Source organism: Pseudokineococcus lusitanus (assembly GCF_003751265.1).
Classification (GTDB): domain Bacteria; phylum Actinomycetota; class Actinomycetes; order Actinomycetales; family Quadrisphaeraceae; genus Pseudokineococcus; species Pseudokineococcus lusitanus.
Genome location: NZ_RJKN01000004.1, coordinates 342,255 through 398,951, shown reverse-complemented (window position 1 = coordinate 398,951; position 56,697 = coordinate 342,255). Strand labels below are relative to the sequence as shown.

At 77.4% G+C, this 56,697-nt stretch carries 51 protein-coding genes, 2 tRNA genes and 1 pseudogene (2 of these 54 running past the window's edge); 32 read left to right on the top strand and 22 right to left on the bottom strand.

What is annotated here, in order from left to right:
* Positions 1-52, top strand: partial view of a 2-amino-4-hydroxy-6-hydroxymethyldihydropteridine diphosphokinase gene (gene folK / locus EDC03_RS10020; protein ID WP_123380131.1) — the final stretch only. Its footprint begins 896 nt before the window's first position; the window shows 52 of its 948 coding nt (coding positions 897-948); its start codon lies off the left edge, out of view; its stop codon occupies positions 50-52.
* Complete coding sequence (locus tag EDC03_RS10015) at positions 49-540, top strand: DUF3180 domain-containing protein (protein WP_158674261.1); 492 nt, start codon at positions 49-51, stop codon at positions 538-540. Before folK ends, EDC03_RS10015 begins: the two co-directional genes overlap by 4 nt.
* Before the next feature lie 6 nt (positions 541-546).
* On the opposite strand, the gene EDC03_RS10010 is transcribed toward EDC03_RS10015, so the two are convergent.
* The gene (locus tag EDC03_RS10010) at positions 547-978 is read right to left on the bottom strand and encodes a DUF1232 domain-containing protein (protein WP_199720112.1); all 432 of its coding nucleotides are present in this window, start codon (positions 976-978) and stop codon (positions 547-549) included.
* A 274-nt stretch (positions 979-1,252) separates the two neighbouring features.
* On the opposite strand from EDC03_RS10010, the gene hrpA reads away from it, so the two are divergent.
* Complete coding sequence (gene hrpA / locus EDC03_RS10005; RefSeq protein WP_123380044.1) at positions 1,253-5,536, top strand: ATP-dependent RNA helicase HrpA; 4,284 nt, start codon at positions 1,253-1,255, stop codon at positions 5,534-5,536.
* Between the two features lie 5 nt (positions 5,537-5,541).
* Here hrpA and EDC03_RS10000 read toward each other — a convergent pair whose 3' ends face one another.
* The gene (locus tag EDC03_RS10000; RefSeq protein WP_123380043.1) at positions 5,542-6,348 is read right to left on the bottom strand and encodes an MOSC domain-containing protein; all 807 of its coding nucleotides are present in this window, start codon (positions 6,346-6,348) and stop codon (positions 5,542-5,544) included.
* Between the two features lie 109 nt (positions 6,349-6,457).
* Complete coding sequence (locus EDC03_RS09995; RefSeq protein ID WP_158674260.1) at positions 6,458-8,449, bottom strand: CocE/NonD family hydrolase; 1,992 nt, start codon at positions 8,447-8,449, stop codon at positions 6,458-6,460.
* Between the two features lie 165 nt (positions 8,450-8,614).
* Between EDC03_RS09995 and EDC03_RS09990 the strand changes: the two genes are divergently transcribed.
* The 3 genes from EDC03_RS09990 to EDC03_RS09980 all read left to right on the top strand — a co-directional run bounded on the left by EDC03_RS09990 (position 8,615) and on the right by EDC03_RS09980 (position 10,469).
* Positions 8,615-9,610: an asparaginase gene (locus EDC03_RS09990; RefSeq protein ID WP_123380041.1), complete on the top strand. Its 996-nt coding sequence runs from the start codon at positions 8,615-8,617 to the stop codon at positions 9,608-9,610.
* Positions 9,607-10,053 carry a D-aminoacyl-tRNA deacylase gene (gene dtd, locus EDC03_RS09985; protein WP_123380040.1) on the top strand — a complete coding sequence of 149 codons (447 nt, stop codon included), beginning with the start codon at positions 9,607-9,609 and terminating at the stop codon, positions 10,051-10,053. The genes EDC03_RS09990 and dtd overlap by 4 nt, the downstream gene beginning before the upstream one ends.
* Before the next feature lie 98 nt (positions 10,054-10,151).
* On the top strand, positions 10,152-10,469 hold the full coding sequence (locus EDC03_RS09980) for a DUF2516 family protein (RefSeq protein WP_123380129.1): 318 nt from the start codon (positions 10,152-10,154) through the stop codon (positions 10,467-10,469).
* A 19-nt stretch (positions 10,470-10,488) separates the two neighbouring features.
* Here EDC03_RS09980 and EDC03_RS09975 read toward each other — a convergent pair whose 3' ends face one another.
* Positions 10,489-11,379 (bottom strand): class I SAM-dependent methyltransferase, encoded by an 891-nt coding sequence (locus tag EDC03_RS09975; protein ID WP_241967130.1) that lies wholly within the window; start codon positions 11,377-11,379, stop codon positions 10,489-10,491.
* A gap of 79 nt (positions 11,380-11,458) precedes the next feature.
* Between EDC03_RS09975 and mshA the strand changes: the two genes are divergently transcribed.
* Both mshA and EDC03_RS09965 read left to right on the top strand, forming a co-directional pair.
* Positions 11,459-12,856: a D-inositol-3-phosphate glycosyltransferase gene (mshA, locus tag EDC03_RS09970; protein WP_241967129.1), complete on the top strand. Its 1,398-nt coding sequence runs from the start codon at positions 11,459-11,461 to the stop codon at positions 12,854-12,856.
* Positions 12,857-12,923: 67 nt separating this feature from the next.
* Positions 12,924-13,676 (top strand): phosphoglyceromutase, encoded by a 753-nt coding sequence (locus tag EDC03_RS09965; protein ID WP_123380039.1) that lies wholly within the window; start codon positions 12,924-12,926, stop codon positions 13,674-13,676.
* Positions 13,677-13,746: 70 nt separating this feature from the next.
* Here EDC03_RS09965 and phoU read toward each other — a convergent pair whose 3' ends face one another.
* Positions 13,747-14,409, bottom strand: coding sequence for a phosphate signaling complex protein PhoU (phoU, locus tag EDC03_RS09960; RefSeq protein WP_123380038.1), 663 nt, complete (start codon positions 14,407-14,409; stop codon positions 13,747-13,749).
* Between the two features lie 133 nt (positions 14,410-14,542).
* On the opposite strand from phoU, the gene EDC03_RS09955 reads away from it, so the two are divergent.
* From EDC03_RS09955 to EDC03_RS09945, 3 genes are all read left to right on the top strand, one after another.
* Complete coding sequence (locus tag EDC03_RS09955; RefSeq protein ID WP_199720111.1) at positions 14,543-15,760, top strand: sensor histidine kinase; 1,218 nt, start codon at positions 14,543-14,545, stop codon at positions 15,758-15,760.
* A 115-nt stretch (positions 15,761-15,875) separates the two neighbouring features.
* The gene (locus tag EDC03_RS09950) at positions 15,876-16,559 is read left to right on the top strand and encodes a response regulator transcription factor (RefSeq protein ID WP_123380036.1); all 684 of its coding nucleotides are present in this window, start codon (positions 15,876-15,878) and stop codon (positions 16,557-16,559) included.
* A gap of 157 nt (positions 16,560-16,716) precedes the next feature.
* Positions 16,717-17,139, top strand: a complete 423-nt coding sequence (locus EDC03_RS09945) for a VOC family protein (RefSeq protein WP_123380035.1) — start codon at positions 16,717-16,719, stop codon at positions 17,137-17,139.
* 101 nt (positions 17,140-17,240) lie between these two features.
* Here the strand turns inward: EDC03_RS09945 and EDC03_RS09940 are convergent, their stop codons facing one another.
* Positions 17,241-17,831 carry a hypothetical protein gene (locus EDC03_RS09940; protein ID WP_123380034.1) on the bottom strand — a complete coding sequence of 197 codons (591 nt, stop codon included), beginning with the start codon at positions 17,829-17,831 and terminating at the stop codon, positions 17,241-17,243.
* 415 nt (positions 17,832-18,246) lie between these two features.
* Between EDC03_RS09940 and EDC03_RS09935 the strand changes: the two genes are divergently transcribed.
* Genes EDC03_RS09935 through ispF form a run of 3 tightly spaced genes read left to right on the top strand, consistent with a single transcriptional unit; the run spans position 18,247 to position 20,041 of the window.
* Positions 18,247-18,729: a CarD family transcriptional regulator gene (locus EDC03_RS09935; RefSeq protein WP_123380033.1), complete on the top strand. Its 483-nt coding sequence runs from the start codon at positions 18,247-18,249 to the stop codon at positions 18,727-18,729.
* Between the two features lie 17 nt (positions 18,730-18,746).
* Positions 18,747-19,547 (top strand): 2-C-methyl-D-erythritol 4-phosphate cytidylyltransferase, encoded by an 801-nt coding sequence (gene ispD, locus EDC03_RS09930; protein ID WP_123380032.1) that lies wholly within the window; start codon positions 18,747-18,749, stop codon positions 19,545-19,547.
* Positions 19,544-20,041 carry a 2-C-methyl-D-erythritol 2,4-cyclodiphosphate synthase gene (ispF, locus tag EDC03_RS09925; RefSeq protein WP_123380031.1) on the top strand — a complete coding sequence of 166 codons (498 nt, stop codon included), beginning with the start codon at positions 19,544-19,546 and terminating at the stop codon, positions 20,039-20,041. Before ispD ends, ispF begins: the two co-directional genes overlap by 4 nt.
* Before the next feature lie 183 nt (positions 20,042-20,224).
* Here ispF and EDC03_RS09920 read toward each other — a convergent pair whose 3' ends face one another.
* The 5 genes from EDC03_RS09920 to EDC03_RS09900 form a co-directional block, all read right to left on the bottom strand.
* Complete coding sequence (locus EDC03_RS09920) at positions 20,225-21,256, bottom strand: sucrase ferredoxin (protein WP_199720110.1); 1,032 nt, start codon at positions 21,254-21,256, stop codon at positions 20,225-20,227.
* A gap of 7 nt (positions 21,257-21,263) precedes the next feature.
* Positions 21,264-22,538 carry a cupin domain-containing protein gene (locus EDC03_RS09915; protein ID WP_422393812.1) on the bottom strand — a complete coding sequence of 425 codons (1,275 nt, stop codon included), beginning with the start codon at positions 22,536-22,538 and terminating at the stop codon, positions 21,264-21,266.
* Position 22,539: 1 nt separating this feature from the next.
* Positions 22,540-22,797, bottom strand: coding sequence for a BatC protein (locus tag EDC03_RS09910; RefSeq protein WP_123380029.1), 258 nt, complete (start codon positions 22,795-22,797; stop codon positions 22,540-22,542).
* Between the two features lie 154 nt (positions 22,798-22,951).
* Entirely contained in the window at positions 22,952-23,581 is a 630-nt protein-coding gene (locus EDC03_RS09905; RefSeq protein ID WP_123380028.1) for an MBL fold metallo-hydrolase, read from the bottom strand.
* Complete coding sequence (locus tag EDC03_RS09900; protein WP_123380027.1) at positions 23,581-24,666, bottom strand: S-(hydroxymethyl)mycothiol dehydrogenase; 1,086 nt, start codon at positions 24,664-24,666, stop codon at positions 23,581-23,583. Before EDC03_RS09900 ends, EDC03_RS09905 begins: the two co-directional genes overlap by 1 nt.
* A 128-nt stretch (positions 24,667-24,794) precedes the next feature.
* Between EDC03_RS09900 and cysS the strand changes: the two genes are divergently transcribed.
* Positions 24,795-26,240: a cysteine--tRNA ligase gene (gene cysS, locus EDC03_RS09895; RefSeq protein ID WP_123380026.1), complete on the top strand. Its 1,446-nt coding sequence runs from the start codon at positions 24,795-24,797 to the stop codon at positions 26,238-26,240.
* Between the two features lie 67 nt (positions 26,241-26,307).
* Positions 26,308-27,276 carry a 23S rRNA (guanosine(2251)-2'-O)-methyltransferase RlmB gene (gene rlmB, locus EDC03_RS09890; RefSeq protein WP_123380025.1) on the top strand — a complete coding sequence of 323 codons (969 nt, stop codon included), beginning with the start codon at positions 26,308-26,310 and terminating at the stop codon, positions 27,274-27,276.
* A gap of 25 nt (positions 27,277-27,301) precedes the next feature.
* On the opposite strand, the gene EDC03_RS09885 is transcribed toward rlmB, so the two are convergent.
* Together EDC03_RS09885 and EDC03_RS09880 are read right to left on the bottom strand one after the other, a co-directional pair.
* Positions 27,302-28,549 carry a DUF4032 domain-containing protein gene (locus tag EDC03_RS09885; protein ID WP_123380024.1) on the bottom strand — a complete coding sequence of 416 codons (1,248 nt, stop codon included), beginning with the start codon at positions 28,547-28,549 and terminating at the stop codon, positions 27,302-27,304.
* Between the two features lie 150 nt (positions 28,550-28,699).
* The gene (locus EDC03_RS09880; RefSeq protein WP_123380023.1) at positions 28,700-29,770 is read right to left on the bottom strand and encodes an ABC transporter ATP-binding protein; all 1,071 of its coding nucleotides are present in this window, start codon (positions 29,768-29,770) and stop codon (positions 28,700-28,702) included.
* Positions 29,771-30,101: 331 nt separating this feature from the next.
* Here EDC03_RS09880 and EDC03_RS09875 point away from each other — a divergent pair, with 331 nt between their 5' ends.
* Entirely contained in the window at positions 30,102-31,133 is a 1,032-nt protein-coding gene (locus EDC03_RS09875) for a LacI family DNA-binding transcriptional regulator (RefSeq protein ID WP_123380022.1), read from the top strand.
* Between the two features lie 19 nt (positions 31,134-31,152).
* Here EDC03_RS09875 and EDC03_RS09870 read toward each other — a convergent pair whose 3' ends face one another.
* Positions 31,153-31,680 carry a helix-turn-helix domain-containing protein gene (locus EDC03_RS09870; protein WP_199720109.1) on the bottom strand — a complete coding sequence of 176 codons (528 nt, stop codon included), beginning with the start codon at positions 31,678-31,680 and terminating at the stop codon, positions 31,153-31,155.
* Positions 31,681-31,859: 179 nt separating this feature from the next.
* Here EDC03_RS09870 and EDC03_RS09865 point away from each other — a divergent pair, with 179 nt between their 5' ends.
* Entirely contained in the window at positions 31,860-33,071 is a 1,212-nt protein-coding gene (locus EDC03_RS09865; RefSeq protein WP_158674259.1) for a benzoate/H(+) symporter BenE family transporter, read from the top strand.
* 78 nt (positions 33,072-33,149) lie between these two features.
* Here EDC03_RS09865 and otsB read toward each other — a convergent pair whose 3' ends face one another.
* A complete protein-coding gene (otsB, locus tag EDC03_RS09860) occupies positions 33,150-33,959 on the bottom strand; it encodes a trehalose-phosphatase (protein WP_123380020.1) in 810 nt (269 codons plus the stop codon).
* Complete coding sequence (locus tag EDC03_RS09855; protein ID WP_123380125.1) at positions 33,956-35,446, bottom strand: alpha,alpha-trehalose-phosphate synthase (UDP-forming); 1,491 nt, start codon at positions 35,444-35,446, stop codon at positions 33,956-33,958. Before EDC03_RS09855 ends, otsB begins: the two co-directional genes overlap by 4 nt.
* A 405-nt stretch (positions 35,447-35,851) precedes the next feature.
* Between EDC03_RS09855 and EDC03_RS17870 the strand changes: the two genes are divergently transcribed.
* The 3 genes from EDC03_RS17870 to EDC03_RS09840 all read left to right on the top strand — a co-directional run bounded on the left by EDC03_RS17870 (position 35,852) and on the right by EDC03_RS09840 (position 39,507).
* Entirely contained in the window at positions 35,852-38,179 is a 2,328-nt protein-coding gene (locus EDC03_RS17870) for a serine/threonine-protein kinase (protein ID WP_199720108.1), read from the top strand.
* Between the two features lie 96 nt (positions 38,180-38,275).
* A complete protein-coding gene (locus tag EDC03_RS09845; RefSeq protein WP_123380019.1) occupies positions 38,276-38,605 on the top strand; it encodes a hypothetical protein in 330 nt (109 codons plus the stop codon).
* A gap of 134 nt (positions 38,606-38,739) precedes the next feature.
* Positions 38,740-39,507 (top strand): DsbA family protein, encoded by a 768-nt coding sequence (locus EDC03_RS09840; RefSeq protein WP_123380018.1) that lies wholly within the window; start codon positions 38,740-38,742, stop codon positions 39,505-39,507.
* A gap of 141 nt (positions 39,508-39,648) precedes the next feature.
* On the opposite strand, the pseudogene EDC03_RS18570 reads toward EDC03_RS09840, so the two are convergent.
* Positions 39,649-39,831 (bottom strand): annotated as a pseudogene (locus EDC03_RS18570) (PIG-L deacetylase family protein); the annotation flags it as partial.
* Positions 39,832-40,025: 194 nt separating this feature from the next.
* On the opposite strand from EDC03_RS18570, the gene EDC03_RS09830 reads away from it, so the two are divergent.
* Positions 40,026-40,098 (top strand) — tRNA-Thr (locus EDC03_RS09830).
* A 40-nt stretch (positions 40,099-40,138) separates the two neighbouring features.
* Positions 40,139-40,214: transfer RNA gene (locus EDC03_RS17615), tRNA-Thr, on the top strand.
* A gap of 78 nt (positions 40,215-40,292) precedes the next feature.
* Here EDC03_RS17615 and EDC03_RS09825 read toward each other — a convergent pair.
* Entirely contained in the window at positions 40,293-41,237 is a 945-nt protein-coding gene (locus EDC03_RS09825) for an NADP-dependent oxidoreductase (protein ID WP_123380017.1), read from the bottom strand.
* 165 nt (positions 41,238-41,402) lie between these two features.
* On the opposite strand from EDC03_RS09825, the gene EDC03_RS09820 reads away from it, so the two are divergent.
* Positions 41,403-43,025, top strand: coding sequence for a xylulokinase (locus tag EDC03_RS09820; RefSeq protein ID WP_123380016.1), 1,623 nt, complete (start codon positions 41,403-41,405; stop codon positions 43,023-43,025).
* A gap of 79 nt (positions 43,026-43,104) precedes the next feature.
* Here EDC03_RS09820 and EDC03_RS09815 read toward each other — a convergent pair whose 3' ends face one another.
* Positions 43,105-43,557 (bottom strand): YdeI/OmpD-associated family protein, encoded by a 453-nt coding sequence (locus EDC03_RS09815; protein WP_123380015.1) that lies wholly within the window; start codon positions 43,555-43,557, stop codon positions 43,105-43,107.
* 42 nt (positions 43,558-43,599) lie between these two features.
* On the bottom strand, positions 43,600-44,523 hold the full coding sequence (locus EDC03_RS09810; protein WP_123380014.1) for a LysR family transcriptional regulator: 924 nt from the start codon (positions 44,521-44,523) through the stop codon (positions 43,600-43,602).
* Positions 44,524-44,597: 74 nt separating this feature from the next.
* Between EDC03_RS09810 and EDC03_RS09805 the strand changes: the two genes are divergently transcribed.
* The 5 genes from EDC03_RS09805 to EDC03_RS09785 all read left to right on the top strand — a co-directional run bounded on the left by EDC03_RS09805 (position 44,598) and on the right by EDC03_RS09785 (position 49,763).
* Positions 44,598-45,470, top strand: coding sequence for an aldo/keto reductase (locus EDC03_RS09805; protein ID WP_123380013.1), 873 nt, complete (start codon positions 44,598-44,600; stop codon positions 45,468-45,470).
* A gap of 2 nt (positions 45,471-45,472) precedes the next feature.
* Positions 45,473-46,405, top strand: coding sequence for an aldo/keto reductase (locus EDC03_RS09800; RefSeq protein WP_123380012.1), 933 nt, complete (start codon positions 45,473-45,475; stop codon positions 46,403-46,405).
* Positions 46,406-46,586: 181 nt separating this feature from the next.
* On the top strand, positions 46,587-47,891 hold the full coding sequence (locus EDC03_RS09795; protein WP_199720107.1) for an ABC transporter substrate-binding protein: 1,305 nt from the start codon (positions 46,587-46,589) through the stop codon (positions 47,889-47,891).
* A gap of 34 nt (positions 47,892-47,925) precedes the next feature.
* Positions 47,926-48,888: a carbohydrate ABC transporter permease gene (locus tag EDC03_RS09790; RefSeq protein ID WP_199720106.1), complete on the top strand. Its 963-nt coding sequence runs from the start codon at positions 47,926-47,928 to the stop codon at positions 48,886-48,888.
* Complete coding sequence (locus EDC03_RS09785; protein WP_199720105.1) at positions 48,885-49,763, top strand: carbohydrate ABC transporter permease; 879 nt, start codon at positions 48,885-48,887, stop codon at positions 49,761-49,763. The genes EDC03_RS09790 and EDC03_RS09785 overlap by 4 nt, the downstream gene beginning before the upstream one ends.
* 26 nt (positions 49,764-49,789) lie before the next feature.
* Here the strand turns inward: EDC03_RS09785 and EDC03_RS09780 are convergent, their stop codons facing one another.
* A complete protein-coding gene (locus EDC03_RS09780) occupies positions 49,790-50,491 on the bottom strand; it encodes a hypothetical protein (RefSeq protein WP_123380011.1) in 702 nt (233 codons plus the stop codon).
* A 19-nt stretch (positions 50,492-50,510) separates the two neighbouring features.
* The gene (locus EDC03_RS09775) at positions 50,511-51,977 is read right to left on the bottom strand and encodes a glyceraldehyde-3-phosphate dehydrogenase (RefSeq protein ID WP_422393817.1); all 1,467 of its coding nucleotides are present in this window, start codon (positions 51,975-51,977) and stop codon (positions 50,511-50,513) included.
* Positions 51,978-52,489: 512 nt separating this feature from the next.
* Between EDC03_RS09775 and nirB the strand changes: the two genes are divergently transcribed.
* The 3 genes from nirB to EDC03_RS09760 all read left to right on the top strand — a co-directional run.
* A complete protein-coding gene (nirB, locus tag EDC03_RS09770; protein WP_123380010.1) occupies positions 52,490-55,123 on the top strand; it encodes a nitrite reductase large subunit NirB in 2,634 nt (877 codons plus the stop codon).
* Positions 55,120-55,464, top strand: coding sequence for a Rieske (2Fe-2S) protein (locus tag EDC03_RS09765; RefSeq protein WP_123380009.1), 345 nt, complete (start codon positions 55,120-55,122; stop codon positions 55,462-55,464). The genes nirB and EDC03_RS09765 overlap by 4 nt, the downstream gene beginning before the upstream one ends.
* Before the next feature lie 129 nt (positions 55,465-55,593).
* A protein-coding gene (locus tag EDC03_RS09760; RefSeq protein WP_123380008.1) for a uroporphyrinogen-III synthase crosses the window boundary here: on the top strand, positions 55,594-56,697 show its 5' portion. The gene runs 90 nt beyond the window's last position; the window shows 1,104 of its 1,194 coding nt (coding positions 1-1,104); its start codon is at positions 55,594-55,596; its stop codon lies beyond the right edge, outside the window.

Here is a 56,697-nt window from a genome sequence, read left to right as displayed (position 1 = left end):
CGCGGACGTCGACCTGCCGCTGCCCGACGTCGCGGCCGGGGGAGCGGCGTGACGCCGACCCGCTGGACGACGCCCGTCGGCGTCGCCGTCGTCACCGCCGTGCTGGGGTTCGCCCTCGTCGGGCCGCTCGAGATGATGGGGCTGCGGCTCACGCAGCTGCCGTGGACCGCCGTCGCGGCCGTCCTCCTGCTCGCCGTCGTCGTCCTCGTGCTCGGCTGGCCCGTGCGGCGCTGGACCCGCGGCCACCGCGACCGTCCGCTCGACCCCCTGCGCGCCGCGCGGACGGCGGCCCTCGGCCAGGCGTCGGCGCTCGCCGGGGCGGCGCTCGTCGGCTGGTACGTCGGGCAGGTCCTCCACCTGCTGCCCGACGTGGCCTTCCCGCTGCCGCGCGCCTCCGTCGTCAACCTCGGCGTCGCGGCAGGCGCCTCCGCGCTGCTCCTCGTCGCGGGCCTCGTCGTCGAGCGGTGGTGCCGCCTGCCCCCGGAGGACGACGACGAGCCCGGCCCCGGCGGCGGTCGCGCGGCGCGTCCGACCGCCTGAGGGCCGTCAGACCCGCGCGAGCCGTCGGACGGCCGCCAGCCCCTCCGGCGTCCCCGGCCAGTGCCGCGCCAGGGCGTCCGGCCCGGCAGCCCGGACGACGGAGCGCAGGACGAGGGCGACGACGACGGCGTCGTCGGCCCAGCCCAGCACCGGGACGACGTCGGGCACGAGGTCGACCGGCAGGGCCAGGTAGCCGACCGCGAGCCACAGCCGCACGCGCACCCCGCGCGGCAGGGTGCCGTCCGCGGCGAGCCGGCGCAGCATCCGCAGCAGGTCGGGCAGCAGCCGCAGCGCCTCGCGCAGGCTCGTCGCCTCCGGCCTGCCCCTCCAGAGGGCGGCGAGGAGGAGCAGCCACAGCACGACCGCGGCGACGACGGCGCCCAGCAGCACCGACCACAGCAGGTCCCACGACGCCCACGAGGTCCACGACGACGGCACGCCGCCACCCTGGCACCCCGCCTGACCGGCCGACGCGGCCGGCACATCGGTGCCCTCCTGCCGCCCGGGGGCCCGGATGTCGGCACATCGGCGCTCTCTTGCCTGCCGGATGTCCGGATGTCGCCACATCGGCGCCCTCTTGCCGTCTGGGGGTTCGGATGTCGGCACATCGGCGCCCTTCCGCCGCCCGAGGGCGGGCCCGTCGTGGTCCGCGGCGGCACGGGGCGGGCGCGCGGAGCGGGGGAGGCCGCGGCGCGCCTACCCTGGGACCGACATGGCCGAGCAGCGCACCCCCTCCCGTCGCGGGTCCCGCCGAGGGGGGCGTCCCCCCGGCGCCGGCCGCGCGCCGGCCCCCGTCGCCGACACCCCGCAGACCGCGGCCCTCCGCGCCGCGCTGGCGGAGGTCGGCGTCGCCGACGGGCAGCGGCTGGAGCGGCGGCTCGACGGCGCGCTGCGACGTCCAGGGCCGGAGCGAGGCGCGGCCCTCGAGCGGGTGGCGGCCGACGTCGAGACGGCGCGGGAACGGCTCGCCGTCCGCCGCACCACCGTCCCCGCGATCTCCTACCCGCCCGAGCTGCCGGTCTCGGGGGCCCGCGACGAGATCGCCGCCGCCATCCGCGACCACCAGGTCGTCGTCGTCGCCGGCGAGACGGGCTCCGGCAAGACGACGCAGCTGCCCAAGATCTGCCTCGAGCTCGGCCGCGGCGCCCGCGGGATGATCGGGCACACGCAGCCCCGGCGGATCGCCGCCCGCGCCGTCGCCGAGCGCGTCGCGGAGGAGCTGGCCGTCCCCCTCGGCGAGCAGGTGGGCTACGCCGTCCGCTTCACCGACCGCGTCAGCGACCGGACGCTCGTGTCCGTCGTGACCGACGGCATCCTCCTCGCCGAGGTGCAGCGCGACCCGATGCTGTCGCGCTACGACACCGTCATCATCGACGAGGCGCACGAGCGGTCGCTCAACATCGACTTCCTCCTCGGGATCCTCCACCGGCTCCTGCCGCGCCGGCCCGACCTCAAGCTCGTCATCACCTCGGCGACCATCGACCCGCGCCGCTTCGCCGACCACTTCGCCGACGTCGCGGGCGAGGTCCCCGTCATCGAGGTGTCGGGCCGCACCTTCCCCGTCGAGGTCCGCTACCGCCCGCTCGTCGACGACACGGCGGACGCCGACGCCGAGGAGGACGACGACGAGGACGACGACCGTCCCGCCCGCGCGGCGAAGGAGCCCGTGCAGGCGGTGTGCGACGCCGTCCGCGAGCTCGCCGCGACAGGCCCAGGCGATGTCCTCGTCTTCCTCCCCGGCGAGCGCGAGATCCGCGAGACCGCGGACGCCGTCGCCCGGATGCAGATGCGGGGCACCGAGGTCCTGCCGCTGTACGCCCGGCTGACCGGCGCCGAGCAGCACCGCGTGTTCTCCGCGCACGGCCCGGGCGTCCAGCGGCGGGTCGTCCTGTCCACCAACGTCGCCGAGACGTCGCTGACGGTGCCCGGCATCCGCTACGTCGTCGACGCCGGCCTGGCGCGCGTCTCGCGCTACAGCGCCCGTCTCAAGGTGCAGCGGCTGCCCGTCGAGGCGGTCAGCCAGGCGAGCGCGAACCAGCGGTCGGGGCGCTGCGGCCGCGTCGCCGAGGGCGTCGCGATCCGTCTCTACAGCGAGGCCGACTACGAGGGCCGCCCGCGCTTCACCGACCCCGAGGTGCTCCGGACGTCGCTCGCCTCGGTCATCCTCCAGATGGCCGCGCTCGGCCTCGGCCGGGTCGAGGACTTCCCCTTCGTCGACCCGCCCGACCGCCGCCAGGTCGCGGACGGGCTCGCGCTCCTCACCGAGCTCGGGGCCATCGAGACGACGGAGGGGGACGCGGCGGCGGAGCGGGGCCCCGCCGAGCAGCGGCAGCTCCGGCTCACCCCGGTCGGCCGGCGGCTGGCCCGGCTCCCGCTCGACCCGCGCCTGGCCCGGATGGTCGTCGAGGCCGACCGGAACAGCTGCGTGGCGGAGGTGCTCGTGCTCGCCGCGGCGCTGTCGGTGCAGGACCCGCGCGAGCGCCCCGCCGAGCACCAGCAGGCCGCCGACGCCGCGCACGCCCGCTTCCGCGACGAGCGCTCGGACCTGCTCACCCTCCTCGCCCTGTGGCGGTACCTCCACGCCCAGCAGGAGACGCTGTCCAGCAGTGCCTTCCGCCGGATGTGCAAGCGCGAGTTCCTCTCGTGGCTGCGCGTGCGCGAGTGGCAGGACGTGCACCGCCAGCTCCGGCAGCTGACCCGCTCCCTCGGCGTCGACGCGTCGAGCAGCGCGGTCCTGCCCGACGAGGACGCCGACGTCGTCGGCGAGGCGGACGACGGCGACGCGCCGGAGGAGGACGTGCTCCCGGGCAGCGAGCAGCAGGTCGACGCCGACCGCGTCCACGCGAGCGTCCTCGCCGGCTTCCTCTCGAGCATCGGGATGCGCGAGGAGCGCACGAAGGACCCGCGGGCGAAGGTCCAGGCGGGCCGCGACGCCGCGCGGCCCGATCGCCGGGAGCGTCGCAACGTCGAGTACCTCGGCGCCCGGGGCGCGCGCTTCGCCCTGTGGCCCGGCTCGGTGCTCGCCCGCAAGCCGCCGGCGTGGGTCATGGCCGCCGAGCTCGTCGAGACCTCGCGGCTGTGGGCGCGCGGCGTCGCCGCCATCCAGCCCGAGTGGGTGGAGGCGCTCGCCGGCCACCTCGTCCGGCGCACGTACTCCGAGCCGCACTGGAGCAAGAAGCGGGCGTCCGTCGTCGCCTCCGAGCGGGTGCTCCTCCACGGGCTGCCGCTCGTCGCCGCCCGGACCATCGCCTACGGCCGGGTCGACCCGGTGACGAGCCGCGACCTCTTCATCCGCCACGCGCTCGTCGAGGGCGACTGGGTGAGCACCCACCGCTTCCTCGACGACAACCGCGCCCTGCTCGACGAGGCGGAGGACCTCGAGCACCGCACCCGCACCCGTGGCCTCGTCGTCGACGAGGAGGCGCTCGTCGCCTTCTACGACGCGCGGGTGCCCGCCGACGTCGTCTCCGGGGCGCACTTCGACCGCTGGTGGAAGGGCGAGCGCCGCCGCCGCCCGGACCTCCTCACCTTCGACCCGTCGGCGCTGCTGGCCGACGCCGCGGCCGGCGTGCAGGTCGACGACTTCCCCCTCCTCTGGCGCGCGGGCGAGCTCGACCTGCGGGTCTCGTACCGCTTCGCGCCCGGCGAGGAGGACGACGGGGCGACCGTCCACGTGCCGCTGCGGGCCCTGGCCCAGCTCGACCCCGAGCCCTTCGCCTGGCAGGTGCCCGGCCTGCGCCACGAGCTCGTCACCGCCCTCGTGCGCGGGCTGCCCAAGGCCGTCCGGCGCCACCTCGCCCCGGCGCCCGACCGGGCCGAGGCGGTGCTGGCCGTCGCCGGCCCCGCGGACGGCCCCGTCCTCGAGGTGCTGTCGCGCGAGCTCGAGCGGCTCACGGGGACGCCGGTCCCGCTCGCCGACTGGGATCCCGCGGCGCTGCCGGACCACCTGCGGGTGCGCTTCACGGTCGAGGACGACGACGACCGGGCGGCCGACGGCAGCCCACGGGTCCTCGGCACGAGCCGCGACCTCCTCGCCCTGCGGCGCTCCCTCACGGCCGACGTCCGCCGCGCCGTCTCCGCGGCCGCCTCCGACCTCGAGCGCGGCGGGGCCCGGGACGCGGACGCGGCCTTCGCGACGGGCGCGCTGCCGGAGGAGGTCTCGACGGCCGGCGTCGCCGGCTACCCGGCGCTGACGGACGAGGGCGACGCGGTGGCCGTCCGGGTCTACCCCACGGCGGGGGAGGCGCGGGCCGCCCAGCGGGCCGGCACCCTCCGCCTGCTGCGGCTCGAGCTGCCGACGCCCGGCAAGGACGTCGTCCGCCGGCTGTCGAACACCGACCTGCTGACGCTGGCGCGCAGCCCGCACGGCAGCACGGCCGCGCTGCTCGACGACGTCTGGGACGCGGTCCTCGCCGACCTCGTCCGCCGGGCCGGCGGCCCGCCCACCGACCCGGAGGGCCACGCAGCCCTGCGCGAGCAGGCCCGCACCGCGGGTCCCGGGGCGGTGGCCGCGGCGGTCGGCGTCGTGGTCCGCGTGCTGCGCAGCGCCGCCGAGGTGGAGGAGCGTCTCGGCTCGCTCGCCGACGGCGCCGGCGCGGGCCTCCGGGCGCTCGCGGTCCGCCCGGCGCTGGAGGACCTGCGCGCCCAGCTCGCGGGGCTCGTGCACCCGCGGATGGTCACGGCGGCCGGGCTCGACCGGCTCCCGGACCTCCAGCGCTACCTCCAGGGGATGCTGCGCCGGGTCGCCTCGCTGCCGGGCGACGCCGCGCGCGACCGCGACCGCACCGGCGTCGTCCAGCGCTCCGCCGCCGAGGTGGAGGCCGCCGTCGCGGCCCTGCCGGCGTCCCGGCGGGGCGACGACGACGTCCGCGAGGTGCGCTGGACGCTCGAGGAGCTGCGGGTCAGCCTCTTCGCGCAGGGCCTGCCGACCCGCGGGTCGGTCTCGCCGCAGCGGGTCACCCGGGCGCTCGCCGCGCTCCCGCGCGACGACGGCTGACGTCCTCAGCCCTCGAGCGCGACCTCGTCGCCCAGCGCCACCGGCCCGGGGTCGAGCACGCGGGCGCCGACGCCCAGCAGCAGCGAGGTCCCGCCCGGGCCGTCGACCGCCCGGTCGGCGGCCAGCGCGCCGAGGAGGTCGTCCGTCGCCCGCGCGCCCGTGCCCGGCACCCGCTGGACGACGGCGCACCGGGCCACCCCGTCGCCGACGAGGACGCGGGCGCCGCCGAGCCGCAGCACCCGGCCCGACCAGGTGTCCTCGACGAAGGGGGCGGCGTCGTCTGTGCCCACGAGGACGAGGGAGCGGAACCGCTCGTCGTCGAGCGGGGCGCCGGTCCGGCGGGACAGCTCGCGCAGCGACGACGTCGTGACGAGCACGAGCGGGTCGGCGTAGACGACGGCGCCGGGGCGCAGGACGCGGGCGAGCGCGACCGGCCGGCCCACGAGGTCGCCCAGGGCCGCGTCCCACGGGCCCGGGACGGGCGTCACGGGCGCCGGCCGCCCCCAGTAGTCGGCGAGGGACGGCGTGGCCGGGACGGACGGCTCGGGCACGTGGTGGTGGCCGCCGGGGAGGTCGAGGGCGAGCCCGCCGCCGGGCGGGACGTGGGCGCGCACCCGCAGGACACCGGGGGTGCGGACGGTGCGGGCCACGGCGAGGGCGCCGGCGGCGTCGTGCTCGACGAGGCACCACCCGCGGTCGCCGACCGGCCCGTGGGCGGCGAGGTCGACCCGGGCGGGGTGGAGGTGCGCGGCGCCCTTGAGCGGCGTGAGGCCGAGCCGCCGCACGCGTCCGACGACCTGCGGCGCCCCCACGCGGGCGACGCTACGCCGGGGTCCCCGGGGGCCCCGGGGTGGCGGGCCCGCGGAGCCCGTCGGGCCCCCGCCGGCCGGGTCGCGCGACCCGGCCGGCGGGGGCGAGGGGTCACCGCGGGACGACGCGCTCGCCGAGGCGGGGGAGCGTCCCGGCGACGAGGTCCTCGGCCGCCGGCACCGGGCGGGCGGCCCCGCCGAGGAAGGCCGCGCGGCCCTGGACGGGCAGGTGGAGCGCGGTGCGGGCCAGGTCGACGGTGTACGCGGCGGAGCCGCCGTCGACCGTCGTCACCCAGCCCGGGTACGCGCCGACGACGACGAGGCCGACGCGGTGGCCGGCGGGCACGACGACGTCCTGCGCCTGCAGCTCGACGGACACCCGGTGCGTGCCCGCGCCGGGCAGGCGCAGGGCCCCCCGGGCGAGGACCTGCAGCGGCGTCTCGCCGCGCACGACCTCGGCGTCGAGGAAGCAGCCGGTGTCGGCCTCGACGCCCTCGCCCCAGCAGGACCGGGTCTCCAGCGCCCGGACGCCGCCCCCGGTCGTGAGGACGCGGTCGGCCGTGCCGTAGTCGACGAGCATGACGCCGACCTGGCCCTGGCCCGTCGCCGCGGCGTGCGTGACCTCCAGGTCGACGCGCGGCGAGCCCGACAGCCGGACGTCCTCGCGGAGCTCGCCGCTCGTCCACAGGAGGCGGTTCGGGTTGTCGCCCTCGGCCACGGCGGCCGCCTCGCGCTGGCGGGCGTTGCTCGTGACGACGACGTCGCCCTGCGTCCGGCGCGCCGGGGCGAGGGTCCCGTCGGCCTGCGGCTGCAGGCGGACGGTGCGCGTGGGCACCGGCCAGGCGTCGCTCGTGCGGATCTCGCCCGGGCGCGTCTCGACGCGGACCGACGGCTCGTCGTGGATGCCGTTGTCGACGTCCATCAGCTCGGCGTCGAACCAGCGGTGCAGCTCGCGGACCCACTCCTCGCGGTCGGAGTCGAAGGGGTCGGTGTGGCCGGAGCGGATGAGCCAGAGCTTGCGCTCGACGTCGTGCTCGCCCAGCTCGTCCCACAGCTCGGAGAAGTGCCGCATCTTGACGTTGTCGTCCTGGAGGCCGTGGACGACGAAGACGCTCGCGGTCATCTGCGAGGCGTCGTAGGGGCCGCCCGCGCGCTCGCCGCCCTCGCGGTAGTCGCGCTCGGCCCAGACGTCGTTGTAGGTGCCGCTCGCGTCGTCGGCGTCCACGCCGAGCTGCGTCAGCGCCGCGGCGCAGTCGACCGCCTCGGTGCGGTTCTGCGACACGTAGTTGCCGAGGTACGGCAGGTAGCCGGTGGAGAAGGGCAGGTCGCCCGCGCGCGTGTAGTCGTACCAGGAGCTGATGGCCTCGATCGGGACGATGGTCTCGAGCCCGGTCGTCCCGGCCGCGGCGACGCCGTTGGCCAGGGTGCCGTCGTAGGACTTGCCGATCATGCCCGTGCGCCCGGCGCTCCAGGTCGCCTCGACGACCTCCCCGTCCAGGTCGTAGGCGGTGCCCTCCCCGGCCAGCCACTCGACGACGGCGGCGACGGAGTCGACGTCCGAGGGGCCGCCGACGTCGGTGCAGCCCGTGGAGCGGCCCGTGCCGGCCATGTCGACGGCGACGAAGGCGTAGCCGCGCGGCACGAAGTAGTTGTCGTAGAAGAGGGGGAAGTTGAGCGGCCGGCCCTCGGCGTCGTACTGCTTGCGCTGGGACTCGAGGCCGCGGCCGCAGCAGAGGTAGTACGGGCTCGCGTCCATGATCACCGGCACGTCGGCGTCGAGCCCCGCCGGCCGGATGATGTCGGCGACGACGAGGTCCGGCTCGCCGTCGCCGTCGGCGTCGGGCGCCTCGACGCGGACGGTCTCGCGCACCGCGTCGGCGTAGTCGAAGACGGGCTGCGTCAGGCCGTCGGCGACGACGGGACCCGTGGGCGCCACGGTCGCCGGTGCCGCGGGCGCCGGCGCGGCGGTCGCGGGCACCGCCAGCAGCGGGACGAGCAGCGCGGCGCCGGTGACGGCGGTGCGGGCCACGAGGGCGGCCCGGGAGCGGCGCCCGGCGGTCGTCGGGCGGTCGGTGCGGGGCCGTTCGGGGGTCGGGCGTGGCACGGAGGGGCTCCCGGGTGCTGGTCGGCGTCGTCGGCGGCCCCGGCGCGGTCCGCGCCGGGACTTCCCACCCTTCCAGCGCAAAAGCCCCTGCACCAGGGTCATCGGGACATCCGGGCGCCGACCCGGGCGTCGCCGTCGCCCGGCGGCCCGCCCTACCCTCGCGGCGTGACGACGACCTCCGCCCCCGGCCCGCTCGCGGGCGCCGTGCCCATCGCGCTCGTCCGGCGCGGCGACGTCGTCGAGTCGGCGCACCACGGGCACGTCGTGCTCCTCGGGCCCGACGGCGACGTCGTCGGCGGGCTCGGCGACCCGGACGCGCTCGTCCTGCCCCGCTCGTGCCTCAAGCCGCTCCAGGCGCTCGCGATGCTGCGCTCCGGCCTGCGCCTCGGCGGCGACCTCCTCGCGCTCGCGACGGCGAGCCACAGCGGCGAGGACTTCCACCGCGACGGCGCCCGCCGCGTCCTCGCGTCGGTCGGCCGCGACGAGACGTCCCTCGCGAACACCCCCGACCTCCCGCTCGACGAGCACCTGCGGGCCACCTGGACGGCCGAGGGCCGCGCGCCGGAGCGCCTGGCGCAGAACTGCTCCGGCAAGCACGCGGCCATGGTCGCCACGTGCGTGGCCGCGGGCTGGCCGGTCGAGGGCTACCTCGACCCCGACCACCCGCTGCAGCGGGCCGTGCTCGCGACCGTCCGCGACGCGGCCGGCCGGCCGGGCGTCCCCGCCGCGGGGCACGTCACGACGGACGGCTGCGGCACGCCGCTGCCCACCGTGCCGCTGTCCGGGCTCGCGCAGGCCTTCGCGGGGCTGGCCACGGCCGGCCGGGGGACGCCCGGGCACGCGCTGGCCGAGGCCGTCCGGGACTTCCCGGTGTGGGTGGGCGGCACGACCCGGGACGTCACCGCGCTCCTGCGCGGCGTGCCCGGCCTCGTGGCCAAGGACGGCGCCGAGTCCGTCTACGCCGCGGCCCTGCCCGACGGCCGCGCCGTCGCCCTCAAGGTCCTCGACGGCGGCGACCGCGCCCGCCGGGTGGCCATGGCCGCCGCCCTCACCGCGCTCGGCGTCGACGCGCCCGTCGTCGCCGAGCAGGCGACCGCGCCCGTGCTCGGCCACGGCGAGGTCGTCGGCGAGGTCGTCGGCGTGCCGGTGCCGCTGCGGTGAGGGCGGTCCTGCAGCGGGTCTCGCGGGCGTCCGTCGTCGTCGACGGCGAGGTGGTCGGCGCCGTCGACCCCGGCGGGGACGGCGGGGGCGGGCAGGGGCTGTGCGTGCTCGTCGGCGTCGCCCGCGACGACGGGCCGGAGCAGGTCGCGGCGATGGTCCGCAAGGTCGCCGGGCTGCGGGTGCTCGACGGCGAGCGCTCCGTGGTCGAGGCCGGGGCGCCCGTCCTCGTCGTCAGCCAGTTCACGCTGCAGGGGGACACGCGCAAGGGGCGCCGACCCAGCTGGTCGGCGGCCGCGCCCGGCGACGTCGCCGCCCCGCTCGTCGACGCCGTCGTCGCGGGGCTCCGGGCGGAGGGCCTCGAGGTGGCCACCGGGCGCTTCGGCGCCCACATGGCCGTGGAGCTCGTCAACGACGGGCCGGTCACCCTCGTCGTCGACGTCTGACGTCCCGCGCGCCGGACGCGGGGACCGAGGAGGGGGCCGGGGGAGCCGGGCGGGTGGACGGCCGGGCCGCGCCGGCGACGGGCACCTACGCTGCGCCCATGCAGTCGATCTTCCAGGCCCAGGGCCTCGTCACCCTGCTCCTCGGCCTGGCCGTCCTCGCGCTCTGCGTCTACGCCCTCGTCGACGCGGCCCGGCGCCCGGCCGGCGCCTTCGCCGCCGCGGGCAAGCTGACGAAGAACAAGTGGGTGGCCATCCTCGCGGTGGCCTCGCTCGTCAGCTTCGCGACGGCGGGCGGCCTCGGCCTCATCATCATCCCGCTCGTCGCCGCGGGCGTGTACCTCGCCGACGTGCGCCCCGCCCTCCGCTCGGTGGGCGGCGGCCCCGGCAGCCGCGGAGTCGGCAGCTCCGGCTGGTGACCCGCCGGGGCGGACGCCCCTAGGGCGCCACCGCCCCCCACGCCACGGCCACCTCGCCGAGCCGCCAGCGCCGCGGGCCGCCCCGGGGCGCCCGGACGACGACCGGCCACCCCTCCGCCGCCACGGCGCGGCACGTCGCGACCCACCGCTGCCGCGGCCCCCACGGGGCGAGCGGGGCGGCGCGGTGCCAGGCCGCGTCGAGCGCGGCCAGCCACGCGTGCACCCGCGTCCCCGGCACGTTGGCGTGGACGAGGGCCTTCGGCAGCCGCTCGGCGACGTCGGAGGGCTGCGCGCCCGGGAGGGCGAGGTCCGCCGTGCGCACCGACAGGACGAGCTCCCGCGGCCCGTCGGCGCCGACGACCGCCCACGCCGCCCGCCGGCCCACCTCGTCGCACGTCACGTCGAGCAGGAGCCCGCCCGGGGCGAGGCGGCCCGTCACGAGGTCCCACGCCGCCGGCACGTCCTCGACGGCGTACTGCCGCAGCACGTTGGCGGCCCGCACGAGGACCGGACGGCGCCCCGCGACCGGCCCGCCGAGCTCGAAGCCCCCGACGCCCACGTCCACGCCGCGGACCTCCGCCGCGGGCAGGCCGTCGAGGAGGCGCCGGGCGAGCGCGGCGCGCTCGCGGTCCACCTCCAGCCCGACGACCGCGACGTCGGGCCGCACCTCCCGCAGCGCCCGCGCGAGCCGCAGCGTCGTCGTCGGCACGGCGCCGAAGCCGAGGTCGACGACGAGGGGGTCCTCGGCCGCCAGGAGCAGGCGGGCGCCGGGGCCGGCGGCCCACCGGTCCACCCGGCGCAGCCGGTCCGGGCCCGTGGTGCCCCGCGTGACGACGCCGACGGGCGCCCCCGCCGGCGCCCGCCGGGCGAGCGCGCCCGCGGGCACGGCGGCGGAGGAGGGCGACGGCACGCCCCATGGTCCCCGACGTCGCCCGCACGCCCCGCCGCCGCGGGGCGGCGCGTCGCGCGCAGGGCGTAGCGTCCCGGTCGTGCCGACCGTGCCCGACCGCCCGACCGCCGACCCCGCGGACGGCCCGGACGGCCCCGGGGCCGGAGCGCCGGCGGCCCCGCCCCGCCGCGTGGCCCTCCTGTCCGTGCACAGCTCGCCCCTGGACCAGCCCGGCAGCGGCGACGCCGGCGGCCTCACGACGTACGTGCGCGGCCTCGCCGCCGCGCTGGCCCGGCGCGGTGCCGCCGTCGACCTGCTGACGCGCGCGACGGCGCCCGACCAGCCGCCCGTCGTCCGGGTCGGCCCCGGCGTCCGCGTCCTCCACGTCCCCGCGGGCCCGGCGCACGAGGTGCCGAAGGAGGAGCTGCCCGCGCTGCTGCCCGCCCTGGCCGACCGGCTCCTCGACCCGCCCGACGCCACGCCGGCGGAGCGCTACGACGTCGTCCACGGGCACTACTGGCTCTCCGGGGTGGTCGGGCGGCGCCTGGCCGCACGGTGGCGGGTGCCGTTCGTCCAGACGATGCACACGACGGCGCGGGTCAAGGACCTCCACCGCGGGCCCGGCCAGCCGCCGGAGCCCGCGGTCCGGGTCCGCGGCGAGGAGGAGGTCGTCGCGGCGGCCGACGGGCTCGTCGCGAGCACCGTCGACGAGCGGCGGGAGCTCGTCGAGCTCTACGGGGCCGACCCCGACCGCGTCGCCGTCGTGCCGCCCGGCGTGGACCTGTCGGCCTTCGCGCCGCCGGCGGACGCCGCCGACGCCGCGGCGGGGCGGCGGGCGCTCGGGCTCGGGGACGACGACCTCGTCGTCCTCTTCGCCGGCCGGCTGCAGCCGCTCAAGGGGCCGGACGTCCTGGTCCGGGCGGCCGCGGCGCTGCGCGCCGGCGTGCTCGACCCCGGCCGGGCCGCCCGCCTCGTCGTCGTCGTGGTCGGGGGGCCGTCGGGGGCGGGGGCCGGCGCCAGCGCGCGCGACGACCTCGACGCGCTCGCCCGCTCCCTCGGGCTGCGCGGGGTGCCCGGCGCGGACGACGTCGTCCGGCTCGTGGACCCGCAGCCCGCGCCCGCGCTCGCGCGCTGGTACCGCGCCGCCGACCTCGTGGCGGTGCCCTCGCGCACGGAGTCCTTCGGGCTCGTTGCGCTGGAGGCGCAGGCCTGCGGCACGCCCGTCGTCGCGACGAGCACCGGCGGGCTCCGCACCGCGGTGGTCGACGGCGTCACGGGGGTGCTGGTCGACGGGGCGGACCCGGCGACGTGGGCCGCCGTGCTGGCCGACCTCCTGCGCGACGACGCCCGCCGCGCCCGTCTCGGCGCGGCCGCCGTCGAGCACGCCGCCGGCTACGGCTGGGACGCCACGGCGGCGCGCACCGAGGCCCTCTACGTCCGGGCGCGCGCCGCCGTCGCGGCCCGGGCCGCCCGCCGGACGCCCGCGCCCTGCCGCTGAGCAACCGGCCCCCGGGCCCCGCCCCGGGCGAGGTGCCGCCGACGGCCCGGCCCCTACGCTGGCGGCCATGTCGATGACCCTGGTGCTGCTCCGCCACGGCGAGAGCGAGTGGAACGCGAAGAACCTCTTCACCGGCTGGGTGGACGTCCCCCTGTCGGCGAAGGGCGAGGCCGAGGCGCGGCGCGGCGGCGAGCTGCTCAAGGGGGAGGGGCTGCTCCCCGACCTCGTGCACACGTCGCTCCTGCGCCGCGCGATCACCACGGCCAACCTCGCGCTCGACGCCGCCGACCGGCACTGGGTGCCCGTCACCCGCTCCTGGCGCCTCAACGAGCGCCACTACGGCGCGCTGCAGGGCAAGGACAAGGCCCAGACGCTCGAGACCTACGGCGAGGAGCAGTTCATGCTCTGGCGCCGCTCGTACAGCACCCCGCCGCCCGCCATCGAGGCCGGCGACGACTTCAGCCAGGCCGGCGACCCGCGCTACGCCGACCTCGGCGACGCCATGCCGGCCACCGAGTGCCTGCAGGACGTCGTCGCGCGGATGCTCCCGTACTGGGAGGACGCCGTCGTCCCCGACCTGCGTGCGGGCCGCACCGTCCTCGTCGCGGCGCACGGCAACTCGCTGCGCGCCCTCGTCAAGCACCTCGACGGGATCTCCGACGACGACATCGCCGGCCTCAACATCCCCACCGGCATCCCGCTGCTCTACGAGCTCGACGACGAGCTGCGCCCGCTGACGCGCGGCGGCCGCTACCTCGACCCGGACGCCGCCGCGGCGGCGGCCGCGGCCGTCGCCGCCCAGGGGCGCCGCACCTCCTGACGACCGGTCCCGCACGCACGAGGGCCCGCACCGCCGGACGGCGGTGCGGGCCCTCGTGCGTGCGGGGGGCTCAGGCGACGGGCTGGACCGGCTTCATCCACTCGCCGGTGACGAGGAAGCCGACGCGGCGCACGACGGAGACCGCGTGGTCGCCGTAGCGCTCGAAGTAGCGGCTGCAGAGCGTCATGTCGATGGTCCGCTCCGTCGACTCCGACCACTCCGGGGCGTTCATCGTCGTGAAGACCGACTTGTGGAGCTCGTCGAGCCGGTCGTCGTCGCGCTCGACCTGGGCGGCCAGCTCGAGGTCGCGCGTCGTGATGACGGTGCCCGCGGCCGTGGCGATGCGGGCCGCGGCGTCGCCCATCTCGGTGATGGTCGGGACGAGCACCTCGGGGACGACGTGGTGCGGGTGGCGCAGGCGCGCCTGGCTCGCGACGTGGCGGGCGAGGTCGCCCATCCGCTCGAGCGACGTGGACATGCGCAGCGCCGAGACGACGACGCGCAGGTCGGTGGCCACGGGCGACTCGCGGGCGAGCAGCGTGACCGCCCGGTCGTCGAGGTGGCGCTGCTGCGCGTCGATCTGCGCGTCCGCGCTGATGACGCTCTCCGCGAGGGCGAGGTCGCCCTCGAGCAGGGCCTGCGTGGCGTTGGCCATGGCGGCGCTGACCAGGCCGCTCATCTGGGTCAGCTGCTCGGCCAGGGACCGCAGCTCGTCGTGGAAGACCTCTCGCATGGCCGCAGCGTTCCACCGTCGCGTGAACGCCGTCGACCCCCGGGGTGAACGGGAGGCGACCGGCGCGCGCCGGGCCGTGGCGCGGGGCCCTCCCCGGCCCGCCGGCGCCCGGGGCAGCCCTACGCTGCGGCGCGTGGACGGCACCTGGACGACGGCCCTCGCCGGCCTGGTCGGCGTGCTCGTGGGCGCCGGCGGCGTCCTCGCGTCCCGCTGGGGCGAGCGGCGCCCGGCCCCGCCGCCCGACCTCGACGACGACCTCCCGCCCGGCGCCACCGACGTCCTCGCCGTGCTGTCCTCGGCCACCGTCGTCCTCGACGTCGCCGACTCCGTCGTGCGGGCCAGCGCCGCCGCGCACGCCTTCGGCATCGTCCGCGACCGCGAGCTCGTCCACGAGGAGCTGGCGCGGATGGTCGCGCACGTGCGCCGCGACGGGGAGATCCGCGACGCCGAGATGCAGCTGCCGCGCGGCCCCTTCGTCCCGTCGTCCCCCGACGGCGCGGGCATGCTCGTCGTCGGCGTCCGGGTGGCGCCGCTGGGGTCGCTGCACGTCCTCGTCCTCGTCGAGGACCGCACCCAGGCCAAGCGACTGGAGGAGGTCCGGCGGGACTTCGTCGCCAACGTCAGCCACGAGCTGAAGACGCCGGTCGGCGCCATCGCCCTCCTCGCCGAGACGATGGACCAGGCCGCCGAGGACCCGGCCACGGTGCGCCGCTTCGCCCAGCGGATGACCCGTGAGTCGCAGCGGCTGTCGGCGCTCGTGCAGGAGATCGTCCAGCTCTCCCGCCTCCAGGACGCCGACGCGCGGCACCAGCCCGTGCCCGTCGACGTCGACGAGGCCGTCCTCGAGGCCGTGGACCGGACCCGCCTCGTGGCCGACGGCCGCGGCGTGCGCATCACCACGCAGCTGTCCGCCGAGGGCGCCGACCCGGCGCGCCGGCAGGGCCCGCCCGCCCAGGTCTGGGGCGACCGTGAGCTCGTCGTCACGGCGGTGCGCAACCTCGTCGACAACGGCGTGCACTACTCCGACCCCGGCACGCGCGTCGCCGTCGTCGTCTCCGTCGTCGGCGAGCGGGTGGAGGTCGTCGTCCGCGACCAGGGCATCGGCATCCCCGAGGCGGAGGCCGACCGCGTCTTCGAGCGCTTCTACCGCCTCGACCCGGCCCGCTCGCGGGCCACGGGCGGCACGGGCCTCGGCCTGTCCATCGTCAAGCACGTCGCGGCCAACCACGGCGGCGACGTGGGGCTGTGGAGCCGCCCCGGCGAGGGGTCGACCTTCACGCTCCGCCTCCCGCTGCGCCGGGCCGCCGACGACGTCGCCGCCCCCGCCGCCGAGCCCCGCGCCGCGGGCTGACCCGGCTCGTCACCCGCAGCACCCCAGGACCTCAGGACCGCCAGACCCGCCCGACCACCGCACCGAGGGGCCGCGCCGCACGAGGCGGCCGGCCCGCAGACGCCGAGGAGCGCCCGTGACCCGCATCCTGCTCGTCGAGGACGAGGAGTCCCTCAGCGACCCGCTGGCCTACCAGCTGGGGCGCGAGGGCTACGAGGTCGCGGTGGCCGCCGACGGCCCCGCCGCCCTCGCCGAGTTCGACCGCGCCGGGGCCGACCTCGTCCTGCTCGACCTCATGCTCCCCGGGCTGCCCGGCACCGAGGTCTGCCGCCAGCTCCGCGCCCGCAGCGCCGTCCCCGTCATCATGGTGACGGCCAAGGACAGCGAGGTGGACGTCGTCGTGGGCCTCGAGCTGGGCGCCGACGACTACGTGACGAAGCCGTACTCCTCGCGCGAGCTCCTCGCCCGCATCCGCGCCGTGCTGCGCCGGGGCGGCGAGGTCGACGAGGGCGAGGACCCGGCCGCCCTCGCCGCCGGCCCCGTGCGGATGGACGTCGAGCGCCACGTCGTCACCCTCGGCGGCGAGCCGCTGTCCCTGCCGCTCAAGGAGTTCGAGCTCCTCGAGGTGCTGCTGCGCAACGCCGGCCGGGTGCTGACCCGCGGCCAGCTCATCGACCGGGTGTGGGGCGCCGACTACGTCGGCGACACGAAGACGCTCGACGTCCACGTCAAGCGGCTGCGCGCCAAGATCGAGGACGACCCGGCCAGCCCGACGCGCCTCGTCACCGTGCGGGGGCTCGGCTACAAGCTCGAGGGCTGAGCCCGCCCGGCCCGGCGACCCGACCCGACGGGGTGACCGTCGGGGGAGGAGCGCCACCGATGAGTTCCCCGCCCGTCGCCGGTCGGTAGGGGCAGCGGGCGGCGAGGGGCCGCCCGCACGCAGCGGGCGGAGCACCGCCCCCGGACGAGGAGGCCCCGTGGCCGTCGAGATCAGCCCGTACCTGTACCCCCGCGGCGACGTCCGCGAGGCGCTGGAGACCTACCGCCGCGCGCTGCGCGGCTCCGAGCCCGAGGTGACGACCTACGGGCAGATCGGCATGCCCGACCCCGCGAGCGCCGACCTCGTGGCCAACGCGATGCTCCGCAGCGAGGTCGTCGGCGTCCTCATGGTCTCGGACTACCCGCCGGGCATGCCCGAGGAGCAGCGCCCCCCGGCGGGCGGCCTGGCCGTGTGGGGCGACGACGGCCCGATGCTCGAGGCGGCGTGGGAGGTGCTCTCCGAGGGGGCCGAGGTCCACCAGGACCTGTCGCCGTCGCCGTGGGGCACCCGGTTCGGCACCCTCACCGACCGGTGGGGCGTCAGCTGGATGTTCGACGTCGCGGCACCGGCCACGGCCTGAGGTCCTCGGCCGCGCGACCGGCTCGACCGGTGCGGGACGGCCCCGGACGCAGGACGGCCCCCGACCGGCAGGTCGGGGGCCGTCCTGCGACGTGCGGGCGGTCAGGCGTCCTCGGCGGGCAGCAGCCCGTCGTACTCCGGCAGCGTCGCGTCGAGGAGCGGGACCGAGACCTCGAGCGCCTCGTCGCCGACGGCGATCGTGACCTCGGCCAGCGTGCCCGGCTGGTGGCCGACCGGGTCGGCGACGAGGGTGCCGGTCGTCTCCGCGCCCTCGGGGGCCTCGAGCGGCGGGACGCCGAGCGTCTCCTCGGGGACCTCGGTGAGCGGGACGCTGCTGCGCGGGGGCACGACGACCTCGGCGAAGAGCCCGCCCGGCCCGCTGATGACGGCCGAGACCTCCTCGAGCGACTCGTTGACGAGGACGCCGTAGAGCGCGGCGGCCTGGTCCTCGCCCGCGCCGAGCAGGAGGAGGTTGCGGGCGAGCAGGCGCTGCTGGACCTGCTCGGTCGTCGTCTCCTGGAGGACGACCGACGCCGAGACGCCGTCGGACGGCGCGTACTGCAGCTCGGTGGAGAACTGGTTGACGACGGGGGAGACCGCGCAGCCGGTCGTCAGCGCGAGGGCGCCGGCGGCCAGGAGGGCGGCGCCCGACCGGACGGCGGCGCGGGGCGCCGCGGGGCGGGGAAGGGGCACGGGTGTCTCCTCGGTCGTCGGTCCGTCGCGGCCGGGCGGTCGGCGCGGACGTCGGGGGCAGCGTAGCCGCGGCCGCCCCGCCGGGCCCCGTGGGCCCCGGCCCGTCGTGGCGGGGGCCGAGGGCGGCTCTGCCGCAGGGCCCCGGGCCCCGCCCTGGCCGGCCGCCGCGGTCGGCGCGGAGGGGGCGGGGAGAGGTCTGGGAGGGGCCCGGGGGGCGGGCGGGGAGACCCGCCGGAGGGGCCGGAGCGGTGTCCCGCGGCACCCGTCGCAGCATGCGCCCGGTCTTCCTGTCAAGGCCCTGGGAGGACGGATGCGGCCCTCCGCGAGCCCCTGACCTGCGACGATGCTCGTGGACGGGCCCGGAGGGGCCCTCTCGCCGTGGTAACCTGGCCGCCGCGGAAGGGGATGTGAGCAGATGGCTTTCACTGTTGGCGAGACTGTCGTGTACCCCCATCACGGGGCGGCGCTGATCGAGGAGATCAAGACCCGCATCATCAAGGGCGAGGAGAAGCTCTACCTCCGCCTCAAGGTCGCCCAGGGTGACCTCACCATCGAGGTCCCGGCGGAGAACTGCGACCTCGTCGGCGTGCGCGACGTCGTCGGCAAGGAGGGCCTGGACCGCGTGTTCGAGGTCCTGCGCCAGCCGTACACCGAGGAGCCGACCAACTGGTCGCGCCGGTACAAGGCCAACCTCGAGAAGCTGGCCTCCGGCGACGTCATCAAGGTCGCCGAGGTCGTGCGCGACCTCTCCCGGCGCGACGCCGACCGCGGCCTGTCCGCCGGCGAGAAGCGCATGCTGGCCAAGGCCCGCCAGATCCTCGTCTCCGAGCTCGCGCTCGCGGAGAAGACCGAGGAGGAGAAGGCCGAGGCCATCCTCGACGAGGTCCTCGCGTCCTGAGACGTCCCGAGGACCGCATGAGCACCACGCACGACGCCGAGCCCGCCGTCCCGTCCGGGGCGGCGGGCTCCGTGCGTCCGGGCCCGGACGCGACGGCGGGGGCGGGCCGCCGCGGGGGCGTCGCCTGCGTCCTCGTCGCCGCCGGCGCGGGCACCCGGCTCGCGGCCGGGCGTCCGAAGGCCTTCGTGCCCGCCGCCGGGCGTCCGCTCCTCGTCCACGCGGCCGAGGGCCTGGCCGCCGCCGGGGCGGTGGACGTCCTCGTCGTCGTCGTGCCGGCGGGGGCGGAGCGCGCCACGGAGGAGCTGCTCGCGCCGGTGGCCGGGCTGCCGCCGGCGACCGTCGTCGCCGGCGGTGCGTCCCGGCAGGCGTCCGTCGCCGCCGGCCTCGCCGCCCTGCCCGACGGCACGGGCGTCGTCCTCGTCCACGACGCCGCGCGGGCCCTCACCCCGCCCGCCGTCGTGCGCCGGGTCGTCGACGCCGTCGCCGCCGGCCACGGGGCGGTCGTGCCCGCCGTCCCGGTCGTCGACACCCTCCGCGAGGTCGGCGGCCGGGTCGTCGACCGGGCGCGGCTGCGCGCCGTCCAGACGCCGCAGGGCTTCGACGTCGCCGCCCTGCGCCGGGCGCACGCCGTCCCCGCCGACGGGGAGGGCGCCACCGACGACGCCGGCCTCGTGGAGCGCACCGGCGTCCCCGTGCACGTCGTCGACGGCGACCCGGAGGCCCTCAAGGTGACGACCCCGCTCGACCTCCTGCTCGTCGAGGCCCTCCTCGCCCGCCGCGGGGCCGCCCGCGCCGCAGCCGCGGTGGGGACGCCGTGACGGCGCCGACCGGGCTGCCGCGCGTCGGGTCGGGCGTCGACGTCCACGCCTTCGCGGCCGAGGGGTCGGACCGCCCGCTGTGGGTGGCCGGGCTGCTCTGGCCCGGGGAGCGCGGGCTGGAGGGGCACTCCGACGCCGACGTCGTGGCCCACGCCGCCTGCGACGCCCTGCTCTCGGCGGCCGGCATCGGCGACCTCGGGCAGCACTTCGGCACGGCCGAGCCGGAGTGGGCGGGTGCCGCCGGCGTCGTCCTCCTCGCCGAGACCGCCCGGCGTGTCCGGGCGGCGGGCTTCGAGGTCGGCAACGTCGCCGTGCAGCTCCTCGGCAATCGCCCTCGCTTCAGCCCCCGGCGGGCCGAGGCGCAGGAGGTGCTCACCCGGGCGGCCGGCGCGCCCGTCGCCGTCTCCGCGACGACGACCGACGGCCTCGGCCTCACCGGCCGGGGCGAGGGCCTCGCGGCCCTCGCGACGGCGCTCGTCGTCCCCCGCCCCTGACGCACCGCACCCCTCCGGAAGGCACTTCGACGCCCTTCTGCCCGGAGCGGGTCGCCCTGCAGGGCACTTCGGCGCCCTTCTGCCCGGAGCGGGTCGCCTGCAGGGCACTTCGGCGCCCTCCTGCCGTGGGTGGGGGCGCACGGGGGCAGATGGGCGCCCTCCTGCCCGGGGCGAGAGGCGGCGTCAGGCGACGGTGCGGACGTCCACGGCCTCGTGGACGACGGCGACCGCCTCGCCGGGGGCGCGGCAGGTCAGCCGGGCGGGGGCGCGGCGGGTGCGCGCCACCGTGACGACGCAGCGGGGCGGCAGCGGGCCCGAGCCGGTGACCTCGACCTCCCACCGGTCCTCGCCCACGGGGACGGGGCGGCCGGGGACGGCGTCGCGCACCCCGGCGGGGCCGTGGCGGTCGAGCACGCCGAGGACGGCGGCCTGCGCGAGCGGCGGGCCGTTGCTGACGCCCCGCAGGTACCGGGTGCGGACGGCACCGGCGAGGTGCTCGTCGACGACCCGCTCGGCCGAGGCCGGGTCGAGGTCGCCGTAGTAGGCGCCGTCGGGCAGGACGAGCAGGTTGGGCGCGAAGCGGTCCCCGCCGACGTGCGAGCACTCCCACGTCGCGGCGGGCCAGCGCGCCGCGAGGGCCGCCGCGACGGGACGGCCGCGGACGGCGCAGCACGCGTCGTGCCGGCCGTGGGCGCACACGAGCAGGAGGGGCGAGGCGTCCGCGGTCGCCGGGTCCGGGTCCTTCCGCAGCGCGTCGACGGCGGCGGCGAGCCCGCCGAGGCGCAGGGGCCCGGTCGCGTCGCCGGCGGTGGGGTCGGCGAGGGCGGCCTCCCACGTGCCCCAGCGGGCCAGCCCCGTCGGCTGGTCGACGACCGCCCAGCGCCGCTCGGGGGAGCGGGCCGCGGCCGTGGCCGCCGGCCGCGCCGCCGGGCGCCGGACGAGCAGGGCGCGCCCGCCGACGTCGGCGAGCACCTGCCGCAGGTGCTCGCGGACGTCGGCCGCGAGCCCCGACCCGGCCAGGGCGTCGGGGGCCCAGGGGCCCGGGTGCTCGAGCAGCAGCCAGCGGCGCGTCCACGCGGCCGTGGCCCCGAGCGGGTCGCAGCGGCGACGGGCGTCGTCGGAGCAGCGGGGCAGGTCGCGACGCCGCTGGGGCGCGTCGGCGGAGCCCGGGTCGACCTGGGCCGGGACCGTCGCGCCGACGGGAGGGGTGCTCACGGGCGGGTCACCGGGGGACGAGCACCCCGGCGAGCACGAGCCGGCGGGCCAGGTCGGTCGGCAGGGCCAGGTCGGTCGGCAGGGCGGCGACCGCCCCGTCGGCGCCGTCGAGCAGCGCGGTGACGGCGTCGACGTCGTCCGCGCCGAGGAGGACGTCGCCCGCGCGGCTGCGCAGGACCGCCCCGTCGGCGCCGTCGGTCCGCGGCACCAGGGAGCCCGACAGCCACCGGCGCAGCACGAGGTCGTCCGGGGGGCCGCCGGCGTCGAGGGCCTCGGCCGCACGCAGCTGGGCGAGGGGCCCGACCGGCTCGGCCCGCTGGTTGGCGCGCGCCTGGGCGGCCAGCGGCGCGGCCACGCGGGCGGCGTCGACGGCCTCGACGGCGCGCAGCAGGCGGGCCCGGACGAGCTCGAGGTCGTCGGCCGTGGCGGCGGGGTCCTCGACGCGGGTGCCGAAGGGCAGCGAGGCGCGGACGTCCTCGTCGTCGGCGAGGTCGGCGAGCGCCGCCCGGAGGAGCTGGTCGGCCATCGCGTGCCGGGTCCACGGGTGGATGCCGATGGTGAGGTGCGTGCTGACGCCGCCCAGCGCCGTGGCCGCGTGGAGGTAGCCCCGCGGCAGGTAGAGGCAGTCCCCGGGCGCGAGCACCGTGTCGAGGAGCGGCTCGCGGGCGGCCTCGGCCTCGACGGCGGCGCGGTGCGCCGTCCAGGGCTGGTCGCGCAGCGGGCGCGGGTGCACGGGCTCGTGGAGGCGCCAGCGCTTCTCGCCCTCGACCTGGAGGACGAAGACGTCGTGGACGTCGTAGTGGTCGTCGAAGCCGCGGTTCTGCGGCGGCGTGACGTAGGCGTTGACCTGGACGGGGTGCCCCAGCTCGCCGGCCAGCTGCTGCGAGAACTCCACCAGCGCCGGCCACGTGCGGTGCAGGCCCTGGAGGACCATCGTCGAGCCGTCGGCGAAGAGCCGGACGAGCTTGTCGTCGCTGACCTGGTCGCCGATCGTCGCGCCGACGCCCCCGCCGGCGGTGAAGCGGCGGTCGGGCAGCGTGCTGCCCTCCTTGGCCACGCGGAGGAAGGGCGCGCGCAGGCCGCGGCGGGAGACCAGCTCGTCGACGGCGTCGGCGGAGAGCAGGTCGGCGAAGTCGCGGGGGAGGTCGGCGGCGCGCACGAGCAGGGGGCGGCGTCCCCAGGTGGAGGTGCCGAAGCCCTCCGCGGCGTCGCCGAGGAGGCGGTGCAGGGCCGGGTGGCCGGACGCGTGCCCGGCCACCCGGCCCTCGTGCAGGGCTGTCACGTCAGGCGCTGCCGTCCGCGCCGCCGTCGTGGTGGCCGGGGACGCCGTCGCCGGCGCCGGAGTCGGCCGGGCCCTCGACGTCGTCGGCGCCCGTGTCGGCGCCGCCGTCCGCGCCGCCGTCGTGCTGGCCGGGCGTGCCCTCGCCGGCGCCCGAGTCCGCGGGGCCCTCGGCGCCGCCGTCGGCGCCGCCGTCGTGCTGGCCGGGGACGCCCTCGCCCGCGCCGCTGTCCGCGGGACCCTCGATGTCGCTGGTGCTCATGCCTACCTCCGTGGTGGTGGTCGGTGGGTGGTGGCCGCGCCGGGAGGCCCGGCCGACCCCACATACCTACGGTGCCGTCGCCCGCCGCGCCAGCCGAGGACGGCCGTCGGACGCCCGTCCGTGACGTCCCTCACGCGGTACGGGCGACGGCGGGTCAGTGCCCCCGGTCGAGCCACTCCTGCAGGTGGGGTGCCTCGTCCCCGATGGTCGTGCTGCCCCCGTGGCCGGTGCGCACCTCGGTGTCGGGCGGCAGCGCGAGCAGGCGCTCGCGGATCGACGTGATGATCGTCGGGAAGTCGCTGTAGGAGCGGCCCGTCGCGCCGGGGCCGCCCTGGAACAGCGTGTCGCCGGTGAGGACGACGCCGAGCGCGGGCACGTGGAGGCAGACCGAGCCGGGCGAGTGCCCCGGCGTGTGGAGCACGTGGACGTCGACGCCCGCGACGTGGAGCACCTGGCCGTCCTCGAGCGTGCCGGTTGGCGCCGTGGACGGGTGCGTCATGGTCCACAGCCCGAGGTCGTCGGGGTGCAGCAGCACGGGCGCCGCGAAGCGCTCGCCCAGGTCCGGCGCCACGGTGACGTGGTCGTCGTGGGCGTGGGTGCACACGACCGCGACGACGCGCCGGGTGCCGACCGCCTCGGCGATGGGCCCCAGCTCGTGGGGGGCGTCGACGACGAGGACCTCCTCGTCGTCGCCGACCAGCCAGACGTTGTTGTCGACGTCCCAGGTGCCGCCGTCGAGGCTGAAGGTGCCGGACGTCGTGAGGTGCTCGACCCGCGCCGCCATCAGAGCACCACCACCGAGCGGAGGACGTCGCCGCGCTGCATGCGGGCGAAGGCCTCCTCGACGTCGCCGATGCCGACCGTCTCGGAGACGAAGTCGGCCAGCGGGAAGCGGCCCTGCAGGGCGAGGTCCGCGAGCATCGGGAAGTCGCGGCTCGGCAGGCAGTCGCCGTACCAGGAGGACTTGAGCGCCCCGCCGCGGCCGAACACGTCGCCCATCGGCAGCTCGACGGTGTGCTCGGGGTTCGGCACCCCCACGAGGACGACGGTGCCGGCGAGGTCGCGGGCGTCGAAGGCCTGGCGGTAGGTCTCGGGGCGGCCCACGGCGTCGACGACGACGTCGGCCCCGACGCCCCCGCAGATCTCGTGGACGCGGGCGACGACGTCCTCGGACCGGCTGTTGACGGTGTGCGTCGCGCCGAAACCCTTCGCCCACTCCAGCTTCCGGTCCTCGACGTCGACGGCGACGACCGTCGTCGCCCCGGCGAGGCGGGCACCGGCGATCGCCGCGTCGCCGACGCCGCCGCAGCCGATGACGGCCACGGACTGCCCGCGCGTGACGCCGCCGGTGTTGACGGCCGCGCCGAAGCCGGCCATGACGCCGCACCCGAGCAGGCCCGCCTGCTCCGCGGGCAGGCGCTCGTCGACCTTCGTGCACTGCCCGGCGGCGACGAGCGTCTTGCTCGCGAAGGCGCCGATGCCGAGCGCCGGCGACAGCGGCGTCCCGTCGGCCAGCGTCATGGGCGTGCTCGCGTTGCGGGTGTCGAAGCAGTACCAGGGCTTCCCGGCGGCGCAGGCGCGGCAGACGCCGCAGACCGCGCGCCAGTTGAGGACGACGAAGTCGCCCACCTCGAGGCCGACGACGCCCTCGCCCACCGCGGAGACGCGGCCGGCGGCCTCGTGGCCGAGGAGGTACGGGTAGTCGTCGCCGATCCCGCCCTCGCGGTAGTGCAGGTCGGTGTGGCAGACGCCGCAGGCCTCGACGTCGACGACGGCGTCGCCGGGCCCCGGGTCGGGGACGACGACGTCGACGAGCTCGACGGGGGCGCCCTTCGCGCGGGCGACGACCCCTTGGACGGTGTGCGGCATGACGCCTCCTGCTGGTCGGGTGCGGGGCGCCCACCGCCTCGAGGGGGAGCGCCGGCCGGTCCGCCGACCCTAGGCGGGCCGCCCGTCGCCCGCCCGGGGGCCGGCGCGCCCGCCGGTAGGCTCGGCGGGTGAGCCTGCGCCTGCACGACACCGCCAGCGGCGCGGTGCGGCCGTTCGAGCCCCTCGTCCCGGGCGAGGCGTCCGTCTACCTCTGCGGCGCCACGGTGCAGGCCCCGCCCCACATCGGCCACGTCCGCTCGGGCATCGCCTTCGACGTCCTCGCGCGCTGGCTCGAGGTCGGCCACGGGCTCCGCGTCACCTTCGTCCGCAACGTCACCGACGTCGACGACAAGATCCTCGCCAAGAGCGCCGAGGCGGGTGTCCCCTGGTGGGCCTGGGCCTCCGTCAACGAGCAGGCCTTCACCGCGGCCTACGACGCGCTCGGCGTCCGCCGGCCGACCTACGAGCCCCGCGCCACGGGGCACGTCACCGAGATGCTCGAGCTCGTCGACGAGCTCGTCGAGAAGGGGCACGCCTACCTCGCCCCCGACGGCAGCGGGGACGTCTACTTCGACGTCCGCTCGTGGCCGGACTACGGCTCCCTCACCCACCAGGCGCTCGCCGACATGGAGCCGGCGGCGGACGCCGACCCGCGCGGCAAGCGCGACCCGCGCGACTTCGCCCTCTGGAAGGGCGCCAAGGAGGGCGAGCAGGCGAGCTGGCGGACCCCGTGGGGCCGCGGCCGCCCGGGCTGGCACCTCGAGTGCTCCGCCATGGCGCGCCGCTACCTCGGGCGGGCCTTCGACATCCACGCCGGCGGGCTCGACCTCCGCTTCCCGCACCACGAGAACGAGCAGGCGCAGTCGCGGGCGGCGGGCGACGACTTCGCCCGCACGTGGCTGCACAACGGCTGGGTCACCGTCGGCGGCGAGAAGATGAGCAAGTCGCTCGGCAACTCGCTGGTCGTCTCGACCGTCCTCGCCGGCGGCGCGCGGCCGCTCGCGCTGCGGTACGCGCTGGGGACGGCCCACTACCGCTCGATGATCGAGTACGCGCCCGAGCACCTCGCGGACGCCGGCCGCGCGCTCGACCGCGTCGAGGGCTTCCTCCGGCGGGCGGGGGAGGCGGCCGGGGACGCCGGGTCCGCGGCGGCGCCGGACCGGCTCGAGCGGTCGTCGGTGCCCGGGGCCTTCGCCGCGGCGCTCGACGACGACCTCAACGTGCCCGGGGCGCTCGCCGTCCTCCACGAGCGGGTCCGCGCCGGCAACACCGCCCTGGAGGCGGGGGACGTCGCCGCCGCCGGCGAGGCCCGGCGCGAGGTCGTCGCCATGGCCGACGTCCTCGGCATCAACCCCCTCGACCCGCACTGGGCCGGCACCACCGCGGGCGGCGGCCGCGCCGAGGAGGCGCTCGACGCGCTCGTGCGCGCCGAGCTCGAGCGCCGGGCCGGGGCGCGGGCCGCCCGCGACTTCGCGGCCGCCGACGCGGTCCGGGACCGGCTCGCCGGCCTCGGCATCGCCGTCGAGGACACCCCGGACGGGGCCCGCTGGACCTGGGCCGACCGGCCCTCCTGATCGTCCGCCCGGCGACGTCGGGCACCGGAGCACCACCCCCGCAGACCCCCTCAGCAAGGAGCACCCCGTGGCCGGCAACAGCGAACGGCGTGGCGCGGTCCGCCGCGGCGCCTCGAAGAAGGGCCCCACCGTCGGCAGCGGCGGACGGGGACGGCGCGCCCTCGAGGGCAAGGGCCCGACGCCGAAGGCCGAGGACCGCGTGTACCACGTGGCCCACAAGCGGGCCGCGGCCGCGGCCAAGCGCACCGGCGCCCCGGCGGGCGGCGGGCGCGCCCCGCAGCGCCGTCGGTCCGGCGGCAGCACCGAGGTCGTCGCGGGCCGCAACTCCGTCGTCGAGGCGCTGCGCGCGGGCATCCCCGCGACGGCGCTCTACGTGGCCGCCCGGGTCGAGTCCGACGACCGCACGCGCGAGGCCATCAAGACGGCCGCCGACCGCGGCATCGCCCTCCTCGAGGCCTCCCGTACCGACCTCGACCGGCTCACCGACGGCGCCGTGCACCAGGGCCTCGCGCTCCAGGTGCCGCCGTACGCGTACGCCGACGTCGCCGACCTCCTCGAGGCGGCCGAGAGCTCCGACCGCGCGCCGCTCCTCGTGGCGCTCGACGGCGTCACCGACCCCCGCAACCTCGGTGCGGTCCTGCGCTCGACGGCCGCCTTCGGCGGCCACGGCGTCGTCGTGCCCGAGCGGCGCTCCGCCGGGGTCACCGCGTCGGCGTGGAAGACCTCGGCCGGTGCCGCGGCGCGCGTCCCCGTGGCGCGGGTCACGAACCTCACACGGACGCTCGGCGAGCTGCGGCAGGCCGGGCTCTTCGTCGTCGGGCTCGACGCCGGCGGCGACGTGCAGCTGCCGGCGCTCGAGCTGGCCACGGAGCCGCTCGTCGTCGTCGTCGGCTCCGAGGGCAAGGGCCTCGGCCGGCTCGTGCGCGAGGCGTGCGACCAGGTCGTGTCGATCCCCATGGGCGCCGACACCGAGTCGCTCAACGCCGGGGTGGCGGCCGGCGTCGCCCTCTACGAGGTGGCGCGCCGCCGGGGCTGACGCCCGGCCCTCCGGGGGCCGCGCGTCAGCGCGGCCCCTCGACGACGTCGACGCCCGCGGTGTCGACGCCGATGAACGCGGCCTCGTCGCGGCGGTGCACGAGCACCCCGTCGACGTAGGCGCGGACGGCCTCCGTGAGCGGGACGTCGCGGCGCTGCTGCTCGCTCATGAACCACCGGTGCTCGAGCACCTCGTGGTAGACCTCCGCGGGCTCGAGCTTGCGGCGCAGCTCGCGCGGGACGGCCCGGACGACCGGCTCGAAGGACCGCGCCACCCACTCGTGGGCGACGATCTCCTCGTCCTCGTTCTGCTGGTCCGTGGCGGCGCCGTAGCCGTCGAGGTCGTTGAGCAGCCGCCGCGCCTGGTTCTCCTGCGCGTCGATCCCCGTGAGCCGCAGCAGGCGTCGGCTGTGGTGGCCCGCGTCGACGACCTTCGGCTGGATGCTGACCCGGGTGCCGTCGAGGTCCGTCGCGATGGAGAGCTCGTCGACGTCGAAGCCGAGGTCGTTGAGCCGCTCGATCCGGGCGGCCACGCGCCAGCGGTCGCCGGCCTCGAAGGACTCCGTCCCCGTCAGCTCGTCCCACAGCGAGCGGTACCGGCTGACGATGTGCTCGCTGATCTGCAGCGGCTCGACGTCGTCCTCGAGCAGCTCGCCGGCCTGCAGGTCCATGAGCTCGCCGGCGATGTTCACCCGGGCCAGCTCGAGGTCGTACTCGCGCTGGCCGCGGGAGAGCTGCTCGTGCAGCTCGCCGGTCTCGGCGTCGACGAGGTAGGCGGCGAAGGCGCCCGCGTCGCGGCGGAAGAGGGTGTTGGAGAGGGAGACGTCGCCCCAGTAGAAGCCCAGCAGGTGCAGGCGCACGAGGAGGACGGCGAGGGCGTCGACGACGCGGGTCGCCGTGTCGGGGCGCAGCGCCTGGCTGTAGAGGGCACGGTAGGGGAGCGAGAACTGCAGGTGGCGGGTGATGAGCGCCGCCTCGAGGGGCTCGCCCGCCCGGTCCTCGCGGCCGGCGATGACGGCGACGGGGTGGACCGCCGGGACGTCGAGGCGGCCGAGGACCCGGAGCATCTGGTACTCGCGGCGGGCCACCGACTCCTTGATCTCCTTGATGGCGATCACCTGGTCGGACAGGCGCACGAAGCGCACGACGTGCCGCGAGATGCCCCGGGGGAGCGCCGCGATGAGCTCCTCGGGCCACTCCTCGAGCGGGGTGCCCCAGGGCAGGTCGAGCAGCGCTGGGTCGGGCGCCGCCGCGGTGATCTGCAGGCCGGCCATGTCGGTGATCCTCCCACTGCGCGCCGCGGTCGCGGCGCCGTCGTCCCGTCCTCGCGCCGCGGGTCCCCGCGGCCGTCCCGGACGCGCCGGAGGGCCGGCCCGCGACGAGCGGGCCGGCCCTCCGGGTCCGGGCGGTCGAGCGGCTCGGCGTCAGCCGAGGCGGCGGCCGTCCGAGGTCGAGAACAGGTGCACGTGGTCCGACTTCGGCGCGAGGCTGACGACGGACCCCTTCTCCGGGGGACGACGGCCGTCGACGCGGGCGATGATCTGGCCCTCGGCCCCGTCGAGCTGGGCGCGACCGTAGATGTAGGCGTCGGCGCCGAGCTCCTCGACGACGTCCACCTCCACCTTGAGGCCGCGGTCGTGGATCTCGAGGTCCTCGGGGCGGACGCCGACGACGACGCGCTGGCCGGCGCCGGAGAGCACGTCGCGCGGCACGGCGTGGACGTGGTCGCCGAAGGCGATGCCGCCGTCGGTGACGGGGACCTCGACGAGGTTCATCGCGGGGGAGCCGATGAAGCCGGCGACGAAGACGTTGTTCGGGCGGTCGTACATCTCGCGCGGGGTCGCGACCTGCTGCAGCAGGCCGTCCTTCAGCACGGCGACGCGGTCGCCCATCGTCATGGCCTCGACCTGGTCGTGCGTGACGTAGACCGTCGTGACGCCGAGGCGGCGCTGGAGCTGCGCGATCTGCGTGCGCGTCTGGACGCGGAGCTTGGCGTCGAGGTTCGACAGCGGCTCGTCCATGAGGAAGACCTGCGGCTGGCGGACGATCGCGCGGCCCATGGCGACGCGCTGGCGCTGGCCGCCGGAGAGGGCCTTCGGCTTGCGGTCGAGGTACTGGGTGAGGTCGAGGATCTTGGCGGCCTCCTCGACGCGGGTGCGGATCTGCCCCTTGTCGACGCCGGCGATCTTGAGCGCGAAGCCCATGTTGTCGGCGACCGTCATGTGCGGGTACAGCGCGTAGTTCTGGAACACCATGGCGATGTCCCGGTCCTTCGGCTGGACGTCGGTGACGTCGCGGTCGCCGATGAGGATGCGGCCCGCGTTGACGTCCTCGAGGCCGGCGAGCATGCGCAGCGAGGTGGACTTGCCGCAGCCCGAGGGGCCGACGAGGACGAGGAACTCGCCGTCCTCGATGTGCAGGTCCAGCGCGTCGACGGCCGGCTTGTCGCCGCCCGGGTAGATGCGCGAGGCCTTGTCGTAGGTCACTGTCGCCATGGTGTGTCCTCCCACCGGCAGGTACGTGCCGGACGATCCGTCGTAGGGGTTGCCGGGCGTCCGGGGCGGGAGCCACGTACGCCGTCGTGCCGTGGTGCGGGGCCGTGCGCTCGGCGACGAGCACGGGGTGGCCCCCGGGACGCGCGCTCGACCTCGAGGCGTGTCCCGGCGCGGCGACGGTGCGGTCCGGGGTGCGGACGGCGTCGTCGCCGTGCGGGCGTCATCATGCACCACCGGTGACGGCCGCGGGAGCACCCCCGCCGAAGAGGTGACGGTCCGTGCCGGGGGCGGCCGTCGGCCCCCGCGGGCGCCCGCTCGGTAGCGTCGACGGGTGCGGGCGAGGCTGGTCGACGTCGCGGCGCGGGCCGGGGTGTCCGAGGCGACGGTGAGCCGCGTCCTCAACGGCCGGCCCGGCGTCTCGGCCGCGACCACCCGGCGCGTGCTCGTCGCCGTCGACACGCTGGGGCTCGAGCGGCCGGCGCGGCTCGTCACCTCCTCCGCCGGCCTCGTCGCCCTCGTCGTCCCCGACCTCGACGACGTCGCGCACCCCGTCCTCGTCCGCGAGCTCACCGACCGGCTGGCGCTGCGCGGGCTCTCGCCGGTCCTCGAGGTGCCGCCGCCGGGCGCCGGCGCGGCGGTCGAGGCGGAGCGGCTCGAGGCGGTCGTCGGGCGGGGCGTCGTCGGGCTCGTCCTCGTCGGGGGGCGGCACACCGACCCGGCGGCGGACCTCGCGCCGCACCGGGCGCTGGCGGCGGGGGGCCTGCCGGTCGTGGCCGTCGGGGCGGCCGCGGGCCGACCGGAGGGGCGGGCGCTGGAGGTGCCCGTCGTCGCGGTCGACGACGCCGCGGCGGCCGACCTCGCGGTGGCCCACCTCGTGGCGCTGGGCCACCGCCGCCTCGGCGTCGTCACGGGCACCGGCCGGTCGGCGCCGGCGGCACGGCGCGTCGCCGGCTTCGAGCGGGCGCTGCGGGCGCGGCTGGGCGTGGAGAGCGCGACGGGGCTCGTCGTGCGCACGTCCCCGACCGTCGAGGGCGGGCAGGAGGCGGTGGTGCGGCTGCGCGAGCGCCGCGTGACCGCGGTCCTCACGACGTCGCTGCCGCTCGCGCTGGGGGTGCTGCGGGGCGCGCGGCAGGCGGGGCTGCGCGTGCCGGAGGACCTGTCGGTCGTCGGCCACGACGACCTGCCGCTGGTCTGCGACTTCACCGACCCGCCCCTGACGACGCTGCGGCCGCCGCTGCCCGCGATGGCCGGCGCCGCCGTGACCGCGCTCCTCGGCGACGCCGAGGAGCGGCTGCCCCGCGAGCTGGCCTTCCGCGCCGACCTCGTCGTCCGCGGGACGACGGCGGCGGCCCCCGCCGGCTGACGGGGCGGCCCCGCGGCCGTCAGGCGGGCGGCCGGCGCATGACGAGGACGGCGCTGACGTCCTCGCCGCCCTCGGCCTCCCACACGTGGGGGACGTCGCCGGCGAAGGAGGTCGTGCCCCCGGGCGCGAGGACGACCGGGCCGTCCTCCGGCCCGCACCGCAGGTGCCCCGCGACGACGAGCACCTGCTCGCGGACCCCGCGGCCGTGCGGGGCCGAGCGGCGGCGGGCGCCGGCCCGCACGCGGAGCCGGTAGACGTCGGCCTCCTCGCCGCGCTCGACGAGCCAGGCGTCGACGGCCGTCCCCGCGGCGTCCGGGGCGGCGTCCGCCGGCACCGGCAGCGCCGCCGAGAGCGGCTGCCCCAGCGCCGTCGTCACGGCGAAGAGCGTCCCGAGGGTGGGGTTGCGCCGCCCGGCCTCGAGCTCGGACAGCGTCCCCTTGCCGAGCCCCGCCCGCCGCGCCGTCGCGGACAGGGAGAGCCCGGTGGCCTCGCGCAGGGCGCGCAGCCGCGCCCCGACCTCGCGGCCGACGTCGTCCGTCCCGTCCACCGACCCTCCCTCCCTCCCGCCCGCCGGCGGCCTCTCCCGTCGCCCCTCCTCGCGACGTGTGGCCACGAGGCGGGTCGACCGGCGTCGATCGGTGCGACATGGCCACATGTCGCGGAACGGGGGGTGCGCGCGGCGGCTCGTCGTTCCACGAACAGAACGATGACGGTAGCGTCCGGCGCGTGACCGGGCCACGCCTCGCCGACGTCAGCGGCCAGGCCGTCGCCGCCGGCGTGGGCGCCGCGGTCGTCGGGTACGCCGGGTCGGTCGCCGTCGTCGTCGCGGGGCTCACCGCCGTCGGGGCGAGCCCGGGCCAGGTGGCGACGGCGCTGCTCGCGCTCGGCGTCGGGCTGGGCGTCACGAGCGTCCTGCTCAGCGCGACGACGCGGGTGCCCGTCGCGGTCGTCTGGAGCACACCGGGTCTCGCGCTGCTCGTGGGCCTCGGCGAGGTGCCCGGCGGGCTGCCCGGCGCCGTCGGGGCGCTCGTGGCCGTCGGCGTCGCGCTCACGCTCACCGGGCTCGTGCCCGCGCTGCCGCGGCTGCTCGCCCGGCTGCCCGCGGCGCTGACGTCGGCCGTGCTCGCGGGCGTCCTGCTGCCCTTCTGCCTCACCTCGGCGACGGTCCTCGAGGACCGGCCCCTCGAGGGCGCGGTGCTCTGGGTCGCCTGGCTGGCCGCGCTCCGGTGGGCGCCGCGCTTCGCGGGCCCCGCCGTCCTCGCCGCGCTCCTCGTCGTCGTCGCGGCCGGGGGAGGGCTCGGCGTCGCCGGTGGGCTCGCCCTGCCGGTGCCCGAGGTGGTCGTCCCGACCTTCTCCGTCGCGGCGCTCCTGCAGGTGGCGCTCCCCGTCTACCTCGTGACGATGGCCGCCCAGAACCTCGTCGGCGCCGCGGTCCTCGCCTCCTACGGGTACCGCCCGCCCGTCGGCGCGGCGCTCGTGACGACGGGGGCGGCCTCGGCGCTGCTGGCGCCGCTGCTCGCGCCGACGAGCAACCTCGCGGCCATCACCGGGGCGCTGACCGCCGGCCCGGAGGCCTCGCCCGACCCGGCGCGCCGCTGGGTGGCGGCGGCGTCGGCCGGCGTCGCGCACGTCGTCCTGGGGCTGCTGGCGCCGGTCGCGGCCGTCGTCGTGACGCGGGCCCCGGCGGACCTCGTCACGGCCGCCGCGGGCCTCGCCCTGCTGACGACCTTCGCGGCGTCCACCGCGGCGGCCGTCCGCGACGAGGGCGAGCGGCTGCCGTCCGCCCTCGTCCTGCTCGTCACCGCCAGCGGCGCGAGCGTGCTGGGGCTCGGCAGCGCCCCGTTGGCCTTGCTGGGCGGGCTCGTCGTCCGGGAGCTGCTGCGCCGCCGTCGGCCCCGGACGCCTCCGGGCCGCCACGCCGCCCCACGGCAGGAGTAGGTCGGCGGCCGCGGGTGCCGCCGCAGGTCAGGGGCCTGGCGCCGCAGGAGCGGCCGACCGTCTCCTGCCGCCCGGCGGTCAGCGGGAGAACGCCGCCACGAGGTGCTCGAGGACCTCGGCCACGGCGTCGGGGTCCGCGACGCGGAAGGACGCCGCGGTCTCGCCCGGGCCGACCTTGACGCCCACGTCGCCGGCCGCCGGGTCGAGCACCGCGAGCGCGTGCTCGTCGGTGACGTCGTCGCCCGCGTAGAGCACGACGTCGGCCCCGAGCCGCTCGCGCAGCATCTGCACCGAACGGCCCTTGTCGACGTCGAGGACGGCCAGCTCGACGACGTCCTTGCCGCGCAGCGCGTGGACGCCCGGCAGGCGCCCCGGCCCGTCGACGACGGCACGGGCGGCGGCCGAGGCCGTGGCCACGTCCGCGTTCCGGGTGTGGAGGACGGCGCCCGCGGGCTTGGGCTCGAGGTCGGTGCCCGGGTGGGTCTCGACGACGCGCCGCACCGCGGCGGTGACGTCGGCGAGCAGCGCGCGCTCGTGCTCCTCGAGGGGGGCCGTGGCGGCGTCGTCGCCCGGCAGGCGGACCTCCGCGCCGTGGCTGCCGACGAGGGCCGTGCCCGCCGGCGGCGCCGCGAGACGGGACAGCGGCTCGAGCGGCCGGCCCGAGACGAGGGCCAGCAGGGGGCGGCGGTCCTCGGGGAGGTCGCCGAGGGCCGCGAGCGCCGCGGCCGCGCGGGGGGTGGGCCGGGCGGCGTCGCGGTCGTCGACGAGCGGCGCCAGGCACCCGTCGAAGTCGAGCGCCACGAGGGGGCGCGTGCGGGCGGCGAAGGCGTCCAGCGCCGCCCGGAACGAGGCGTCGGTGCTCGGCGTGCCGGTCGCGTCGGTGCTCATGCGGTCCCCTCGGTGGCCTCGGCGACGTCGCGGGCGACGTCCGGGCGCAGCGCGGCGAGGAAGTCCCGCGCCCACCGCTGCACGTCGTGCTCGCCCACCCGCCGCCGCATGGCGCGCATGCGCCGACGCTGCTCGCGCGGTGCCATGACGACCGCCTGGACGACGGCCGCCTTGAGGCCGTCGATGTCGTGCGGGTTGACGTGGACGGCCTGCCCGAGCTCGTCGGCGGCCCCGGTGAACTCCGACAGCACGAGCGCGCCGCGCTCGTCGTGGCGAGCGGCGACGTACTCCTTGGCCACGAGGTTCATGCCGTCCCGCAGGCTCGTGACGAGCATGACGTCGGCCACGAGGAACAGGGCGGCCATCTCCTCGCGCCCGTAGCTGTGGTGCAGGTACTGCACGACGGAGTGCCCGAGGGTGCCGTGGGCGCCGTTGACGCGGCCCACCTGCAGCTCGACGTCCTCGCGCAGGAGCCGGTACTGCTCCACGCGCTCGCGGCTCGGCGTCGCCACCTGGACGAGGACGGTGCCGTCCGCCTCGAGGAGGCCGTCGTCCAGCAGCTCGGCGAAGGCCTTGAGCCGGTGGCCGATCCCCTTGGTGTAGTCGAGGCGGTCCACGCCCAGGAGGACCGTCTCCGGGTTGCCGAGGTCCGCGCGGATCTGCCGGGCGCGCTCCGCGACGGCGTCGGTGCGGGCCAGCGCGTCCATGGCCGCGGTGTCGATGGAGATGGGGAAGGCCGACGCGGTGACGCGGCGCCGGCTGCCGTCCGCGTCGGTCACCTCGACCGCCTGCTGGCGGGGCACGAGACCGAGGGAGCGGCGCACGGCCCGCAGGAAGTTCTGCGCGTCGCCCGGCCGCTGGAAGCCGAGGAGGTCCGCCCCCAGCAGCCCCTCGAGCACCTGCCGCCGCCAGGGGAGCTGGGCGAAGATCTCGTACGGCGGGAACGGGATGTGGTTGAAGAAGCCGACGGACAGGTCCGGCCGGCGGGCGCGGAGCATCGCCGGGACGAGCTGCAGCTGGTAGTCCTGCACCCAGACGACGGCGCCCTCGGCCGCGACGTCGGCGGCCGCCGCGGCGAACCGCTGGTTGACCGTGACGTAGTGCTCCCACCAGGTCCGGTGGTACTCCGGCGCGACGATGACGTCGTGGTAGAGCGGCCACAGCGTCCCGTTGGAGAAGCCCTCGTAGAAGCCGGCCACCTCCTCGCCGGACAGGCCGACGGGCACGAGGCGCATGCCGCCCTCGTCGAAGGGCTCGGTGACCTCCTCGGCGCCGGGGTCGTCGGAGGCGCCGCCGGACCAGCCGACCCAGGCGCCGTCCTGCGACTGCATGACCGGCTCGAGCGCCGTGACGAGGCCGCCGGGGGAGCGCTTCCAGCGCGGACGGCCGTCGGGGTGGTCGCCGTCGCGGTCCACGGGGAGGCGGTTGGCGACGACGACGACGTCGTAGCCCTCGCCGGCGGGCGGGGCGGGCTGCGCGTCCGCCACCTCGAGGTCGTCCCCGGCGCCGCGGTCGCCGGGACGGCCGACGCTGTCGGGGGGCAGGACGCCGGCGGGCGCCCCCTCGCGGGCCGACGGCCCGGGAGGACGGTCGGGCTGGTGGCCACTGCGTGAAGCCTGCGCGCCCGGCACCGGCCCTCCTCGCGTCGTGCGGCAGGCCGCGGGGGCTCCCCCGGCCCGTCGACCGGCAGGACCGGCCGTCACCGAACGTAGTGCCAGGTCCGTGGCCCGGCGAGCGCGCGACGACGGGCCGCGGCACCTGCCCCGCGACGTCCCCGCCGCCTCCCGGCGACGTCCAGGGGACGTCCGGGTGCCGGGCGTACGGTGGCGGACGGGGTGCCCGACCGGGCGCCCCGACCACCACGGGGACGGGTCGGGACGGGGGTGCGCCGGGTGACGGGTACGCCGGCGACGCCGTCCGGCGGGGCGCGCGGTGGGGGCCCCACGGCGCCGCTGGGCCGCAGGGTCGGGCCCTACCGGCTCCTCGTCCAGGTCGGCGAGGGCGGCATGGGCGTCGTCCACCTCGCCCTCGACCCCGACGGCCGGACCGTCGCGCTCAAGCTCCTGCGCCCGCACGTGGCCGGCGACCCCTCGGCACGGGACCGCCTGCGCCGCGAGGTCGAGACGCTCCGGCGGGTGCGCCACCGGCGGGTCGCCGAGGTGCTGGACGCCGATCCCGACGGCCCCGAGCCGTACGTCGTCACCCAGTTCGTGCCCGGCCGCAGCCTCGAGCAGCACGTCGAGGACGAGGGGCCCCTGGCCCCGGCGGCGCTCGCCCGCCTCGCCGACGGCCTCGGGCAGGCGCTCGCCGCCGTCCACGACGCCGGGGTCGTCCACCGCGACCTCAAGCCGGCCAACGTCCTCATGCTCGACGGCGACCCCGTCGTCATCGACTTCGGGATCGCCAAGGTGGCCGACGACGTCCGCCTCACCCGCGCGGACATGGTCATGGGGACCCCCGGGTACCTGGCGCCCGAGCTCGTCGAGGGCGCCGAGGTCGGGCCGGCCGCCGACTGGTGGGGCTGGGCCGCGACGACGGCCTTCGCGGCCACCGGCCGCCCGCCCTTCGGCCGCGGCCCGCTCGAGGCCGTGCTCGGGCGCGTGCGCCGGGGCGAGCCCGACCTCGACGGGGTGCCGGCCCAGCTCGTGCCCGTCCTGGCCGCCGCGCTCTCGCCGGACGTGGCCCGCCGCCCCCGCGAGGGGTGGCTGCGGCGCGCGGTCGAGGAGCTCGCCGCCACGGCCGGCGACGTGGCGCCCAGCGCCGGGGACGCGGCCGCGACGAGCGCGCTCGCGGAGCTGGCCGGCGGCCGGCTCGACGCCGACATGACCTCCGCCGTGGCCGTCCGCCCGCGCGGGCCGCGGCCGCCGCACGACCCGGACGCGCCGTACGACCTCGCCGCCGACCTCGACACCGGCCCGGGGGACGTCGTCGACGGCGGGCGGGGCGAGCGGGACCCGTGGGACGAGGGCGACGACCTCGACGACGGCCGCACGGTGCTCACGCCGCTGCCCGACGCCGCGGCCACCGCGGCCGTGCCCCGCGACGAGGTGCCGACGAGCGCGGTCCCGCGCGGCCGCGCCGACGACCTCGACGACGACCTCGTCCTCGACGACGCCGATGACGCCTGGGACGACGAGGACGCCGGGGCGTGGGACGAGGACGACCTCGACCCCGCCCGCGAGGAGCGCACCCGGGCCGTGCCGCGCGACGAGCTGCCGACCTCCGCGGTCCCCGTCGTCGAGCCCGCGCCGGCGACCTCCGCCATCGAGGTCGTCGCCACGAGCGCGATGCCGGTGGTCCCGCCGCCCGCCGACCGGCACGTCGTCGCCGACGACCTCGACGACCTCGGCAGCGGGGACGACCTCGCCGGCGAGCACCGCGCGGACCGGTACGCCCCGCCGGACGAGCGGTACGGGGACGACCGCGCCCTCCGCGGCGTGCCGCGCGACGCCGTCGCGCCCGTCCCGCTCCACCACGACCACCGGGCGTGGGACGAGGGCCGCCCCGCGCAGGCCCCTCCGCCGTACCGGGCGGGGCCGGACCAGCCGCCGCCCGCCGGGTACGGCCCGCCGGCCGGGTACGGCCCGCCGGCCACCGGAGGGCCCTGGGGCGAGCCGGCGTCGCACGGGTCGGCGCCCGTCCCGGCGGCGCGCCGCCCTGACCGCCCCGGGCTGCGCGCCGCGGTCGCGGCGGCGCTCGTCGCCACGACGTCCCTCGTGCCGGTCGTCGGGGTGCTGCTCGGCCTCGCGGTCGTCCTCGTCAGCCGCACGGTCGAGCGCTCCTCGCGGTGGGTGACCCGGCGTCGCGAGGGCGGGCTGGGCCCGCGGCGCGGCGACGTGCCGTGGGCGGTCGTGCGCTCGCCGCTGTCCCTCCTCGCGGCCGCCGTCCCGTCGGTGCTCTCGCTCGTCCTGCCGCTCGTCGTGGCGGTCGCCACCGCCTACGTCACCGCCTTCGCGCTGTCCGGCGCCGCGGTGGTCACGGGCGACACCGTCTCCCTCGCGGCGGGCGCGGCGGCGGGCGCGGCGACGACGTGGTGGGGACCCGGCGGGCGCCGGACCCGGCGCGGGGCCGTCCTGCTCTCGCGGGCGGCGCCCCGGGGCGCGGGCGGACGGGTCGTCGTCCTCGTGGCGCTGCTCGTCGTCGTCGCGGCCGTGTGGCTCTCGGTGACGGGGACGATGCCGGACTGGCGTCCCCTGCCCGCCGCGCCGTCGCTGCCCTGACGCGGGCCGACGCCCCGCGGGGCCGTCCGTCGGCGGGGCCCGGCGCCGCCCCTCCCGGCCCGCGGGCGGTCCCGGGGCGGACGTAGCCTGACCGTCGTGCGTCCCGCTGCCCGCCCTGCCGCCCTGGCCCTCGCCGGGGCGCTGCTGCTCGGACCGGCGGCGGCCTCCGCGGCCTCCGCCGCCGCCCCGGTGACGACGACCCCCGTCGCCGTCGTGGCGGCCTCCCCGACCGCGCCGGCCACGACCCCCGGCGGCGCGGCCACGCCGGCGCCGGGGCAGCCGACGTCGGCCCCCGTCGCGCGCGACGACTCGGGCACGGGGCTCGTGCTGCCGATCCTCGTCACGACGGTCGTCGTGCTCGTCGCCGGCGGTCTCGCCTTCGCCGCGGGCGTCCAGCGGCGGGCGCGGGACGAGCGCCGGCTCTGACGCCCGGCCCGCGCCACCGCCGCGGGCCGGAACGTCGGCCCGTCCCCGTTCGTCACCCGTCCGAGAGCGCACGAGCCCCCGCCGGGGCCGTCCCACCCGTCGCCGGCCCGGCCGGCAGCACCGGAGGCACACCCATGAGCGGCGACCCCCGCAAGCCGTCCAAGGCCGAGCGCGACGACCGGCGCCGCGAGGACGCGCGGACGAAGGCGCGCGCGATGCGCGAGCAGCAGGAGCGCGCGGCCCGGCGGCGCCGGCTCGGGCTCGTCACGGGCGGGGTCATCGCCGCGGCGGCCGTCGTGACCCTCGTCGTCGTCACCGTGACCTCCGGTGGTGACGACGACGCGCCCGTCGCCGTGCCCGCCTCGGCCACCTCCGACGGCGGCTTCGTCACCGGCGACCCGGCGGCCCCCGTGCAGGTGGGCGTCTACCTCGACTACCAGTGCCCCTTCTGCGCGGAGTTCGAGGCCGCCAACGCCGGGTACCTCCAGCAGGCGCGGGAGTCCGGCGACGTCGCGGTCACCATCTACCCGCTCGACATCCTGTCCCGCCTCGGCGACTACTCGACGCGGGCCGGCTCGGCGGCGGCGTGCGTCGCCGAGGAGGCGCCCGACGCGCTCGTGGCCTTCAACGACACGCTCTTCGCGGAGCAGCCGGCCGAGGGCGAGGGCGGCCTGCCCGACGACCGCCTCGTCGAGATCGCCGACGAGGTGGGCGCGGGCGCGGCGTCGGGGTGCATCACCGACGGCACCTACCGCGAGTGGGTCACGCAGGCGACGGCGGCCCGGGACGAGCGGGTCACCGGCACCCCGACGGTCCTCGTCGACGGCACCGTGCTCGAGCCGGAGCAGCTCGGCCAGTTCCAGCAGGTCGTCGACGACGCCGTGGCGGCCGCCGGCGCCTGACCGGTCGGCCGAGGACCTCGGAGCGGACGACCCCGCGTCCCGAGAGGTCGTCCCCGGCGCCGGTGGTCGTCGCGACGGACGGCACGGCCGGTGGTGGCGCACGGCCGCGGCCAGGTCGCGCCGCAGCGCCGGCCCCTCGGCGAGGACGCCGTCGGGGTGGTCGAGCAGCTCCGGCGAGGTGACGCCGACGACGGCGCACGACGCCCGCTGCTCCGCCTCCCGCAGCACCCGGGAGTCCGCCGGCTCCAGGCCGGCGATCCCCGCCTCGCCGTGGGTGGCGAGGACGTGGCGGACGTCGCGGCCCTCCGACGTCCCGCGCGCCACCGCGGGCCCGACGCCGTGCTCCGGGTCGTCGGGGTGCGCGGCGAGGACGAGGACGCGCTCGACGTCGTCGAGGGGGAGGCCGGGGAGCTCCTGCGGCGCGGGCGTCGTCACCGCGCCGTCGTCACCGCGCCGGGCGGGGCGCGCCCGCCGCGCGTCGCTACGCTCGGGGGGACGGCCGGGGCCTCCCCGGCCGCGCCAGCATGGCGCAACTGGTAGCGCACCCGACTTGTAATCGGGCGGTTGCGGGTTCGAGTCCCGCTGCTGGCCCCTGGCGCCGACCCGACGTGTCATCGGGCGGTTGCGGGTTCGAGTCCCGCTGCTGGCCCCTGGCGCCGACCCGACGTGTCATCGGGCGGTCGCGGGTTCGAGTCCCGCCACCTCGGGCGCCGACCCGCCGGCGCCCGAGGTGGCCGTCCCTCGTCGCGCAGGTGCACGAGCAGGGACGGCCACCCCGCCCGCGCCTACCGCCGCAGGTCGAGGACGACCTTGCCGCCCGGGAACCCGCCCTCGGCCAGCCGGTGCGCCGCCGCGGCCTCCTCGAGGGGGAAGGTGCGTCCGACGCGCGGCAGGTAGAGCCCCCGCTCGCCGAGCGCGGCGGCGGTCCGGAGCGCCGCGACGTCGTTCTCGCCGCCGGCCACGAGCGCGCCGAGGCGACCGGCGGCCACGGGGTCGACGACGGTGACGACGTGCGCCGGGTCGCCGACGAGCGCCACGAGCTGGTCGAGGTCGGCGCCCGCCGCGTCGAGGACGACGGCGACGCCCTCCGGGGCGACGGCGGCGACCCGCCCGGCCAGGCCCGGGCCGTGCGCGACGGCCACCGCCCCCAGCTCCTCGAGGACGCGGTGGTTCTCCGGACGGGCCGTGCCGACGACGCGGGCGCCCGCGGCGACGGCCGCGACGACCGCGGCGGCGCCGACCGAGCCCGAGGCACCCTCGACGAGGACGGTCCCGCCCGCACGGCCCACGGGGCCGGGCGCCGAGGTGCCCGGCTCGAGCACGCCGACCGCCGCGAGGGCGTGGACGGCCGTGGTCATGGCCAGCCCGGCGGAGGCCGCCTGCTCGACCGACCAGCCCGCGGCCGGGGCGGCCCACGCGGTCAGCACGGCGTGCTCCGCGGACAGCCCGCCGAGACCCGCGCTGCCGAAGACGGTGTCGCCGGTCGTCACGTCGTCGACGCCCTCGCCGACCTCGTCGACGACGCCGACGGCGTCCCGCCCGGGCACGAGCGGCAGCGGCGGGTCCACGACGCCGCGCAGGTCGCCGCGGCGCAGCTTCCAGTCGATCGGGTTGACGCCGGCGGCGAGGACGCGGACCCGGACGGTGCCCGCCGTGGCGTGCGGCTCGGGCACGTCCTCGACCCTCAGCTCCTCGGGGCCGCCGTACCGGTGGAAGCGGGCCGCTCTCATCGTCTGTCCTCTCCGTGGACGGGTGCTGTCCCCACCCACTGTCCTCCGGCCCGGGCGCCGGTGGCGTCCGGCCCCCGGGCGGGGGAGGTCGCCGCGCCGGCTCCGCGCGGGCGGTACCGTCCGTGCTTGTGAACGCCCACATCGCCGTGGCCCTGGAGGTCTGACGTGTCCGTCACCCCGTCGGCAGGGGCGTCGTCCGCCCGCGACGCCATCACCGGGGGCCGTGCCGTCCTCGGCGTCGAGCTCGGCTCGACCCGCATCAAGGCGGTCCTCGTCGGGCCCGACCACGAGCCGCTCGCCGCCGGCAGCCACTCGTGGGAGAACCGCCTCGAGGACGGCGTCTGGACCTACGCCGAGGACGACGTCTGGCACGGGCTGCAGCAGGCCTACGCGGGTCTCGCCGCCGACGTCCGCGAGCGGCACGGCGTCGGGCTCGAGCGGCTCGGCGGTCTCGGCGTCTCGGCGATGATGCACGGCTACGTGGCGCTCGACGCCGACGGCGGCCTCCTCGTGCCCTTCCGCACCTGGCGCAACACGAGCACGGGCGAGGCCGTCGAGCTCCTCAGCGGCCCGCTGGAGTTCAACGTCCCGCACCGCTGGAGCGTCGCCCACCTCGTCCAGGCCGTCCTCGACGGCGAGGAGCACCTCGCCCGGCTCGCCTCCTTCACGACGCTCGCGGGGTGGGTGCACCGCCGCCTCACGGGGGAGCACGTCCTCGGCGTCGGCGACGCGAGCGGGATGTTCCCCGTCGACAGCACCGCCGGTGGCTACGACGAGGGGCGCCTCGCGAGGGCGGACCGCCTCCTCGCCGGGGCCGGCTTCACGACGCCGCTCGCGCAGCTGCTCCCGCGCGTCCTGCCGGCCGGCGAGGTCGCCGGCGTCCTCACCGACGACGGCGCCGCGCTGCTCGACCCGACGGGCCGCCTGGCCGCGGGCGCGCCGGTCTGCCCGCCCGAGGGCGACGCCGGGACGGGGATGGTGGCCACCGGCTCCGTCGCGCCGCGCACCGGCAACGTCAGCGCCGGGACGAGCATCTTCGCGATGGTCGTGCTCGAGGGGCCGCTGCGGCAGGTGCACCGCGAGCTCGACCTCGTGACGACCCCCGCGGGCGACCCGGTCGCGATGGTCCACTGCAACAACGGCGCCAGCGAGCTCGACGCCTGGGCGGGCCTCTTCAAGGAGTTCGCGGTCGCCGTCGGCGCCCCCGCCGACGACGCGACCGTCTTCGGCGCCCTCTTCCGGGCCTCGCTCGCGGGCGCCCCGGACGGCGGCGGGATGCTCGCCTACAACTACCTGTCGGGGGAGCCCATCACGGAGATGGAGGAGGGGCGCCCGCTCTTCCTCCGCACGCCGGGCAGCCCTTTCGACCTGGCGACCTTCGTCCGCACCCAGATCTACAGCGCCTTCGCGACGCTGCGCCTGGGCATGGACGTGCTGGACGGCGAGGGCGTACGGCTCGAGGGGATGTTCGCCCACGGCGGCATGTTCGCGACCGAGGGCGTCGCGCAGCGCCACCTCGCCGCGGCCCTCGGCACCCCGGTGACGGTGGGCGACGTCGCGGCCGAGGGCGGCGCCTGGGGCATCGCGGTGCTCGCCGCCTTCGCGGCCGGCACCGGTGGCCGCGAGGAGGGCGAGACGCTCGCGGACTACCTGCAGCGCAAGGTCTTCGCCGACGCCCGCCTCGTCACCGCCGCGCCGGACGCGGACGACGTCGCCGGCTTCGACGCCTTCCTGCGCCGCTACGTGGCCGGCCTGCCCGTCGAGCGGGCCGCGGTCGAGCACGCCTGAGCCGCCGTCCCGCCCCCCGGTGGCCGTCCCACCGGGCGGGCGGGGCGGCCCCTGCGCCGGGGCGGCGGTCGGCCCGGCGTCAGCGGGTCCGGCGCCCCTCGCGGAGGGCCTCGACCGTCGCGGCGAGGCGGCGGTCCCGGGTGGCCGCCTGCTTCGCCTCGGTCACCCACCGCACCCACTCCTTGCGGTGCGAGGGCGCCAGGTCGTCGAAGAGCCGCTGGGCCGCGGGCTCGGCGGCCAGGGCCGCGGCGAGGTCCTCGGGCACCTCGACGGTCCGGGGCGCGGTGTCGAGGACGACCTCGACGTCGACCTCGTCGCCGGCCGCGACGCCCGCCGCGGTCCGGTGCTCCGCCGCGAGGGGCAGGAGCCGCTGCCCGGCCATGGTCCCCACCGTCGTCCGGTAGGTGTGGCCGCCGAGCGTGACGACGACCGCAGGGCGGCCCCCGCCACCCAGTCCCTCCATGACCTCGGCCGGCACGGGCAGCCCGGTGGCGCTCCGGCCGTGCTGCTCCACGCGCGTGCGGAACCTCATGCGGCGCAGTGTGCTCAGGGGCCCTGCGCCTGGGCAAGAGGCTCAGACGGCGACGGGACGGGGCACCGGGGCCGGGCGGTCGGCGTCGTCGGGGACGTCCAGCAGCTCGAGCAGGTGCGGGGCGGGGGAGCCGACACGCTCGCGGCCGCCGGTGACGACGCTGACGACCCACGGCGGGGCGTCGGCCGGCAGCGGCCGGGCGACGAGCCCGGCGGCCTCGGGCTTGGCCGCGACGTGCCGCGGCACGAGGGCGACGCCCAGGCCCCGGCCCACGAGGTCCAGCAGCGCGTGGACGTCACCGACGGTGCAGCGCACCTGCTTCCGGACGCCGTGCGCCTCCACGGCCGCGTCGGTGAGCCCGCGCACGGCCCACGTCGGGTGCAGGTCGACGAGGGCGGCGTCGGCGAGGTCGGCCCACGCGAGGTCGCCGGGCGCCGTCGCGAGGCGGTGCCGGGGCGGCGCGAGGAGGACGAGGGGCTGGCGGCCCAGCTCGACGGCCGGGGAGGTGCCGAGGCCGTCGGTCGTGCCGACGAAGGCGACGTCGAGCTCGCCCTCGCGGACGCCGGTCAGGAGGTCGTGCGAGCCCGCCTGGAGGTAGGAGATGTCCACCTGCGGGTGCCGGCGGTGGAAGCGCTCGAGCAGCCCCGCGACGTCGACGACCCCGAGGCACTGCTCCGCGCCCACCCGCAGCACCCCCGAGAGCGCCTGCGTCGCACGGACGACGGCGTCGCGACCGGCCGTCGCCTGCGCGAGCATCGAGCGCGCGAAGGGCAGCAGCGCCAGGCCGGCCGCCGTCGGCTCGACGCGGCGGGACGTGCGCGAGAACAGCGCGGTGCCGAGCTCGGCCTCGAGGGTGCGGAGGGCCGCGGACAGGCCCGACTGCGAGACGCCGACCAGGGACGCCGCGCGGGTGAAGCTGCGCTCGTCGGCGAGCACGACGACGTACTGCATCTGCCGGAGGTCCATGCATCGATGGTGCTTCTCGATGCCATGAGAAGCAAACGTTGGACTTCTGGACCGACCCTTCCTACGGTCGTGACATGGAGCAGCGACAGATCGGCACGCACGCCGTGTCCGCCATCGGCCTCGGGGCGATGCCCCTGTCCATCGAGGGCCGCCCCGACCGCGAGCGGGCCCTCGCCACCGTCCACGCGGCCCTCGACGCCGGGGTCACCCTCGTCGACACCGCGGACGCCTACCACCGCGACGCCGGGGAGGTCGGGCACAACGAGGAGCTCGTCGCCGAGGCCCTGCGCACCTACGGCGGCGGCACGGACGCCGTCCTCGTCGCCACCAAGGGCGGGCACCTGCGCCCGGGCGACGGCTCGTGGACCCAGGACGCGCGGCCCGAGCACCTCAAGGCCGCGGCCCGCGAGTCGGCGCGGCGCCTCGGCGTGGAGGCCGTGGGGCTCTACCAGCTGCACCGCCCGGACCCGCAGGTGCCCTACGCGGAGTCGGTCGGCGCGCTCGCCGACCTCCTCGACGAGGGCGTCATCGCCATGGCCGGCATCTCCAACGCCTCGGTGGCGCAGATCGACGAGGCCGACGACGTGCTCGGCGGCCGCCTCGTCGCGGTGCAGAACCAGTTCTCCCCGGCGTTCCGCTCGAGCCTCGCCGAGCTCGAGCACTGCGCGGCGAAGGGCATCGCCTTCCTCCCCTGGAGCCCGCTCGGCGGCATCGCCAAGGCGGCGGAGCTGGGCAGCCGCCACTCCGCCTTCCAGGAGGTCGCGGACGCCCACGGCGTCAGCCCGCAGCAGGTGACGCTCGCGTGGGAGCTCGCGCTCGCGTCCGTCGTCGTCCCGATCCCCGGGTCCTCGCGGCCCGCGTCCGTCACCGACTCCGCCCGCGCGGCCGACCTCCGGCTCACCGCGGACGAGGTCGCCCGTCTCTCCTCGACCGGCCAGGAGGCCTGACCGTGAAGACCGTCCCCCTCGGCACCAGCGGCCTGCAGGTGCCCGCCGTCGTCCTCGGCGTCATGCGGATCGCCGACAAGACCGACGAGGAGATCCGGGAGCTGTGGGCCGCGGCCCGCGACGCCGGCGTCACCTTCCTCGACCACGCCGACGTCTACGGCGGCTCGATGCACCGCTGCGAGGAGCGCTTCACCGAGGCGGTGGCGCTGTCGCCGTCCGAGCGCGACGCGGTGACGATCCAGACCAAGTGCGGCATCGTCCCCGACGGCCCGTACTTCGACTTCTCCTACGAGCGCATCACCTCCCAGGTCGAGGGGTCGCTGCGGGCGCTCGGCACCGACCGCATCGACGTCCTGCTCCTGCACCGGCCCGACGCGCTGGTGGAGCCCGACGAGGTCGCCCGCGCCTTCGACGAGCTCTCCGCCGCCGGCAAGGTGCTGCACTTCGGCGTCTCGAACCACACGCCGGGGCAGATCGACCTGCTCAAGCGGTCGGTGACGCAGCCGCTCGTCGCCAACCAGCTGCAGCTGTCCATCACCCACGCCCCGCTCGTCGCGCAGGGCGTGGCCTCGAACATGCAGGCGCTCGACCAGTCGGTCGCCCGCGACACCGGGACGCTGGACCACGCCCGCCTGCACGACATCACCGTCCAGGCCTGGTCGCCGTTCCAGGCGGGCTTCTTCTCCGGCGTCTTCCTCGACGACGAGCGCTACCCCGAGCTCAACGCGGTCCTCGACCGCCTGGCCGCGCAGTACGACGTGCCGAAGCTCGCCGTGGCGACGGCGTGGATCACGCGCCACCCGGCGCAGATGCAGGTCGTCCTCGGCACGACGAGCCCCGAGCGCGTGCGCGCCGCGGCGCAGGGCTCGGACCTGCCGCTCACGCGCGCCGAGTGGTACGAGCTCTTCCGCGCCGCGGGGTACACCGTCCCCTGACCGACCTCCGCGTCCGGCTCGTGCGGCCCGGGCTCCCGCTCCTGCGGGCGCCCGGGCCGCCGCCGTCGGCGCCGGGGGCTACGGTCTGCCGCGGCGGGCGCGGTCACGCGCCCCAGGGCCCCCTGAACCCGGGCCTGCCGTCGGCTCGCCGGCTCGCCCGGCACCAGGGCAGGAGCGACACATGGACCTCACGCGGCGACGGCTCCTCGGGGCGGCGGGCGCGCTGGCGCTCCCGACCTTCCTCGGCGGCTGCGGCGGCTTCTCCACCTCGTCCGGCGACGACGACGCGGCGGGAGGGGACACCGACACCCTGACCGTGACGACGTGGGGCACCGACAGCGAGCTCGCGGGCCTGCGGGCCGCCGTGGCGCGCTTCGAGGGGTCCAGCGGTGCGCGGGTCGCGCTCGACGTCGTGCCCTACGAGCAGATGTTCTCCAACGTCGACGCGCAGATCCAGGCCGGCAACCCGCCCGACGTCTTCCGCGTCCCGTACTACACCTTCGGCAGCTACGCAGGCCGCGGCCAGCTGCTCGACCTCTCGCCGTACCTCGAGGACGGCTTCGCCGACCGCTTCACCCCGCAGGCCTGGGCCGCGGTGCAGAGCGACGGCGCCCCCTACGGCGTGCCGCACCACACCGACACGTCGGCGATCCTCGTCAACACGGAGCTGCTGGGCGCCGCGGGCATCACCGAGCTCCCCGCCTCGCCGGAGGAGGCGTGGACGTGGGACCAGCTGGCGGAGGTCGCGACGACGCTGCGCGGCTCGCTGCCGGCCGAGCAGTACCCGTTCGCCGTCAACTGGCAGGGCAACGGCGTGACCCGCTGGCTCAGCTGGCTCTTCCAGGCCGACGGCCGCTTCCTCACGGAGGACCTGTCCGGCCCGGCGATCGACTCCGCCGCCGCGCGCGAGGCCGTCGCCTTCACGCAGTCCTTCTTCGCGCAGGGGTGGGTGCCGCCCAACAGCTCGGTCCAGTCGGCCACCTACTCGAGCGACTCCTGGTACGCGCAGACCGTCGCCATGGTCTGGGGCGGCGCCTTCCTCGTCCCCGACGCCGAGGCGACCCTCGACTTCGAGTGGACGGCCACGTACGCCCCGCGGAAGGTGCGTGGCGGCAGCGACTTCGGCGGCAACGCGCTCGTCGCGACGGCGGGGACGCCGCGCGCCGAGCTCGCGGCGGCGTTCCTCGCCTCGGTGACGGAGGAGGAGTCGATGCGCGAGTTCTGCGCCGGCGCGTCCCTCCTGCCGACCCGCACCGACCTCGTCGAGCAGGGCATCGAGTTCGCCGTGCGGCCGGAGCTGTCGCCGGTCTTCGTCGGCCAGGCCGGCGTCGTCCTCCCCGAGGACTCCGGGCAGGTGGCGTCCCCGGACATGGCCTCGATCATCACGGTGCTGCAGGACGCGCTCGAGGGCGCCTTCGTCGGCGGCCAGGACGTCGAGACGACGATCACCGCGATGTCCGACGGCATCGCGGCCGCCGTCCGGTGACCCGCCCGGTGGCCCGCCACCGCGGGGGGCGACGGTGACGCAGCCCGTCGCCCCCGAGGTGACGGCGGTCGGCGACCGCCCGGCGGGGCCGCCGGACGCGTCGCTGCGCCCGCGCCGCGCACGGGCGGGCCGCCGCGGGGAGTCGCTCGCGGCGTACGGCTTCCTCGCGCCGAACCTCGTCCTGCTCGTCCTCTTCGTCGCCGTGCCCCTGCTGTGGGCGCTGTGGATCAGCCTCCAGGCGACCGACGGCTTCGGCACGGGCGTCTTCGTCGGCGCGGACAACTACGTCCGCCTCGCCGAGGACGGCCGCTTCTGGCGCGCCGTCGTCAACACGACGCTGTACACCGCGCTCGTCACGCCCCTGGCCATGGGGCTGGGGCTCGGCGCCGCCGTCCTCCTCGACGGCGCGCTGCCGGCGCGCGGGCTCTTCCGCTCCGTCCTCATCCTGCCGATGGCCGTCTCGGGCGTCGCGACGGCGCTCATCGGCGTCCTCGTCTTCGACGAGAACAGCGGGGTGCTCGACGGGCTGCTCCGGGCGGTCGGCCTGCCGGACGTGCCGTGGCAGTCGGGCGGGCCGGCGGCCTTCGCGTCCGTCGTCCTCGTGACGCTGTGGTGGCGCGTCGGCTTCAACATGCTCGTGTACCTCGCGGCGCTGCAGGGGGTCGGCGCCCACCTCTACGAGGCGGCCACCCTCGACGGCGCGAACGCGTGGCAGCGCTTCCGGCACATCACCGTGCCCATGGTCGGGCCGGCGTCGTTCTTCCTCATGATCATGAACGTCATCTACTCGTTCCAGGTCTTCGACGTCGTCTTCGTCATGACCGGGGGCGGGCCGCAGGACGCGACGTCGGTCCTCGTGACCTACGCCTACGAGAACGGCTTCGTCACCCGCGACCAGGGCTACGCGGCCGCCATCGGCGTCGTGCTGCTCCTGCTCACGCTGGCGGTGACCGCCGTCCACTGGCGCACCAGCCGGACCCGGGACGTGACCGAGTGAGCGCCGTGGGCACCGACCGCCGGGCCGCCCGTGCCGTCCCGGGCGCCGCCCGTCGGCGTCGCGACCGGCGCCTCGTCGTCCTCCGGACGGCGGCGGCGACGCTCGTGGCGCTCGTCGTCCTCGCGCCGCTGTACTGGATGGTCGTCGTCGCGCTGTCGACGCGGGCCGAGCTGCTCGGCGGGACGCTGAGGCTGTGGCCCCGCGAGCTGACGCTCGAGAATTTCCGGCGGGTGCTCGAGGCCTTCCCGGTCGTCACGTGGTTCGGCAACTCGGTCGCCATCGCGCTCGTCGCGTCGGTCATCACCGTCGTCTGCAACCTGCTCGCGGGCTACGCTTTCGCGCAGCTGCGGTTCCGCGGGTCCGGCGTGGTCTTCCTGCTGGCGCTGGCGACGCTCATGCTCCCCGTGCAGGTGACGATGGTCGCCCTCTTCCGGCTCGTCACCGAGATGGGGATCTACGGCAGCTACTGGGCGGTCATCCTCCCGAGCGCGGCGTCGGCCTTCGGCATCTTCCTCGCCCGGCAGTTCTTCCTGTCGGTGCCGCGCGAGCTGCTCGAGGCGGCGCAGATCGACGGCGCCGGCCACCTGCGCGTCTTCCTCCAGGTGGTGCTGCCGCTGTGCCGGCCCCTCGTGGCGGTCCTCTTCTTCATGGCCCTGCTGCAGAGCTGGAACGACTTCGCCTGGCCGCTCATCGCGCTGCGGTCCAACGAGCTCTTCACGCTGCCGATCGGCCTGCTGTTCCTCCAGGGCCAGTTCGGCGCGGACTACGGCGGGACCATGGCCTTCGCGCTGATGAGCGTCGCGCCGATGGTGCTGCTGTTCCTCGTCTTCCAGCGGTACTTCGTCCAGGGCTTCGCGCGGAGCGGGATCCGCTGACGTGGTGCGGCTGCCGTGCCAGGTCGTCAAGCGTTCGGGATCGGCGTGGCCGAGTGCTCATCGAGGCGCTTGCGGTGCGACGCGCCACTCTTCGGGTCGTGGTGAGCGAAGGCTGAGCGAGAGAACGACTGGGCGGTCCCTGTGCTCGCGCTGCTGGCCACGAACTGCTCGACCGCGACATCGCGCTTCGTCAGGCTGTGCGAGAAGTGGATCAGGTAAGCATGAGGAACGGCGCTGTTCTCGAGCTTCCAGTCGTCGTCTTTGAGATGCTTCAGCGGGTAGTTGAGCCCGATCTCGATAGCGATCGGTGCCGCGATCCGGCCCTGCAGGAAGCGGTCGGTCGTCGTCTGGGCAACGCCCTCGGGCGACAGGACGGCGATGTCGAAATTTCCGCGCCCCTTCTTCAGGGGCCGCTTCCTCGTCTCGGGCCACTCCTTGTGCACCAGTTGGGTCTTCTGACCGCCAGCCATCTCGTACAGTCCTGAGAGCTCCTCCTGTGCGAGGAGGTCAGACATGAGCGCGACATGAAGAGAGTGCTCGACGCGGTGACGGAACGGATGCGTGACGAAGTCGTCGACCAAGCGGTCGACGCAGCGATCTACGGCCTCGACTGCCTTCGCCAGCCAGCGCTGGTCGGCCACGACGGGCGGGGCATCGTCGACCGCGGTGCGATCGAGCGGCAGAAGCATGTCCATGCCGGACCCATCGACCGAGAGGCGTCCAGGCATGACGGCACCGTCCTCTGCGTCACCCAGCCTGGTCAGCGCCGAAGAGAGCCGCAGTAGACGTGGGAACCCGCGGCGGGCGCGGCCGACCTGCCATCTCCTCGAGCACCCGCACGACCTGGTGGCTGTAGCCGTACTCGTTGTCGTACCAGACGTAGAGGACGGCGTCGTGGCCGTCGGCCTGCGTGGCGAGGCCGTCGACGACGCCCGCCTGGTGCGAGCCGAGGAAGTCGGTGGAGACGACCTCGGGGGAGTGGATGTAGCCGACCTGGCGGCGCAGCGGGCCGACGAGCGACGTCCGGCGGAGGTGGTCGTTGAGCTCGGCCGTCGTCGTCGGGCGCTCGAGGCGGAGGGCGAGGACGGCGAGGGAGACGTCCGGCGTGGGGACGCGGATGGCGCTGCCGGTGAGCCGGCCCGCCAGCGAGGGCAGGGCCTTGGCGACGGCGCGGGCCGCGCCCGTCTCGGTGATGACCATGTTGAGCGTGGCGGCCCGGCCGCGGCGGGCGCCGCCGTGGACGTTGTCGATGAGGTTCTGGTCGTTGGTGAAGGAGTGCACGGTCTCGACGTGGCCGTGCGCGACGCCGAAACGCTCGTGGACGACGTGCAGGACCGGGGTGATGGCGTTCGTCGTGCACGAGGCCGCGGAGACGACGTCGTGGTCGCCGACCTCCGCCTCGTTGATGCCGTGGACGACGTTGGGCACGGGGCCCTTGCCGGGCGCCGTCAGCAGGACGCGCGCCGCCCCGGGGCTGCGCAGGTGCTGCCGCAGGCCGTCCTCGTCGCGCCACCGGCCGGTGGTGTCGACGACGAGGGCGTCGTCGATGCCGGCCGCGCGGTAGTCGACGGCCGCGGGGTCGGTCGCCCGCAGCACCTGGACCAGGGTGCCGTTGGCGAGGACGGTCTGCGTCTCCTCGTCGACGGTGATGGTCCCGCGGAAGGGGCCGTGGACGGAGTCGCGGCGCAGGAGGCTGGCCCGCTTGACGAGGTCGCCGGGGCCCGCGGGCCGCAGGACGACGGCGCGCAGCCGCAGAGGGCTCGCCGGGCCGGCGTGCTCGACGAGGATGCGCGCGACGAGGCGGCCGATCCGGCCGAAGCCGAAGAGGACGACGTCGCGCGGCTCGGCCGCGGCGGCGCCGAGCGCGTCCGCGAGCTGCTCGCGGACGAGCGCCTCGAGGTCCCCGCCCGCCGCCCGGTGGGCCGCCAGCAGCTCGCCGACGTCGACCGAGCCGGGCCCCGGGCGCAGCGCCACGAGCAGGCGGAGGAGAGCCAGGGTGTCCTCGACCGGCAGCGGCACGCCGTCGGCGTGCCGGCCGTAGCGGTGGGCCTTGACGAGCCCGACGGCGGACAGCCCCGCCAGCCCGCGCCCGTGGACGGACAGCACGACGCCGTGCTCCCGGTGCAGGCGGCCGACGAGCGGCACCAGCTCCTCCGCGACGGCCAGCCGTCGCGACCAGTCCTCCAGCGCCTGCCCGTGCTCCGCGTGCGGCACCCGTGCCCCTCCCTCGTCCGGCGGCCGGGCGGCCGCCACGACCGGCGACCCTAGGGACGCGGGAGGGCCCCGGGACGCCGTCACGGCCCCGGCCGGCCGTGAGGATCCTCACCCGTGGCGTCGGCCACACCCCGCGCGCCGCCCGTCGGCCGCCCTCCTCCGACGTCAGGAGGGACGGCCCTGCGGGGTTCCACTTCGCTGCCGAAGTCGTCCAGAGGGACGCCGTCGTGCCCACTTCGCTGCCGAAGTGGTCGGCAGGGGCCTCGTCGGCTCGTCATCGGCAGCGACGTGGGGATGCGCGACGCCGATGCGGGAGCGCGGACGCCGCGGGGTCGTCGGGCGCGGTGTCGCCGGACCTCTCGGCGCGCGTGACCGGCTGTGAGACGGAGTTGCCCTGCGGGTTACGTCGCGCGACGGCGGCGCAACACCCCGTCCCTAGCGTCCTGCGGCACGGCATCGGTGCGCTCGGCGCACCGGCCGCGTACCTCCCGCGCCCGTCCCCGAGGAGACCGATGACCACGGCACCGAGCACCACCGAGGTCCCCGCCCCGCGACGCGGCGGCACGAGCGGGCGACGGCGCCTCGTCGTCGTCGGCAACGGCATGGCCGGCGCCCGGACCCTCGAGGAGCTGCTCGCGCGCGGCGGCGGCGAGATGTTCGACATCACCGTCTTCGGCGACGAGCCGTACGGCAGCTACAACCGCATCCTGCTCAGCGGGGTCCTCGCCGGGGACGACGACGAGGAGGGCATCGTCCTCAACCCGCGGGAGTGGTACGCCGACAACGGGATCGACCTGCGCTGCGGCGTCCGGGTCACCGGCGTCCGTACGGCGGCGCGCGAGGTCGTCGACGCGACCGGCGCGGTGACCCCGTACGACGTCCTCGTGCTCGCGACGGGCAGCTCGTCGCGCGTCCCGCCGATGGAGGGCGTCCGCCGGGCCGACGGGTCGCTCCTGCCCGGGGTGACCGGCTTCCGCGGCCTCGACGACACCCGCGGGCTGCTCGACGCGGCCCGCGCCCACGAGCGCGCCGTCGTCCTCGGGGGCGGCCTGCTCGGGCTCGAGGCCGCGCACGGCCTGCGCCGGCAGGGTCTCGACGTCACGGTCCTGCACTCGCCCGCGCACCTCATGAACCAGCAGCTCGACGCCGCCGCCGGGGCGGTCCTGCGGACGTCGGTCGAGGGGACCGGCGTACGGGTCCTCACGGGCACGCGCGCGTCGGCGGTCACCGGCACCGACCGGGTCACCGGTGTCGTCCTGCCCGACGGCAGCCACCTCGCCGCCGACGTCGTCGTGCTGACGGCGGGCACCACCCCCAACACGGGGCTCGCGGAGGCGGCCGGGCTCGACGTCGACCGGGCCGTCGTCGTCGACGACCGGATGCGCTGCGGCGGAGCGCCGTCCGTCGCGGGGGCGTCGCCCACGGACGGCGTCTACGCCGTCGGCGAGTGCGTCCAGCACCGCGGCGTCGTCTACGGCCTCGTGGCGCCGCTGTGGGAGCAGGCGACCGTCCTCGCCGACGTCCTCACGGGCGCCGACCCGACGGCGGAGTACCGCGGCTCCCGGACGTGCACGAAGCTCAAGGTCGCCGGCGTCGACGTCGCCGCCATGGGGCTGCCCGCGCCCGAGCTGCCGGGCGACGAGCTCGTCGTCGTCGCGGAGCCGTCCCGCGGCGTCCACCTGTCCGCCGTCGTGCGGGACGGCGTCCTCGTCGGCGCCACGCTGCTGGGCGACGTGAGCCGCACGCCGGCGCTCCAGCAGGCCTTCGAGCGCGGCCTGCCGCTGCCCGAGCGGCGGCTCGAGCTGCTCCTCGACCTCGGCGGGGGCGCGGGCGAGGGGGACGTCGCCGACCTCGACGACGACGCCCCGGTCTGCAGCTGCAACCAGGTCACCAAGGGCGCCATCACCGGGGCGGTGGCCGGCGGGTGCACGAGCGTCAAGGGCGTCATGGACGCCACCCGCGCCGGGAAGGGCTGCGGCACCTGCAAGGGCGTCGTCGGCCGGCTCGTCGAGCTGGCCGCGGACGGCGCGCTCACCGAGGACCCGTCGGTGCACTGGTACGTGCCGGGCGTGCCCCTGCGCAAGGACGAGCTCGTCCGGGAGATCCGCGAGCGGCGCCTGCTCTCGGTGTCGGCGGTCTTCGCCGCGCTCGCCCCCGGCGGCGAGCCCGACGCGAAGAGCTCCATGGGCCTCACGTCGCTGCTGCGGACGCTGTGGCCGGAGGACTTCGAGGACGAGCGCGGCGGCCGCTTCGTCAACGACCGCGTCCACGCCAACATCCAGCGCGACGGCACCTTCTCCGTCGTCCCGCAGATGAAGGGCGGCGTGACGACGGCCGACGAGCTGCGGCGCATCGCCGACGTCGCCGACAAGTACGACGTCGGGATGATCAAGGTCACCGGCGGGCAGCGCATCGACCTCCTGGGCGTGCGGAAGGAGGACCTGCCGAAGGTGTGGGAGGACCTGGGCATGCCGTCGGGGTACGCCTACGGCAAGAGCATGCGGACGGTGAAGACGTGCGTCGGCAGCGACTTCTGCCGGTTCGGGCTCGACGACTCGACGCAGCTCGGCATCGACCTGGAGACGCGCTTCCAGGGCCTCGAGACGCCGGCCAAGCTCAAGATGGCGGTCGTCGGGTGCCCGCGGAACTGCGCCGAGGCGTACGTCAAGGACGTCGGCGTCGTGGCCGTCGGCAAGGGCCGCTGGGAGGTCTACGTCGGCGGCGCCGCGGGCGCGAGCGTCCGCAAGGGCGACCTGCTCGCGACGGTGGGGTCGGCCGAGGAGGTCATCACCGTCGTCGGGCGCTTCGTCCAGCTCTACCGCGAGTGGGGCAACTGGCTCGAGCGGACCTACGACTTCGTGCCGCGGATGGGGCTCGATCGCTTGCAGAAGGTGCTCCTCGAGGACGCCGGCGGCCTCGTGGCCGGCCTCGACGCGGACCTGGAGCAGGCCGTCGCCGCCTACCGCGACCCGTGGCAGGAGGGCCGGGAGCCGGTGACGCCCGGGCAGTTCCGCACCGCGCTGCCGCTCGTCCCGCTGCCGCTCGTGCCCCGGCGGGCCGCGGGCGCCCCGGGCGGCACGAGCGTCGCCGACATCGGCAGCGACCTCGCGGCCGCCGCCGCGGGCCCGGCGGGCGGTGCCGCGTGAGCGCGCTCGCGGGCGTCGCCGCCGCACCGGGGCACCTCGCCGTCGACGTCGGCCCCCTCACCGACTTCGCGGTGGGGGAGGGACGCGCCGTCGTCGTCGCCGGACGCCAGGTGGCGGTCTTCCGGCACGCCGACGACCGGCTCTCCGCGCTCGACGCCGTGTGCCCGCACGCCGGGGGACCGCTGGCCGACGGCCAGGTCGACGACCGCGTCGTCGTCTGCCCGTTGCACCTCGCCGTGTGGGAGCTGCGGACCGGCCGCTCCTGCTCCGGCCAGGAGGACGTGGCCGCGCACGCCGCCGAGGTGGTCGACGGGCGGGTGCTGGTCCGGCTGGGCGGCTGAGGGGCGGCGCGCGAGGTCGGTCCCTGCCCCGGCTCGTCGGCGGGAGGTCGGACCGCGCCCGGCACGCGGCACACTGGCACCCGCCCGCCGAGCCGGCCCGCGCCGAGCCCCGACGAGTCCGGAGGACCGATGAGCCAGCCCACCACCACGCCGCCGGACGCCGCGCCCGCCGAGGCCGCCGCCGCGCCCGGGCGCGAGCTCGACCGCACGCAGCTCGTCGGCGTGACGATCGGCATCACGAGCGACCGCCGGTCCGAGGAGCTCATCGGCACCTTCACCCGCCGCGGCGCTCAGGTGCTGCACGCGCCGACGATGCGCATCGTCCCCGTCACCGAGGACGAGGAGCTGCTCGCCGGCACCCGCGAGGCGCTGGCGGACCCGCCGGACGTCCTCCTCGTCACCACGGGCATCGGGCTGCGCGCATGGGTGGAGTCGGCGGACGCGGCCGGGCTCGCCGACGACCTCGTCGCGGCGCTGCGCCCGGCGTACGTCGTGGCCCGCGGGCCCAAGGCGCGCGGGGCGCTGCGCGCCGCGGGCCTGCCGGAGCGGTGGACGGCGGCCACCGAGCAGACCGCCGAGGCCGTGCAGCACCTCGTCGACGAGGGCGTCGAGGGCCGCTCCGTGCTCGTGCAGATGCACGGCGCCGCAGGGGTCGAGGAGCTCGAGCCGCTGGTGACCGCCGGCGCGAGGGTCCGCACCGTCACGCCGTACCACTGGCGGGAGCCGCGCGACCCGGCCGCCGTCGACCGCCTCGTCGACGCGCTCGTGGCCCGCTCGCTCGACGCCGTCACCTTCACCGCCGCCCCGGCCGCCGTGGCGCTGCTCGACGCCGCGGAGGCCCGCGGGCTCCGCGACGAGGTCGTGGCCGCGCTCGCCGCGGGGGCGCCCGGCGCCGAGGGCGAGGACGGCGTCGTCGCCTGCGCCGTCGGGGACGTCACCGCGGCCCCGCTGCGCGCGGCCGGCGTCGAGCCGCTCGTGCCCGGCCGCTGGCGGCTCGGCGCGATGATGCGCGTGCTCGCCGACCACCTCGAGGAGCACCCCCGGGCGGCGGTGACGACGCCGGCCGGCCGCCTCGTCGTCCGGGCCCGCGCGGCCCTGCTCGACGGGACGCCGCTCGAGCTGGCCCCCGGCCCCCTGGCCGTCCTGGCGCGCCTCGCGGCCGCGGGCGGCGACGTCGTGCCGCGGGCCCGGCTGCTGGCGGCGCTGCCGTCGGCGGCGGGGGACCACGCCGTC

What these genes read in the sequence shown, in the direction of transcription:
- hrpA (WP_123380044.1), top strand. Translation starts at nt 1,253, where the DNA reads ATGGCCGAGCAGCGCACCCCCTCCCGTCGCGGGTCCCGCCGAGGGGGG.
- EDC03_RS09980 (WP_123380129.1), top strand. Translation starts at nt 10,152, where the DNA reads ATGCAGTCGATCTTCCAGGCCCAGGGCCTCGTCACCCTGCTCCTCGGC.
- EDC03_RS09965 (WP_123380039.1), top strand. Translation starts at nt 12,924, where the DNA reads ATGTCGATGACCCTGGTGCTGCTCCGCCACGGCGAGAGCGAGTGGAAC.
- phoU (WP_123380038.1), bottom strand. Translation starts at nt 14,409, where the DNA reads ATGCGAGAGGTCTTCCACGACGAGCTGCGGTCCCTGGCCGAGCAGCTG.
- EDC03_RS09935 (WP_123380033.1), top strand. Translation starts at nt 18,247, where the DNA reads ATGGCTTTCACTGTTGGCGAGACTGTCGTGTACCCCCATCACGGGGCG.
- ispD (WP_123380032.1), top strand. Translation starts at nt 18,747, where the DNA reads ATGAGCACCACGCACGACGCCGAGCCCGCCGTCCCGTCCGGGGCGGCG.
- EDC03_RS09910 (WP_123380029.1), bottom strand. Translation starts at nt 22,797, where the DNA reads ATGAGCACCAGCGACATCGAGGGTCCCGCGGACAGCGGCGCGGGCGAG.
- EDC03_RS09905 (WP_123380028.1), bottom strand. Translation starts at nt 23,581, where the DNA reads ATGGCGGCGCGGGTCGAGCACCTCACGACGTCCGGCACCTTCAGCCTC.
- EDC03_RS09900 (WP_123380027.1), bottom strand. Translation starts at nt 24,666, where the DNA reads ATGCCGCACACCGTCCAAGGGGTCGTCGCCCGCGCGAAGGGCGCCCCC.
- EDC03_RS09885 (WP_123380024.1), bottom strand. Translation starts at nt 28,549, where the DNA reads ATGGCCGGCCTGCAGATCACCGCGGCGGCGCCCGACCCAGCGCTGCTC.
- EDC03_RS09880 (WP_123380023.1), bottom strand. Translation starts at nt 29,770, where the DNA reads ATGGCGACAGTGACCTACGACAAGGCCTCGCGCATCTACCCGGGCGGC.
- otsB (WP_123380020.1), bottom strand. Translation starts at nt 33,959, where the DNA reads ATGAGCACCGACGCGACCGGCACGCCGAGCACCGACGCCTCGTTCCGG.
- EDC03_RS09840 (WP_123380018.1), top strand. Translation starts at nt 38,740, where the DNA reads ATGAGCGGCGACCCCCGCAAGCCGTCCAAGGCCGAGCGCGACGACCGG.
- EDC03_RS09825 (WP_123380017.1), bottom strand. Translation starts at nt 41,237, where the DNA reads ATGAGAGCGGCCCGCTTCCACCGGTACGGCGGCCCCGAGGAGCTGAGG.
- EDC03_RS09815 (WP_123380015.1), bottom strand. Translation starts at nt 43,557, where the DNA reads ATGAGGTTCCGCACGCGCGTGGAGCAGCACGGCCGGAGCGCCACCGGG.
- EDC03_RS09810 (WP_123380014.1), bottom strand. Translation starts at nt 44,523, where the DNA reads ATGGACCTCCGGCAGATGCAGTACGTCGTCGTGCTCGCCGACGAGCGC.
- EDC03_RS09805 (WP_123380013.1), top strand. Translation starts at nt 44,598, where the DNA reads ATGGAGCAGCGACAGATCGGCACGCACGCCGTGTCCGCCATCGGCCTC.
- EDC03_RS09795 (WP_199720107.1), top strand. Translation starts at nt 46,587, where the DNA reads ATGGACCTCACGCGGCGACGGCTCCTCGGGGCGGCGGGCGCGCTGGCG.
- EDC03_RS09780 (WP_123380011.1), bottom strand. Translation starts at nt 50,491, where the DNA reads ATGCCTGGACGCCTCTCGGTCGATGGGTCCGGCATGGACATGCTTCTG.
- nirB (WP_123380010.1), top strand. Translation starts at nt 52,490, where the DNA reads ATGACCACGGCACCGAGCACCACCGAGGTCCCCGCCCCGCGACGCGGC.